General features: G+C 70.4%; 55 protein-coding genes and 2 pseudogenes. 25 read left to right on the top strand and 32 right to left on the bottom strand.

Features of this window, described 5'->3' with window-relative positions; all coding sequences use genetic code 11:
• Window positions 1–644: response regulator transcription factor (locus Vqi01_RS21545; RefSeq protein WP_204036638.1), on the bottom strand; the 644-nt coding region annotated here is incomplete at its 3' end.
• Complete coding sequence (locus tag Vqi01_RS21540; RefSeq protein ID WP_204036637.1) at window positions 629–1,891, bottom strand: sensor histidine kinase; 1,263 nt, start codon at window positions 1,889–1,891, stop codon at window positions 629–631. The genes Vqi01_RS21545 and Vqi01_RS21540, both read right to left, overlap by 16 nt.
• A 151-nt stretch (window positions 1,892–2,042) precedes the next feature.
• Here Vqi01_RS21540 and Vqi01_RS21535 point away from each other — a divergent pair, with 151 nt between their 5' ends.
• Window positions 2,043–2,483, top strand: a complete 441-nt coding sequence (locus Vqi01_RS21535) for a hypothetical protein (protein WP_204036636.1) — start codon at window positions 2,043–2,045, stop codon at window positions 2,481–2,483.
• 28 nt (window positions 2,484–2,511) lie between these two features.
• On the opposite strand, the gene Vqi01_RS21530 is transcribed toward Vqi01_RS21535, so the two are convergent.
• Entirely contained in the window at window positions 2,512–3,513 is a 1,002-nt protein-coding gene (locus Vqi01_RS21530) for a tyrosine-type recombinase/integrase (RefSeq protein WP_204036635.1), read from the bottom strand.
• A 112-nt stretch (window positions 3,514–3,625) separates the two neighbouring features.
• Here Vqi01_RS21530 and Vqi01_RS21525 point away from each other — a divergent pair, with 112 nt between their 5' ends.
• The gene (locus tag Vqi01_RS21525; protein WP_204036634.1) at window positions 3,626–3,931 is read left to right on the top strand and encodes a cysteine hydrolase family protein; all 306 of its coding nucleotides are present in this window, start codon (window positions 3,626–3,628) and stop codon (window positions 3,929–3,931) included.
• Between the two features lie 88 nt (window positions 3,932–4,019).
• Here the strand turns inward: Vqi01_RS21525 and Vqi01_RS21520 are convergent, their stop codons facing one another.
• Window positions 4,020–4,430: an SRPBCC family protein gene (locus tag Vqi01_RS21520; protein ID WP_204036633.1), complete on the bottom strand. Its 411-nt coding sequence runs from the start codon at window positions 4,428–4,430 to the stop codon at window positions 4,020–4,022.
• A 286-nt stretch (window positions 4,431–4,716) separates the two neighbouring features.
• Between Vqi01_RS21520 and Vqi01_RS31660 the strand changes: the two genes are divergently transcribed.
• Window positions 4,717–4,869, top strand: a complete 153-nt coding sequence (locus tag Vqi01_RS31660) for a hypothetical protein (RefSeq protein ID WP_204036642.1) — start codon at window positions 4,717–4,719, stop codon at window positions 4,867–4,869.
• Between the two features lie 75 nt (window positions 4,870–4,944).
• On the opposite strand, the gene Vqi01_RS21510 is transcribed toward Vqi01_RS31660, so the two are convergent.
• Complete coding sequence (locus tag Vqi01_RS21510; RefSeq protein WP_204036632.1) at window positions 4,945–5,598, bottom strand: TetR/AcrR family transcriptional regulator; 654 nt, start codon at window positions 5,596–5,598, stop codon at window positions 4,945–4,947.
• Between the two features lie 79 nt (window positions 5,599–5,677).
• Between Vqi01_RS21510 and Vqi01_RS21505 the strand changes: the two genes are divergently transcribed.
• Together Vqi01_RS21505 and Vqi01_RS21500 are read left to right on the top strand one after the other, a co-directional pair.
• Complete coding sequence (locus Vqi01_RS21505; protein WP_204036631.1) at window positions 5,678–7,099, top strand: DHA2 family efflux MFS transporter permease subunit; 1,422 nt, start codon at window positions 5,678–5,680, stop codon at window positions 7,097–7,099.
• Window positions 7,099–7,869, top strand: coding sequence for an SDR family NAD(P)-dependent oxidoreductase (locus Vqi01_RS21500; RefSeq protein WP_204036630.1), 771 nt, complete (start codon window positions 7,099–7,101; stop codon window positions 7,867–7,869). The genes Vqi01_RS21505 and Vqi01_RS21500 overlap by 1 nt, the downstream gene beginning before the upstream one ends.
• 579 nt (window positions 7,870–8,448) lie before the next feature.
• On the opposite strand, the gene Vqi01_RS21495 is transcribed toward Vqi01_RS21500, so the two are convergent.
• The 5 genes and pseudogenes from Vqi01_RS21495 to Vqi01_RS21475 all read right to left on the bottom strand — a co-directional run bounded on the left by Vqi01_RS21495 (window position 8,449) and on the right by Vqi01_RS21475 (window position 13,944).
• On the bottom strand, window positions 8,449–9,855 hold the full coding sequence (locus Vqi01_RS21495; protein WP_204036629.1) for a hypothetical protein: 1,407 nt from the start codon (window positions 9,853–9,855) through the stop codon (window positions 8,449–8,451).
• Window positions 9,852–10,379, bottom strand: a complete 528-nt coding sequence (locus tag Vqi01_RS21490) for a SigE family RNA polymerase sigma factor (RefSeq protein WP_204036628.1) — start codon at window positions 10,377–10,379, stop codon at window positions 9,852–9,854. Before Vqi01_RS21490 ends, Vqi01_RS21495 begins: the two co-directional genes overlap by 4 nt.
• A 106-nt stretch (window positions 10,380–10,485) precedes the next feature.
• On the bottom strand, window positions 10,486–11,265 hold the full coding sequence (locus Vqi01_RS21485) for a glucose 1-dehydrogenase (protein ID WP_204036627.1): 780 nt from the start codon (window positions 11,263–11,265) through the stop codon (window positions 10,486–10,488).
• Window positions 11,262–13,121, bottom strand: a pseudogene (locus tag Vqi01_RS21480) (glycoside hydrolase family 15 protein); the annotation flags it as partial. The pseudogene Vqi01_RS21480 and the gene Vqi01_RS21485, both read right to left, overlap by 4 nt.
• Window positions 13,122–13,212: 91 nt before the next feature.
• On the bottom strand, window positions 13,213–13,944 hold the full coding sequence (locus Vqi01_RS21475) for an SDR family oxidoreductase (RefSeq protein WP_204036625.1): 732 nt from the start codon (window positions 13,942–13,944) through the stop codon (window positions 13,213–13,215).
• A 146-nt stretch (window positions 13,945–14,090) separates the two neighbouring features.
• On the opposite strand from Vqi01_RS21475, the gene Vqi01_RS21470 reads away from it, so the two are divergent.
• A complete protein-coding gene (locus Vqi01_RS21470) occupies window positions 14,091–14,780 on the top strand; it encodes a hypothetical protein (protein WP_204036624.1) in 690 nt (229 codons plus the stop codon).
• Between the two features lie 95 nt (window positions 14,781–14,875).
• Here Vqi01_RS21470 and Vqi01_RS21465 read toward each other — a convergent pair whose 3' ends face one another.
• The 3 genes from Vqi01_RS21465 to Vqi01_RS21455 all read right to left on the bottom strand — a co-directional run bounded on the left by Vqi01_RS21465 (window position 14,876) and on the right by Vqi01_RS21455 (window position 18,572).
• On the bottom strand, window positions 14,876–16,042 hold the full coding sequence (locus Vqi01_RS21465) for a GNAT family N-acetyltransferase (RefSeq protein ID WP_204036623.1): 1,167 nt from the start codon (window positions 16,040–16,042) through the stop codon (window positions 14,876–14,878).
• Between the two features lie 103 nt (window positions 16,043–16,145).
• Entirely contained in the window at window positions 16,146–17,144 is a 999-nt protein-coding gene (gene cydB / locus Vqi01_RS21460) for a cytochrome d ubiquinol oxidase subunit II (protein ID WP_204036622.1), read from the bottom strand.
• Between the two features lie 12 nt (window positions 17,145–17,156).
• Window positions 17,157–18,572 (bottom strand): cytochrome ubiquinol oxidase subunit I, encoded by a 1,416-nt coding sequence (locus Vqi01_RS21455; RefSeq protein WP_204036621.1) that lies wholly within the window; start codon window positions 18,570–18,572, stop codon window positions 17,157–17,159.
• 179 nt (window positions 18,573–18,751) lie between these two features.
• Here Vqi01_RS21455 and Vqi01_RS21450 point away from each other — a divergent pair, with 179 nt between their 5' ends.
• From Vqi01_RS21450 to Vqi01_RS21435, 4 genes are all read left to right on the top strand, one after another.
• Complete coding sequence (locus Vqi01_RS21450; RefSeq protein WP_204036620.1) at window positions 18,752–19,531, top strand: lysophospholipid acyltransferase family protein; 780 nt, start codon at window positions 18,752–18,754, stop codon at window positions 19,529–19,531.
• A gap of 116 nt (window positions 19,532–19,647) precedes the next feature.
• Entirely contained in the window at window positions 19,648–20,415 is a 768-nt protein-coding gene (locus Vqi01_RS21445; protein WP_204036619.1) for a glycerophosphodiester phosphodiesterase family protein, read from the top strand.
• Between the two features lie 26 nt (window positions 20,416–20,441).
• A complete protein-coding gene (locus Vqi01_RS21440; protein WP_204036618.1) occupies window positions 20,442–21,836 on the top strand; it encodes an MFS transporter in 1,395 nt (464 codons plus the stop codon).
• Window positions 21,837–21,879: 43 nt separating this feature from the next.
• Complete coding sequence (locus tag Vqi01_RS21435) at window positions 21,880–22,611, top strand: thymidine kinase (RefSeq protein ID WP_372444395.1); 732 nt, start codon at window positions 21,880–21,882, stop codon at window positions 22,609–22,611.
• A gap of 70 nt (window positions 22,612–22,681) precedes the next feature.
• On the opposite strand, the gene Vqi01_RS21430 is transcribed toward Vqi01_RS21435, so the two are convergent.
• A complete protein-coding gene (locus tag Vqi01_RS21430; protein ID WP_204036617.1) occupies window positions 22,682–23,554 on the bottom strand; it encodes a Rieske (2Fe-2S) protein in 873 nt (290 codons plus the stop codon).
• Window positions 23,555–23,800: 246 nt separating this feature from the next.
• Between Vqi01_RS21430 and Vqi01_RS21425 the strand changes: the two genes are divergently transcribed.
• The 4 genes from Vqi01_RS21425 to Vqi01_RS21410 are packed head-to-tail and all read left to right on the top strand — an operon-like array spanning window position 23,801 to window position 31,428.
• A complete protein-coding gene (locus Vqi01_RS21425; RefSeq protein WP_204036616.1) occupies window positions 23,801–27,007 on the top strand; it encodes an FtsX-like permease family protein in 3,207 nt (1,068 codons plus the stop codon).
• A gap of 52 nt (window positions 27,008–27,059) precedes the next feature.
• Window positions 27,060–29,750, top strand: a complete 2,691-nt coding sequence (locus Vqi01_RS21420; RefSeq protein ID WP_204036615.1) for an FtsX-like permease family protein — start codon at window positions 27,060–27,062, stop codon at window positions 29,748–29,750.
• Window positions 29,750–30,718, top strand: a complete 969-nt coding sequence (locus Vqi01_RS21415) for an ABC transporter ATP-binding protein (RefSeq protein ID WP_204036614.1) — start codon at window positions 29,750–29,752, stop codon at window positions 30,716–30,718. Before Vqi01_RS21420 ends, Vqi01_RS21415 begins: the two co-directional genes overlap by 1 nt.
• Window positions 30,715–31,428, top strand: coding sequence for an ABC transporter ATP-binding protein (locus tag Vqi01_RS21410; protein WP_204036613.1), 714 nt, complete (start codon window positions 30,715–30,717; stop codon window positions 31,426–31,428). The genes Vqi01_RS21415 and Vqi01_RS21410 overlap by 4 nt, the downstream gene beginning before the upstream one ends.
• On the opposite strand, the gene Vqi01_RS21405 is transcribed toward Vqi01_RS21410, so the two are convergent.
• The 4 genes from Vqi01_RS21405 to Vqi01_RS21390 form a co-directional block, all read right to left on the bottom strand.
• A complete protein-coding gene (locus tag Vqi01_RS21405; RefSeq protein ID WP_204036612.1) occupies window positions 31,422–31,880 on the bottom strand; it encodes an Rv0361 family membrane protein in 459 nt (152 codons plus the stop codon). The genes Vqi01_RS21410 and Vqi01_RS21405 overlap by 7 nt on opposite strands.
• Before the next feature lie 56 nt (window positions 31,881–31,936).
• A complete protein-coding gene (locus tag Vqi01_RS21400; protein WP_204036611.1) occupies window positions 31,937–32,935 on the bottom strand; it encodes a tyrosine-type recombinase/integrase in 999 nt (332 codons plus the stop codon).
• A 226-nt stretch (window positions 32,936–33,161) separates the two neighbouring features.
• Window positions 33,162–33,587, bottom strand: a complete 426-nt coding sequence (locus Vqi01_RS21395) for an Hsp20/alpha crystallin family protein (RefSeq protein WP_204036610.1) — start codon at window positions 33,585–33,587, stop codon at window positions 33,162–33,164.
• A gap of 118 nt (window positions 33,588–33,705) precedes the next feature.
• Window positions 33,706–34,125 (bottom strand): DUF6069 family protein, encoded by a 420-nt coding sequence (locus Vqi01_RS21390; RefSeq protein ID WP_204036609.1) that lies wholly within the window; start codon window positions 34,123–34,125, stop codon window positions 33,706–33,708.
• 228 nt (window positions 34,126–34,353) lie between these two features.
• Between Vqi01_RS21390 and Vqi01_RS21385 the strand changes: the two genes are divergently transcribed.
• Window positions 34,354–37,395, top strand: coding sequence for a Tn3 family transposase (locus Vqi01_RS21385; RefSeq protein WP_204036608.1), 3,042 nt, complete (start codon window positions 34,354–34,356; stop codon window positions 37,393–37,395).
• Window positions 37,396–37,403: 8 nt separating this feature from the next.
• On the opposite strand, the gene Vqi01_RS21380 is transcribed toward Vqi01_RS21385, so the two are convergent.
• From Vqi01_RS21380 to Vqi01_RS31365, 4 genes are all read right to left on the bottom strand, one after another.
• Window positions 37,404–37,910 carry a hypothetical protein gene (locus Vqi01_RS21380; RefSeq protein WP_204036607.1) on the bottom strand — a complete coding sequence of 169 codons (507 nt, stop codon included), beginning with the start codon at window positions 37,908–37,910 and terminating at the stop codon, window positions 37,404–37,406.
• A 127-nt stretch (window positions 37,911–38,037) separates the two neighbouring features.
• On the bottom strand, window positions 38,038–38,664 hold the full coding sequence (locus Vqi01_RS21375; protein WP_204036606.1) for a hypothetical protein: 627 nt from the start codon (window positions 38,662–38,664) through the stop codon (window positions 38,038–38,040).
• Between the two features lie 75 nt (window positions 38,665–38,739).
• Entirely contained in the window at window positions 38,740–39,327 is a 588-nt protein-coding gene (locus Vqi01_RS21370) for a hypothetical protein (protein ID WP_204036605.1), read from the bottom strand.
• 282 nt (window positions 39,328–39,609) lie between these two features.
• Window positions 39,610–39,978 carry a recombinase family protein gene (locus tag Vqi01_RS31365; RefSeq protein ID WP_275408834.1) on the bottom strand — a complete coding sequence of 123 codons (369 nt, stop codon included), beginning with the start codon at window positions 39,976–39,978 and terminating at the stop codon, window positions 39,610–39,612.
• A 119-nt stretch (window positions 39,979–40,097) separates the two neighbouring features.
• Here Vqi01_RS31365 and Vqi01_RS31360 point away from each other — a divergent pair, with 119 nt between their 5' ends.
• Both Vqi01_RS31360 and Vqi01_RS21360 read left to right on the top strand, forming a co-directional pair.
• A complete protein-coding gene (locus Vqi01_RS31360; RefSeq protein WP_275408833.1) occupies window positions 40,098–40,229 on the top strand; it encodes a hypothetical protein in 132 nt (43 codons plus the stop codon).
• 65 nt (window positions 40,230–40,294) lie between these two features.
• Complete coding sequence (locus Vqi01_RS21360) at window positions 40,295–40,963, top strand: TOPRIM nucleotidyl transferase/hydrolase domain-containing protein (protein ID WP_239098564.1); 669 nt, start codon at window positions 40,295–40,297, stop codon at window positions 40,961–40,963.
• A gap of 117 nt (window positions 40,964–41,080) precedes the next feature.
• On the opposite strand, the gene Vqi01_RS21355 is transcribed toward Vqi01_RS21360, so the two are convergent.
• Window positions 41,081–41,551, bottom strand: a complete 471-nt coding sequence (locus Vqi01_RS21355) for a MarR family winged helix-turn-helix transcriptional regulator (RefSeq protein ID WP_204036604.1) — start codon at window positions 41,549–41,551, stop codon at window positions 41,081–41,083.
• A gap of 97 nt (window positions 41,552–41,648) precedes the next feature.
• Between Vqi01_RS21355 and Vqi01_RS21350 the strand changes: the two genes are divergently transcribed.
• Together Vqi01_RS21350 and Vqi01_RS21345 are read left to right on the top strand one after the other, a co-directional pair.
• Complete coding sequence (locus Vqi01_RS21350; protein ID WP_239098563.1) at window positions 41,649–43,184, top strand: ArnT family glycosyltransferase; 1,536 nt, start codon at window positions 41,649–41,651, stop codon at window positions 43,182–43,184.
• 55 nt (window positions 43,185–43,239) lie between these two features.
• Entirely contained in the window at window positions 43,240–44,019 is a 780-nt protein-coding gene (locus Vqi01_RS21345) for an FkbM family methyltransferase (protein ID WP_204036602.1), read from the top strand.
• 11 nt (window positions 44,020–44,030) lie between these two features.
• On the opposite strand, the gene Vqi01_RS21340 is transcribed toward Vqi01_RS21345, so the two are convergent.
• Window positions 44,031–44,624, bottom strand: a complete 594-nt coding sequence (locus Vqi01_RS21340; RefSeq protein ID WP_204036601.1) for a TetR/AcrR family transcriptional regulator — start codon at window positions 44,622–44,624, stop codon at window positions 44,031–44,033.
• Between the two features lie 257 nt (window positions 44,625–44,881).
• Here Vqi01_RS21340 and Vqi01_RS21335 point away from each other — a divergent pair, with 257 nt between their 5' ends.
• Window positions 44,882–45,361 carry an HNH endonuclease gene (locus Vqi01_RS21335; protein ID WP_204036600.1) on the top strand — a complete coding sequence of 160 codons (480 nt, stop codon included), beginning with the start codon at window positions 44,882–44,884 and terminating at the stop codon, window positions 45,359–45,361.
• Between the two features lie 90 nt (window positions 45,362–45,451).
• Here Vqi01_RS21335 and Vqi01_RS21330 read toward each other — a convergent pair whose 3' ends face one another.
• Window positions 45,452–46,654: an FAD-dependent monooxygenase gene (locus tag Vqi01_RS21330; RefSeq protein ID WP_239098562.1), complete on the bottom strand. Its 1,203-nt coding sequence runs from the start codon at window positions 46,652–46,654 to the stop codon at window positions 45,452–45,454.
• A gap of 104 nt (window positions 46,655–46,758) precedes the next feature.
• On the opposite strand from Vqi01_RS21330, the gene Vqi01_RS21325 reads away from it, so the two are divergent.
• Window positions 46,759–47,478, top strand: coding sequence for a TetR/AcrR family transcriptional regulator (locus Vqi01_RS21325; protein ID WP_204036598.1), 720 nt, complete (start codon window positions 46,759–46,761; stop codon window positions 47,476–47,478).
• Window positions 47,479–48,253: 775 nt separating this feature from the next.
• On the opposite strand, the gene Vqi01_RS21320 is transcribed toward Vqi01_RS21325, so the two are convergent.
• A complete protein-coding gene (locus Vqi01_RS21320) occupies window positions 48,254–48,964 on the bottom strand; it encodes a DUF998 domain-containing protein (RefSeq protein WP_204036597.1) in 711 nt (236 codons plus the stop codon).
• A 71-nt stretch (window positions 48,965–49,035) separates the two neighbouring features.
• Between Vqi01_RS21320 and Vqi01_RS21315 the strand changes: the two genes are divergently transcribed.
• Window positions 49,036–49,695, top strand: a complete 660-nt coding sequence (locus tag Vqi01_RS21315; protein WP_204036596.1) for a TetR/AcrR family transcriptional regulator C-terminal domain-containing protein — start codon at window positions 49,036–49,038, stop codon at window positions 49,693–49,695.
• A gap of 347 nt (window positions 49,696–50,042) precedes the next feature.
• Here the strand turns inward: Vqi01_RS21315 and Vqi01_RS21310 are convergent, their stop codons facing one another.
• A complete protein-coding gene (locus Vqi01_RS21310) occupies window positions 50,043–50,567 on the bottom strand; it encodes a DUF5956 family protein (protein WP_204036595.1) in 525 nt (174 codons plus the stop codon).
• Window positions 50,568–50,617: 50 nt separating this feature from the next.
• The gene (locus Vqi01_RS21305) at window positions 50,618–50,788 is read right to left on the bottom strand and encodes a hypothetical protein (protein ID WP_204036594.1); all 171 of its coding nucleotides are present in this window, start codon (window positions 50,786–50,788) and stop codon (window positions 50,618–50,620) included.
• Window positions 50,789–51,046: 258 nt separating this feature from the next.
• On the opposite strand from Vqi01_RS21305, the gene Vqi01_RS21300 reads away from it, so the two are divergent.
• Both Vqi01_RS21300 and Vqi01_RS31655 read left to right on the top strand, forming a co-directional pair.
• Window positions 51,047–51,211 (top strand): hypothetical protein, encoded by a 165-nt coding sequence (locus Vqi01_RS21300; protein ID WP_204036593.1) that lies wholly within the window; start codon window positions 51,047–51,049, stop codon window positions 51,209–51,211.
• Window positions 51,212–51,727: 516 nt separating this feature from the next.
• Window positions 51,728–51,925 (top strand): annotated as a pseudogene (locus Vqi01_RS31655) (Tn3 family transposase); the annotation flags it as partial.
• A 123-nt stretch (window positions 51,926–52,048) separates the two neighbouring features.
• Here the strand turns inward: Vqi01_RS31655 and Vqi01_RS21290 are convergent.
• Genes Vqi01_RS21290 through Vqi01_RS31355 form a run of 3 tightly spaced genes read right to left on the bottom strand, consistent with a single transcriptional unit; the run spans window position 52,049 to window position 52,788 of the window.
• Window positions 52,049–52,192, bottom strand: a complete 144-nt coding sequence (locus Vqi01_RS21290) for a hypothetical protein (RefSeq protein WP_204036591.1) — start codon at window positions 52,190–52,192, stop codon at window positions 52,049–52,051.
• A gap of 53 nt (window positions 52,193–52,245) precedes the next feature.
• The gene (locus Vqi01_RS21285; protein WP_204036590.1) at window positions 52,246–52,641 is read right to left on the bottom strand and encodes a TetR/AcrR family transcriptional regulator; all 396 of its coding nucleotides are present in this window, start codon (window positions 52,639–52,641) and stop codon (window positions 52,246–52,248) included.
• Window positions 52,642–52,659: 18 nt separating this feature from the next.
• Window positions 52,660–52,788, bottom strand: coding sequence for a hypothetical protein (locus Vqi01_RS31355; protein ID WP_275408832.1), 129 nt, complete (start codon window positions 52,786–52,788; stop codon window positions 52,660–52,662).
• Here Vqi01_RS31355 and Vqi01_RS21280 point away from each other — a divergent pair.
• Complete coding sequence (locus Vqi01_RS21280; protein ID WP_204036589.1) at window positions 52,769–53,833, top strand: alpha/beta hydrolase; 1,065 nt, start codon at window positions 52,769–52,771, stop codon at window positions 53,831–53,833. The genes Vqi01_RS31355 and Vqi01_RS21280 overlap by 20 nt on opposite strands.
• Before the next feature lie 486 nt (window positions 53,834–54,319).
• Here Vqi01_RS21280 and Vqi01_RS21275 read toward each other — a convergent pair.
• On the bottom strand, window positions 54,320–55,306 hold a 987-nt coding region (locus Vqi01_RS21275), incomplete at its 5' end, for a GlxA family transcriptional regulator (RefSeq protein WP_239098561.1).

The raw sequence follows: 55,306 nt of genomic DNA, 5'->3' as shown, positions 1-55,306 counted from the left end.
GGCTTGTTCAGGTAGGTGAGGACAGCGCGGACCCGGCGGTTGGTGTCGTCATCGTCGGAGATGCCCAGCTTGCCGAACATGGAGGTGGTGTACTTGCTGATGGCACTCTCGCTGAGAAAGAGGCGACGGCCGATGGCCTGGTTGGACAGTCCCTCGGCCATCAGGGCCAGCACGGAGCACTCCCGTTCGGTGAGCCGCTCAAGCCCCCGGTTCGGGGAACTACTGGACAGCAGTTTCGCGATGACGGCCGGGTCCATGGCGGTCCCGCCGCCCGCAACGCGCTCCAGAGCGCCGATGAACTGGTCGGCGTCGAACACGCTCTCCTTGAGGAGGTAGCCGACGCTGCCGGAACCGTCGGCCAGAAGCTCGCGGGCGTACAACTGCTCGACGTGCTGGGAGAGGATGAGGACCGGCAGTCCGGGCATTTCGCTGCGGGCGACGAGGGCCGCCCGCAGGCCCTCGTCCGACTGGCCCGGTGGCATACGGACGTCGATGACCGACACATCCGGACGCCACGCCCGCAGCGCATCGAGCGTTTCAGGTCCGGTGGTCGCTGTCGCCACCACCTGGTGCCCGTACGCCTCGATCAGACGGACCATCCCGTCGCGCAGGAGATAGAGGTCCTCGGCTACAACAATTCGCATGGCAGCACCATCCTGACACGGGTCGGGCCCCCCGGTGGGCTGGTGATCTCCAGGGTGCCGTCGAAGGCCGCCAAGCGGCGGCGCAGGCCGACGAGCCCGCCGCCAGCTCGCTCGTCTGCCCCGCCCCGGCCGTCGTCCTCAACCTCGACAACGAGGTCGTCCTCGTCCCAGGCGAGGCAGACGCGCGCCCGCGACGCGTGGGCATGCCGGACCGCGTTGGCCAACAACTCGGCGACGCCGAAGTAGACGGCCGACTCGACCGGCGGGTCCACGGTTGCCAGCTGGCCGTCAACGCTGACAGCCACGTCGAGCGGGATGTCCAGAGCGAGGGCGCGCACTGCGTCGACGAGCCCCCGCTCGTTCAGCACCGGTGGGCTGATCCCACGGATCAGCTCGCGGAGCTCGGCCAGCGAGGCGATGGCGCCGACTCGCGCGTCCCGCATCAGTGCCTTGGCCCGCTCCGGGTCGGTCCCTATCAACTTCTCCACAGTCGCCAGGGAGAGCCCAAGCGCAACCAGACGGGCCTGCGCTCCATCGTGCAGGTCCCTCTCGATCCGGCGGATCTCGGCAGCCTGCGCGACCGTCGCGTCCGCCCGCTGGGCGGTCAACTCATCCACCCGGTCCGCCAGCGCCATCGCAGCCGACGGACGCAGGAAGCGGACGGCCACCGGCTCGACGATCCGCCAAGCGTACGGGGCCAAGGCGACGGCCACGACCAGGCCGAATGCCCCGACGAGGCGCGCGGCGAGCCCCGGCTGGCCGAGCCCGAGGACCGCCGCGACCACCCCGGCCGGCGGGAGAGCAGCGACCACGCCCGCAGTGAGCGGCACGATCCCCGTGAACCGCAGATCGCGCCAGTTGGCGGGGTCTGCCCACCGGACCCGCCACTTCTGATCCAGCAGGGCGTCCCGGCGGGTGCGCTCGTAGGAGAAGCCGTTCCACCAGTACCCGGTGGACATCCGCGTCACCACTCCGGCCTGCCGGTATCCGGCGGGGATGACGGTGGCGGTCCACCTTGCGACGAGGAAGCGGACCATCCGGCAGACCGGGCGGGACAACGCGAGCGTGCCCCCACACACCAGCACGAGCGGCGCTACCCACGACCACGGGTTTCCCACCCCCCACCAGATCCCCAGCGCCACAGCGGCGGCCCACACGGCCGGGACCAGCAGGCTGACGACCGCGACGACGCACGCCCGCACGAACCCCACGCCAACGCGCGCCACCCACGAACCCAGCCGTCTCATGACTCATCCTTCGCTTACCGTCCGGCACTCCCACTGTGCACCGCGCGGGGCCCGCTACAACCCTGGCCAGACAGAGAGTGGGGCTACCCCCACCCGCCAGTGTGTCCAGGCGGATACCGCGTCAGCCAAGCGCTTCATAACGTCGGTGAGCATGGAAACCAGCGCGCACTCCACGGCCGAGGCGGCACTCCTCAACACCCCCCGCGCCCAGAGGGCCTTCGACACAGCGAAGATCAGCATCAAGGTTCACGGCGCGCTGAGCGCCGCCGCCCTCCTGGCGGTCATCGCGGTATCGGTCAGCGGCCACACGGTGAACACGTTCATGTGGGTCCGGGCAGTCCTGCTGCCCATAGTCGCCGTGCTGATCTACCGGATGACCGGATCCGCTTCCCGGGGATCTCGACGGGCCTTCGAGCGCGTGAGGGCTCTCGCCGTCATCATGCCGATCGCGATCATCGGCGTCGACCTGATTCCGGGTGTCTGTCCGCCGTGGTACGCCGTGATGCAGGTCGTCTGCATGCTGCCCATCATCCGAGTCGCGTTCATGACCCGCGGCTCTGCACTGCGCGCCGCCTTCCCCAAGGGGCGCTGAATAGCGGAATGAGCGGCGGGCATTCGGCCTACCCCGGCTGACCGCGCACCAACCCCACCAACGCCCGGTTCGTGCGATTGGCCCGCACCGCCTCCCGCTGCTGACCCGCGGTCACCTCGATGTACGTCTGCGACGACGCCAACGACGCGTGCCCCAACAACCGCATGATCTCCGCCGCGCCCGCACCGTCCTCGGCCAACCGCGTCGCGAACGTGTGCCGCAACGCGTGCAACCGCGCCCCGCGCGGCACCCGGTCACCGATGCCGGCCCGCCGGTAACAGGACTCCACCAGATACTGCAGACCGCCCCGGCGCAGCGGCTCACCACACCGGTCCACCAGCAACGGCGAGTCCGGCCGCACCGTACGCGACCCGAACCGCCGCCGCCGACTGTCCAGATAGTCCACCAGCACCGCGTCCAGATCCGGCTCCACCGGCAACATCCGGGGCCGCCCACCCTTGCCCGACACCTCCAACCGCCGCTCGCCCGGCCGACCGGCGAGCGAACCGACCCGCAGCGCCAGCAGCTCCGACAGCCGCAGGCCGGCGCAGAGCGCCAGGGCCAGCACCGCCACGTCCCGCTCCGGCCACGGATCACGCTGCCGTCCCTCGCTTCGCGCGGCCGAGGCGAGCAGCCGTTCCGGGGTGTCCTCGCCGCGCAGTGGCTTCGGCACAGGGAGCGGGGCCCGGGGACGACCCACCGCCGGCATGGGATTGCCCGTCACCACCTGCTCGGCGACCAGGAAGGAGAAGAAGCCGTTCCAGGTCGACCAGGCGCGTGCGACGGAAGCGGCGGCCCGGTCGGCGGCGAACCGGGCGAAGGCCGTCCGCAGGAGTCTGGGGGAGAGCCCGCCGATCTGCAGATTTTCGAGGGGGAGGGGAGGGGTGGCCAGTTCTGCGGCGAGGGCGGCCACGGTGGTCAGATCCCGCCGGTACGCCGCCTGGGTGTGGGGGGAGGGCTTGCGGGTGGCGCGTGCGGTCAGGAAGTCCTCGATCAGCGTCACAACGCTATCACCCGATTTGTCATGCATAAGGCATATTATGCATGATTTTCGCGTCTGGTGCTGCCCTCCGGGGACGGGGGGGAAGTGTCGGTGGTCGGCTCTAGCGTGACGCCACCGGCTCGAGCGATGGAGGCACACCATGACGACCCTGCCCGAGCGGACGAACACCGCGCTGCTCGTCATCGACGTCCAGCAGGCAGTGGTCGCCGGCGCCGGCGTGATCGCCAACTGCATCCGCTCGACCCTGCACGGCGCGCTGGTGCGCGGCTACGACGCCACGCTGGTCGCCGACGCACACACCACCGAAGACCTCAGCGCGTACGGCGCGCCGCCGCCGCACCAGGTGATCGCGCACACCAACCTGTACTGGCGCTTCCAGTCCGCTCCGGGACGGCAGGCCGGCGCCGTGCCGACGGTGGAGGTCGAGTTCGCCCCGGCCGGCTGACCGGGGAGGTCCGCCCCGCAGCCAGCTTTACATAATGTAGATTATCGAATCTGGGCTGCGAGGCGTCGCTCAGCAACCAGAAGGGCTGCTAGGCCGCCTGTTCGCCGTGCTCGTTGACCGCCGCTACCAGTTCGTTGAACATGACCTCGTACGCCTCGCTGAGGTGTTCCACCAACTCGTGCGGCAGCAGGTCGGTTGTCCAGACCAACGTCGCCGCCCCCTCGCCGTCGGCCAGCACCCGCATCTCGGCCTGGTGATGCTCTGCCCCGGGAAACCCGGGGATCGTGTAGACGGCCCGCATCAGGGCGGGATCGACGGCCACGTTGCGCTCCCAGATCTCGGTGCCGTCGGCCAGGGTGACCACGCGGTAGTCGTCCTCTTGGCGCTCGCCCGCGCAGGCGGAGAAGATGTGCACCTCCGCGCGGGTGTAGCGATCGAGGAAGTCCCACGCCACGTCCGCTGTCACCGTCAGCTTCGCCTCGCGATAGATGGTCGCCATTCGTCCCACCTGCTTACTCGGGCTATCGGCCTGGCCGCCAACCCTCGCACGTTCGGCGCTGAACGGGCAACGACGACAGATCAGACGGTGGATTCGTGGCGAGGAGGGCAGCTCTGTCGAGTCGCCACGAGCCGATGGTCGTCGCGGTCACGCCCCTCCCCCTCGCTTTGGCCTTTGAGGACTAATGCTCGGAGAAGTCCCGTTAGGCAAGATCAACTTCGGTGAGGGCCGGGCGTCGGCGTCCTGGCAGGCATGGGGGCAATAACGATCGTTTTCGCCCCGCACCCTGACCTCCGAACAGATCACCGACGCCCGCACCCTGCTCGGCGCCGGGCAAACCCGAGCCGCCGTCGCCGCCAAGCTGCGCGTCTCCCGGTGGACACTCAGCCGCGCCCTCGACACCGCGCCGCTGACGCGCCGCCCGGACGACGACGCTTGACCGCAGTGGCCGACGCGCGGATCGCGGCTGGATAAGGATGCGCTGAGGCCGTTAACCGGAGACGGTGCGTGCTTTCTAGCCGCCGTCGGCGCGCTGCTCGCTGAAGGCCAGCAGGAAGGTTCGGACGGCGGCGATGGCCACCTGACGCAGTTCGGCATCGTCGATCTGGCGTGTGCCCATCTCGGAACGGGCCTCCAACGGGCCGATGAGCAGGGCCATGAACTGCTCGGCCGCCTGGGCCGGGTCGCCGGCCTGGAGGCGACCGGCGAGCATGAGCCGCGCGAACCGGTCGGCCAGGGCTTCGTTGAGGCGATGAGGTCCACTCTGCCGGACGATGTCGAGGGCGTCGGGGAATCTGTTGATCTCCGAGTAGAGCAGCCGTCGCAGCGCGCACGAACGGTCATCGCAGTGGAGCCGGAGCAGGCCGTGACCCACCTCTTCCAGCGTCGCGCGCAGGTCCTCGCCGGGCTCGTGGAGGGGCTCGAGGGCGGCCAGCCGCTCGTTCAGCGCAGTCTGCGCCACGGCCTCCAGTGCGTGCCGGAACAGGGTGACCTTGTCGGTGAGGTGGTTGTACACCGTCGGCTTGGCCACGCCTGCCTCGTCCGCGATCTCCTGCACGCAGGCCTGGGCGTACCCCTGCCGGGCGAACACCCTGAAGGCGCCTTCCAGGATCGCCTGCCGCTTGTCGATCCGTCCGCGAGAGCCTGCCGCAGTTCGAGCTCCGGTCATGCCCTCGATTGTACCTGCTGGTTCAACTTAGTGAACGATCTGGTTGCGCGCGAACGCGTCGGGCAACTAACTTGAACCCGTGAGTTCAGATCGTCTGGATCGGCCGCTGTTGCGGATGATCGCCGTGGTTCTGCTTGGCGGGCTGCTCGGCATTCTCAACAGCACCATGGCCGCCGTAGCGACCGACACCCTGGCCAAGGCCTTCGACACCTCGCTCAGCACTGTCGGCTGGACCTCCACCGGCTTCCTGCTGGCCGTCACGGCCACCATCCCGTTCACCACCTGGGCCGTCGACCGGTTCGGCGGCAAGCGGCTGTGGCTGATCGGCCTCCTGATATTCCTGGCCGGATCACTCGCCGCCGGACTGGCCTGGAACGTCGGCAGCCTGATCGCCTTCCGCACCCTTCAGGGCATCGGCGCCGGCATCCTCGACCCGCTCGTGCTGATCCTGCTGGCCCGCGCCGCAGGCCCCCACCGCGCGGGACGCGTGATGGGCCTGATGGGCGTGGTGCTCTCCCTCGGCCCGGTCCTCGGCCCGATCGCGGGCGGGGCCATCCTCGCCAGCCTGCCGTGGCGCTGGATGTTCCTGCTCAGCGTGCCCGTCGGAGCCATCGCCTACCTGCTCGCCGGTCGCGTGCTGCCTGCGGACCCGCCGGCCGGGCAGCAGCCCCGAGTCAGGCTCGACGTCCTCGGCCTGGCCCTGCTAGGGCCGGGCTTCACCGCTCTCGTCCTGGCAATGTCGCAGGCGGCCGAGCAGGCCGCGTTCATTACCTGGCAGGCGCTCATCCCGCTGGCCGCCGGCGCCGTGCTGCTGACCGGCTACGCCATCCACGCGCTCCTCGCCCAGCGCACACCACCCCTGATCGACCTGCGCCTGTTCACCAGCCGCGGCTTCACGGCCAGCGTCACCATCATGGGGCTCGGCGGCCTGGCCAACTTCGCCACCCTGTTCGCGCTGCCGCTGTACTACCAGCAGGCACACGGGCACGGGGTGCTCGCCGCCGGACTACTGATGGCACCGGCCGGCCTCGGTGGCGCCATCGCCATGCCACTCGCTGGCAGACTGTCGGACCGGCTCGGTGCCCGAGGCCTGGCCACCGCCGGCGCGATCGTGGCCGCCCTCAGCGGGCTGGCCTTCACCCAGATCGGCGCGGACACCATCGAACTGTGGCCCGTTCTGGCCGCCTTCACCATCGGTCTGGGCATGGGTTGCTTCAGCGCTCCCACGATGGGGTCGCTCTACCGCACCCTGCCCACCTCCATGGTGGCGCAGGGCAGTTCGATGCTCTACATGCTCAACCAGCTCGGCGCCGCGCTCGGCGTCGCGCTCGTCACGCTCATCGTGCAGATCGCCAGCGATCCGATAACCGGCTTCCACGGCGTCTTCTGGTTCGCCGTCGCCATGATCGTGGTCGTCCTCGCCGCTATCCCGCTTCTGCCCGGCCGGCCCCAGGTGCCGGCTGTACAAGAGGAACTCGCCACGTCTGGGAGGACATCCTGATGAAAACGATAGTGATCACTGGCGGCACCGACGGGATGGGCCGAGCGCTCGCCCGCACCTATCTCGAACGAGGTGACACCGTCGCCATCATCGGCCGGGACAAGGAGAAGGCCGCGACGCTGCCCAACGCCCATTTCATCCCGGCGGACCTGAGCTTGATCAGCGAAAACCGGCGGGTAATCGAAGAGATCACCTCCGCGTTCCCCACCGTGGACGCGCTCGTGCTGTGCGCCCGGTACTTCCGCTCGACCCGCTTCGAGGCTGCGGACGGCGTCGAGGGCACGTTCGCGCTGGAGTACCTGAGCCGGTTCCTGCTCAGCCACGGCCTGGCCGACCCGCAGGTCATCGTCAACGTGTCGGGGCCCGGCCTCCCGATGGATGCGATCCATTGGAACGACCTCATGCTGAAACACGGCTACAACGGGGTGGCGGCCCAGATGCAGGCGGGAAAGGCAAACGACCTCCTCGGGGTCGCCTACGCCACCCAACGGGTCAGCCGTACCAGATATGTGTTGATCAATCCTGGCGGCGTGTCGACCAGCTTCGCCGGCGAGTACGATGCGCCGACCGCTGCCCACGTCGCCTCGCTCAGGCGGTACGGCAAGCCGGTCGAGGAGGGCATCAAGCCGATCGTTACCCGCATCGATCACCCGCCCGCCGAACCGCTCAGCGCGTTCATGCAAGACCAGCCGATCAGCCTGGACCAGCCGTCCTTCGACCCACGCCCCGCAGCCCGGCTCCACGAGCTCACCCTGGAGGTTCTGCGATGACGATGACGTGAACGGCGGCGTTTCGGTCCGCGCCAGTCAGCCCATACGAGTCGCTGGCACTCGTCTACCCGTCCCGCGGCTTCCACGACCAAGCCCTGCGTCAGGTCGTGCGAGTGCGTGGTGGCGGTGAGCGTCTGCGAGTGCGGCTCAGCAACCTGTACGGCAAGCAGCCGCTCACCATCGCCCGTACGCGGGTGGCTGCACTCGAAGTCGGATCTTCGATCATCGCGAGCATCGACACTGCGGTCACCTTCGGCGGGACGCCGCACGGGCCAGCCACCTACCACCCGTTTGCCCTGCAGACCGGCTACGTGGCACGTGGCGACGTCGTCTCCCACCCGAAACTGCCCGACCCTGAGGTGCAAGATTCGTTCCAGCTCCATCGCCTGCTCCGCGCTGATCGCGCCGGCCAGCATCGTGTACAGCCCCGTGCGCGAGCAGGTGCAGTGGTGGGTTTGCCGCCGAGACGACTCAGCATGATCATGCCAGTCGATCGGCCATGGTGGACTGTGGGTGGCCTCTCCCCCGACGATGGGCCGAGTCCACGGGCCCCGGCCCATCGTCGGGCGCCTGTTGTGGCTATCCGGTGATTCGGGTGTTCGGGGTGGTGCCTGGCAGTCCGCCGGTGTTGGTTTCGAAGGCGGGGATGGGGGTGCTCGCGAGCGTGGTGCCGTCGGCGGTGTGGGCGGTGACGGTTGCGGGCCTGGTTGGCGGGACGGTGGTGGCGCCGAAGCCGGATGCGTCGAGGGTGACCGGGGTCGGGGTGCCGCCCAGGGTGGTGACGGTGACGGTGGCCGCGTCCGGTGGGGCTACCACGATGACGCGGTCGGTTCGGGTTTCCCTGCCTTCGACGCGCATCCGCCAGGCGATGGGGCGTTGGTCGACGCCGTCGGCGGGCAGTAGCAGCCGCAGGCCGGTTCGCCAGCCGGTGGTGTCGCCGTGCATGGCGTAGGCGATGACGCCGCCGTCTCGGGGTTGGATCGTGAACAGCGCGGCGGGTTTGTCGTTGATGCGGCCGCACCAGCGTACGCGGATCGTGACGTCGCGGGCGGACAGCCGGCTGTCCTGCAACGCGGAACCGACGAAGCGGGCGAGGATGGCCCGGTCGATGACGAGTCCTCGGGTGTGGCGGACGGCGGCGGCGAGCATGTCGTCGGTCGGCTCGTGGCTGGTGTCCGGTCCGGTCCAGCTGCCGAATATGGGGCCTTCGTAGATGACGGTGTCGTCGTGGATGACCAGGGCGACGAGCGCGGGTCCCCCGACGAGTCTGCTCGGCGGCACCTGGGCGACGCCGATGCCGGTGCCGGTGCCGGCCGATGAGGAGAGTTGGTGGCTTTCCACGACGCCCTCCGGGGCGTAGCCGGTGACGCTGCTGATCGTCACGGTGGAACCGGCAGGTCCGATGACCACTGCGGCGCCGCCGTTGTTCGGGTCGCTTTCCATCCAGGTGATCACCCGGGTGTCGGCGGTGTCGTTGCCGCCCTGTTCCATCTGGTCCGGTTCGGCGCCGGGCGGTCCGCTGAACCAGATGAGCGTGGAGCTGGTGATGACGCCCAGGCGTAGGGGGACGAAGACCAGCGCGATCCGGCGGCCGGGGATGTCGTCGGCGTACACGATCCGGATCGCGTCGCGGTCGGTGACTCTCCACCATCCCTGTGGGTCGTGCAGGTCGGTGACCTGCCTGCGTAAGCCGTTCAGCCAGGTGTGATCGGCGGCGAGGGCGCCGCGGGTGGGTCCGTCGGCCAGTGGTGACGGCGATGAGGCGACGGCGATGCCGGGAACCCATCCGGGTAGGGGTATCAGGTTGGTCTGTATGCCGACGGCGGCGGCCAGGATTGCGGCGATCACGCCGGCGCGGAATCGGCGTGCGCGGCGGTGGACCTTTTCTCGTTGGGTGAATCGTGGCCACGGGTCGTCCGCGACGGTCACCGTGTCGGCCTCGGCGCGGAGGGTGTCGCGTAGCGTGGTTTCGACGTGTGGGGTCATGCTGGGTCCTCCTGCAGGCTTGTCCCGATGAGCGTGGACGGCGGCTTCAGGTCGGCTCGCAGTCGGGCGAGTCCGCGCGATGCCTGGCTTTTGACCGTTCCGGTCGAGCAGTTGAGGACTTTGGCGATGTCTGCCTCGCTGAGGTCCTCGAAGTAGCGGAGGACGAGCACGGCGCGCATTCTCGGCGGCAGGCGCCGCAGCGCCTCCAGCAACTGGTGTCGGTTTTCGGCCCGGTGGTAGGCGTCCGGTGCCGTGACGGCGTCGGCTTCGAGGAGGGGTACTTCGACTGTTCGGCGGCGGCGTCGCCACGACACGGCGGTGTTGACCATCACCCGGCGGACGTAGACGACGGGTGCGTCCTTGCGAAGGACGCGGCCCCATCGCCGGTGGGTTTTCTCCAAGGCCGACTGCACCAGGTCCTCGGCGGTGCCCCGGTCTCCGGTCAGTAGGTAGGCCGTTCGGGTCAATGGCCCCCACTGTTCCGACACGAATTCGCGGAACCGTTCCTCGTCTTCACCCGGCATGACCGGTCCGCATCGTCCAGCGCACTTCTGTTTGCATGGGAGGTAAGACGCTGCCTGGTGGGCGACAGGTTGAGCGGTGGGGTGAAGATTTTCGCCGGTGGCCCGGTCAGGCGCCTTGGCCCTGGTTCTGCATGAGGCCGCCGTCGATGAAGTACGTCGAGCCGGTCACGTAGTCGGCGTCGGGGCTGGCGAGGAAGACCGCGAGTTTGGCGATCTCGGTCGGCTGTGCGGCGCGTTTGAAGGGGATGCTCTGGACCTGCTCCTCGAGGTATTTCGGGTCGTCGATGGCGCGTTGGTTGAAGGGTGTGAGGACCATGCCGGGGCCGATGTTGTTGACGTTCATGTGCATGGGGGCGACTTCCAGGGCGAGGCTCTTGGCGAATTCCAGCAGGGCGCCCTTGCTGGTGTCGTAGTCCGCGCCGCCGGCTCGGGCGACTTCCTGGTGGATCGACGTGATGTTGATGATCTTGCCGTTGCCGCCGTGGTCGCGGCGGTGTCGTACGAAGCGTCGGGAGCAGAAGAACGCGCCGTAGACGTTGGTTCGGATGGCCCGGTCCCAGGTGGCGGTGTCCAGGTCGGCCACGGGGGTGCCGGAGGCGTCCACGCCGGCGTTGTTCATCAGTATGTCGAGCGTGCCGAAGGCGTTGAGCGCTTCGTCGAACATCGCCTCGACCTGGTGTTCGACGCTGATGTCGCCCTGCACCACGACGGCGCGGCGGCCGGCGCGTTCCACTTCGGTCCTGGTGTGGTCGGCGCCGGCGTCATCGTGCAGGTAGTGGACCACGACGTCGGCGCCTTCCCGGGCGAACTCGATCGCGGTGGCTTGTCCGATTCCGGAGTCGGAGCCGGTGATGAGGGCGGTTTTTCCGGCCAGGCGTGCGGTCATGAGGGTGCTCCTTCCGTGCGACCCGTACCGGCCGGCACGGGGTGTCGCGGTCGGCCTGCGGCGGCCCGCCGCTCGGCGGCCTCGGTGAGTTGACCGGCGGCGTTGATCAGCCCGATGTGGGAGAAGGCTTGCGGGAAGTTGCCGAGTTGTTCCCCGGTGGTGGGGTCGATCTGTTCGGCGAACAGGCCCAGGTCGTTGACCCGGCCGGCGAGTTGCCGGAACAGCGCTTCGGCGCGGTCCACCTCGCCGGCCAGCGCGAGGCAGCTGACCAGCCAGAAGGAGCAGATGACGAAGCCGGCGGGGTCGCCGCTCCAGCGGCGCAGCAGGCCGTCGTGGGACAGTTCGCGTTCGATGACGTCGATCGTGGAGCGCATCCGCGGGTCGTCGGCCGGCAGGAAGCCGACCAGCGGCATGAGCAGCACGGAGGCGTCGAGTTCGGCGGAGTCGACGGCTCCGGTGAAGGCGCCGATGCGTTCGTTCCAGCCTTCGGTGAGCACGTACTGGCGGATGTCGTCGCGGACGGTGGTCCAGCGGGTCACTTCGGTCCGGTCGCCGAGTTGGAGGCCGAAGCGGACGGCGCGGTCCAGGGCGGTCCAGCATTGCACTTTCGAGGAGAGGTAGTGCCGTTGCGTGTCTCGGGCTTCCCACATGCCGGCGTCGGGGCGGTGCCAGCTGAGGATCGCCTGGTCGGTGAGGTCGCGCAGGAGTTGCCGGACTTCGGGGGTCATGGGGTCGAGGTAGTGGCGCATCAGCCAGGCTGCGTCGAGGACTTCGCCGAGTACGTCGTTTTGTCGCTGCTTCCAGGCGTCGTTGCCGACGGTGACGGGTCGGCTGTGGGCGTATCCGCGCATGTGGTCGAGGTGGTGTTCGGTGAGGTCTCGTTCGCCCTGTACGCCGTACATGATCGGGACGGGGGCGTCGCTGATTCGTCCGGTCGCGTGGGCCACCCAGGTGAACTGTCGGGTGGCTTCGTCGGGGCAGGCGGCTCGCCAGAGGGCTTGGAGGGTGAGGCTGAAGTCGCGTACCCAGACGTAGCGGTAGTCGTAGTTGCGGTGGCCGCCGGGTTCCTCGGGCAGGGATGTGGTGGCTGCGGCGACGATGGCGCCGCTGGGTTGGTAGGTCATTCCCTGCAGGACGATGGCGCTGCGTCGGACCTGGTCGGCGAAGGGGCCGCGGTATTGGTCGCGGTGCAGGTCGGTCCAGGAGCGCCAGCTGGTGACGGCGTTGGTGATCGCCTGGTCGGCGTCGGGCAGGGCGGGTGGGTCGGAGCTGTAGGTCGGTGCTTGTCCGAGGGTGAAGCGGTAGGTTTCGGTGGCTCGTACGGTGAAGGTGGCGGTGGCGTTGCCCTGGTCGCAGGTCAGCGGGGCGTCGCCGCGCAGGCTGAGGCGGCAGGCGCCGGCGCCGGCGTCGACGGTGCCGTCGTGTTCGGTGAGGTAGGCGGTTACCTGCCCGTATTCGAAGCGTGGCCGGTAGTCGAGGCGGATCGGGACGGCTCCGGTGAGTCCTTCGACCAGTCGGACCAACGCGCGGGGTGCGTGCAGGCCGATGTCGTGGCCGCGGGCGCCGGGTTCGAGGGCGAGGGCGTCGGTCAGCGCGACGCTGCCGTGGTCGGTGGTGAAGACGGTGCGCAGTACCAGGGTGTCGTGGAGGTAGGACCGTTCGGTGGTGAAGGGTTCGTCGGGTTGGATCGACCAGTGGCCGGCGTCGTCGTCGAGGAGGCGGGCGAAGACGGAGGGTGCGTCGAAGCGCGGCGGGCACCACCAGTTGACGGATCCGGCGCGGTCGACCAGGGCCGCGCTGTGTCCGTCGGCGAGGAAGCCGTGGTCGGCGATGCGTGCGCTGTCCACGGCGGCGGTTACCCGCCTGCGGCGGGTGGCATGCCTGGGTGGGTGAGGTGGGTAGGTGGTGGTTCGGGCTGCCGGGGTGTCGCGAGCGGCGGTGTGGTGGTCAGAGGCCGCCGCCGACGCGGAGGATGGCGCCGGTGGTGTAGGAGGCGTCGGGGCTGAGCAGCCAGGCGATGGCGGCGGCGACCTCGTCGGGTTCGCCGGGGCGGCCGAGTGGGATGCGGCTGGCGGCGCGGTCGGGTCGGTCGGGTTGGCCGGACAGGGCGTGGATGTCGGTGCGGATGATGCCGGGGGCGACGGCGTTGACGCGGATGCCGTGGCCGGCGAGTTCCTTGGCCAGGCCGATGGTGAGGGTGTCGGTGGCGGCTTTGACGGCGGCGTAGTGGACGTACTCCCCTGGGCTGCCGAGGGTGGCGGCGGCGGAGGAGATGTTGACGATGGCGGCGCCGTGGGTCATGCGGCGGGCGGCCTGTTGGGCGCAGAGGACGTAGCCGATGAGGTTGACGTCGACGACGTGGCGCAGGTCGTCGGGGTGGAGGTCGGTGAAGGGGCCGATGGGGCTGGTGATGCCGGCGTTGTTGACCAGGCCGGTGATGGGGCCGAGTTGGGCGGCGGCGTCGAACAGGGCGGTGACCTGGTCGGGGTCGCGGGTGTCGGCGGGTACGGCGATGGCGCGTACGCCGGTGGCGCGTAGTTCGGTGGTGATGGTGTCGGCGGTGTGGTGGTCGCGGTGGTAGCCGAGGGCGAGGTGGTGGCCGGTGTGGGCGAGGCGGCGGGCGGTGGCGGCGCCGATGCCGCGGGTGCCGCCGGTGATGACGGTGACGGGTGTCGTCATTGGTCTGCTCCCCTGCCCTGGTCGGTGTGGGCGACGTTACCGGTGGTGGTCGCGGCGTGGGTGGTGGGGGCTGATCTTCGGGTTGTCGCTGGCGGCTGGTATCAAGGCAGGCGTCTGGACACGTGTACGAGGAAAGAGGTTGTGCGATGGGTGCCGCTGGCCAGGGTTTGTCCGATGAGGAGGTACGCGGTATCCGGGAGGCGTTGGCCGCGGGCCGGAAGCCGAGGGTGGTGTTCACGGCGGCGGCGGGGCAGATCGCCGGGCAGTTGGGTCAGGTGGTGGAGTTGACGGATCCGGCGGTGTCCGACGAGTTCGTGGTGGTGCGGTTCGGTCGTGACGAGTTGCCCTTCTCCCCCGCGGATGTGGCGGTGGCGCCGAAGGGTGCGGGGCGTCGGCCGGTGGAGCAGAAGGTGGAGCCGCCGTCGGCCGAGCCGGTGGTGGCGGGGCCGGAGTTCGTGTTGGATCAGGCGCCGCAGCCGCGGCGGGAGGAGCGGGAGGAGCCGAAGGTGGAGGCGGTGGAGACGAAGCCGGCGCGGCGGGCGGTGAAGGCGGTGAAGCCGAAGGGGCCGGCGGGGTTGACGGTGACGTTGGCGTACGCCGAGGGTGAGTGGACGGTGGCGGCGCAGCAGGGTGGGAAGGTGTTGGCCAAGCCGTACGTGCTCAAGCCGGCGGAGGCGCTGCGGATGGTGGCGTTGGTGGATGTGCCGGGGGTGCAGGAGGCGGTGGAGCAGATCCTGGCCGCGGAACGGTCGGAGGCGGAGCGGCAGGCGGAGAAGTTGCGGGCGGAGTTGGCGGAGATCGAGGCCCGGTTGGCGGAGTTGCGCGAGGCGGGCTGATCGGCGGTGGGGCGTGGCCGGCCCGGGCGGTTGCCTGGGCCGGCCGTTGCCGTTTGCTGGGTGGGCGGGCCGGAAGGCCGCTGGTCGGGAGCCGGTCAGAAGGAGTCGAGGGCTTGGGCGGGTGGGCCGGCGGCGAGCAGGTCCAGGGCGCTCGGGTCCGGGGTGGTGTGTCGCAGCAGGCCGGTTTCGGCGAGGGTGCGGGCGGTGGCGGTGCCGGTGTAGAGCAGCGCGAAGCCGCGCACGGTCAGGTGCAGGTCGGCGTCGTGGGTGACCCGGTGCAGTGTGCCGGTGCTGTCGGCGACGGTGAGTTGCCAGGTGCCGGTGTTCCAGTCGGCGAGGTCGTCGGTGAGGGTGAAGGTGACCGTGCCGTGGGTGTGGGCGGGCCAGCCGCGGGTTTCGACGGCGCGGACGACGTCGACGGGTCGGTGCATCCAGGCGTCGCGTCCGTGTTCGCGGGCGAGTTCGAGGGGCAGGTGGGCGCAGATGGCGTCGCCGGGTAGTGGGGTGACGCGCAGCGTCGGGGTGACGCTGTGCCAGCTGGCCAGGACGCCGACGAGGGCGCGGGCGGCGTCGGCGTCGGCGGCGAGGATGTCCTCGACGGTGAGTACGGCGTCGGGGCTGTAGCCGCGGCCGCGGTCCCAGCCGGCGTAGCCGACCAGGGTGTTGTCGTGTTCGACGAGGGTGAGCCCGTCGTAGGGCAGTTCGTCGCCGGTGTTGAACCGGGGGTGGGCGCGGGTGAGCAGGCCGTTGCGGTGTCGGGCGACGCGCCGGTGCAGGTCGGCGGTGGCGGGCAGGTCGGCGCTGGTGCCGGCGCGTACGGCCAGGTGCGGTTGCGGGCGGTGTCGGGGCAGCGCGGCGGTGGGCAGGTCGAGGGTGCGCAGCTGGCCGGCGATGTCCCAGCCGCAGGCCCGGTAGGGGGCGGGGGTGCTGGGGAAGAGGGCGCTGATGGCGGCGCCGCGGTCGTGGGCGCCGCGCAGCAGGGTACGTAGGAGGGCGCGGGCGACGCCGGTGCCGCGGGCTTCGGGGGCGACGGCGACGCCGGCGACGTCGGCTGTGGGCACGGTCCGGCCGCTCCACCACTGTTCGTCGTGCAGGTCGACGGCTTTGCCGATGAGGTTGGCGCCGTCGAAGGCGCCGTAGATGGTGTGGTTGGTGCTAGGCGGTGGTGGGGGTTGTTGCGGGTCGGAGCCGAAGGCGAGCCGGCCGAGGTGCCAGGCGGCGGTGAGTTCGTCGGGGTGGAGTTCGCGGACGGTGGGTTGCACGCGCCCGACGATAGCCGCGTCGGCGAGGCTGTCGAGGGGTTTGTCGGCCGGGAGGGGTCGGTGCGGCGGTGTGGTGGATGAGCGGCGCGTGCCGATCGCCGGGTCACTGTTGCGGGATGTGGGTGACGCCGATGCGCTTGCGGAAGACCCAGTAGGTCCAGCCCTGGTAGGCCAGCACGATCGGGGTGAAGATCACCGCCACCCAGGTCATGATCTTCAGGGTGTAGGGGGTGGAGGCGGCGTTGGTGGCGGTCAGGGTGCCGGCGGGGTCCAGCGTGGAGGGCAGCACGTTGGGAAACAGCGCGGCGAACAGGGTCGCCACGGCCAGGGCGATCGCCACGGCGGTGCCGGTGAAGGCCCAGCCTTCGCGGCGTACCTTGGCGGCGGCGAGCCCGCCGAGCAGGGCTGCGGCGGCGCCGGCGGCGAGCACGACGGCGGCGGCGCTGGAGCGGATGGTCAGGGTCCAGGCGAGGAAGGCCACGGCGAGCACGGCGGCGATCGCGCCGAGGCGCACGGCGAGGGCGGCGGCGCGGTCGCGGATGTCGCCGAGGGTTTTGAGGGCGATGAACACGGCGCCGTGGGTGAGGAACAGCGCCGCGGTGGTGGCGCCGCCGAGCAGGGCGTACGGGTTGAGTAGGTCGAGCAGGCCGCCGACGTACTCGTGGTCTGCGGACAGGGGTACGCCGCGCAGGATGTTGGCGAACGCGACGCCCCAGAGGACGGCGGGGATGAGCGAGCCGTAGAAGATGGCGTTGTCCCAGCGGCGTTTCCAGGTGGGCTCGGGGCGTTTGTGGCGGTATTCGAAGGCGACGCCGCGGGCGATCAGCGCGAGCAGGATGAGCAGCAGGGGTAGGTAGAAGCCGGAGAAGAGGGTGGCGTACCACTCGGGGAAGGCGGCGAACATGGCGCCGCCGGCGGTGATGAGCCAGACCTCGTTGCCGTCCCAGACCGGCCCGATGGTGTTGATCATGACGCGGCGTTCGCGGTCGTCGCGGCCGAGGACGGGCAGCAGCATGCCGACGCCGAAGTCGAAGCCCTCGAGGATGAAGTAGCCGGTGAACAGCACGGCGACGAGGAGAAACCAGATGGTGGTCAGTTCCACGATGGGCTCCGGTCAGTAGGCGAAGGCGAGCGGGCGTTCGGTGTCGTCGGTGTCGTCGGGTTCGGCGGCGGGCGTGACGTCGGGTACGCCGGCCCTGGCGTAGCGGATGAGCAGTTTCACCTCGATGACGGCGAGGACGGCGTAGATGAGGGTGAAGGCGGTGAAGCTGGTGAGGACCTCAGTGAGGGAGACGCTGCGGGACACGCCGTCGCGGGTGAGCATTTCGCCGAAGACGATCCAGGGTTGGCGGCCCATCTCGGTGAAGATCCAGCCGAAGGAGTTGGCCAGCAGCGGCAGGATGGGCATGGCCAGGCCGGCGCGCAGCAGCCACTTGCTGTTGGGCACGGCGCGGCCGCGGCGTTGGGTCCAGAGCACGAGCAGGGCGATGGCGGCGGCGGCGAGCCCGAATCCGATCATGAAGCGGAAGCTCCAGTAGGTGACCGGGATGATCGGGGTGTAGCTGCCGGGGCCGTACTGGGCGGTGTAGAGGGCCTGGAGGTCGTTGATGCCGTGCACGGTGCCGTTGGGGTCGCCGGTGCCGAGGTAGGACAGCAGGTAGGGGATCTTGATGGCGAACAGTTCGCGGCTGCCGTCGAGGCTGCCGATGGTGAGTACGGAGAGCGACGCGGGGCTCTCGGTGTCGTAGATGGCTTCGGCTGCGGCCATTTTCATTGGCTGCACCTCGGTCATGATCTTGCCTTGGATGTCGCCGGTGATGACGACGGCTGCGGTGGCGACCAGGGTGACCCAGGAGCCGAACTTCGCGGCGAAGCGGTAGGCGGGGGTGTCGGCGCTGTCGCGGTTGCGGATCAGGTGCCACAGGGCGACCGCCACCAGCAGCGATCCGGCGACGAGGAAGGCGCCGGCGATGGTGTGCGGGAAGGTGATCAGGGCGACCTCGTTGGTGAGCACGGCGACGAAGTCGGTCAGTTCGGCCCGGCCGGTGTCGGGGTTGTAGCGGTAGCCGACGGGGTTCTGCATGAACGAGTTGGCGGCGAGGATGAAGTAGGCCGAGAGGTTGGTGCCGATGGCGGCGGCCCAGATGGTGGCCAGGTGCACGCGTTTGGGCAGCCGGTCCCAGCCGAAGATCCACAGGCCGATGAAGGTGGATTCGAGGAAGAAGGCGACGAGGGCCTCGATGGCCAGGGGTGCGCCGAAGATGTCGCCGACGAAGCGGGAGTAGTCGCTCCAGTTCATGCCGAACTGGAACTCCTGCACGATGCCGGTGACCACGCCCATGGCGAAGTTGATCATGAAGAGTTTGCCGTAGAACTTGGTGAGTTTGAGGTACTTCTCGTTGCCGGTGCGGTGCCAGAGGGTCTGCAGGATGGCGACCAGGACGGACAGGCCGATGGTCAGCGGCACGAAGAGAAAGTGGTAGACGGTGGTGACACCGAACTGCCAGCGGGCGACGTCCAACGCGTCCACCTGCGACCCCCAGGCTGCACTCGTACTACAAGACGTAGTAAATACTACCGGGTGTCGTAGAGGGTTCGGCAGGGGCGTCAGACCTGAATCGTCCCGGGACCGATGACCCTGCTCACCTCTGCCCTACGGCCCGCCCCGCCCGCCGCCGGTGACGCCGGACGTGCGACCATGATCGGCTGATGGACGTCGCCCACTCCCCCTGGCAACCACCGCTGATCTGGCGCGCCGTGCAGGTGCTCGCCCGCATCGTGGTGGGGCTGCTGGCCCGCCTGGAGGTCACCGGCGACATCCCCGCGCGGCTGCGCGGCGGGCCGCTGATCCTCGCCGCCAACCACATCAGCCCGTTCGACCCGATCGTGCTCACCGCCGCCTGCCGGGCCCGCCGGATCGCGCCCCGGATCATGGCCACCGGCGGGCTGTTCCGCGTACCGGTGATCGGCGCCGCCATGCGCGCCGCCGGGCACATCCGCGTCGACCGGGGCACCAGCGGCGTACACCGGGCCCTGGACGACGCCGCCGCGGCGGCCGCCGCCGGCGCGGCGATCCTGATCTACCCCGAAGGTCGCATCGGCCTGGACCCGGGCCTGTGGCCCGAACGCGGCAAGACCGGCACCGCCCGACTCGCCCTGGCCTGCGGCGCCCCGGTCGTCCCGGTCGCCCAGTGGGGCAGCCACGAGGTGCTGCCCTACCGGGCGCCCAAGGGAATGCTGGGCGGCATCGCCCGCGCGCTGCTGCGCCGCCCGACGGTGCGGGTGCACTTCGGTGACCCGGTGGCGCTGGCCGACCTGACCCACGGCGCTCCCGGCGCGGCCCGGCAGGCCACCGACCGGATCATCGACGCCCTCACCGACGCCCTCGCCCCGCTGCGGCCGGACGAACCTGACCGGCCCCGGCACGTGGACCCCGGACGTCCCGTCGACACCAGCCGCTCGCACCGGCGCCGGCCGGCCGCCGGCTGATCGGCGCCCCCGAACCGGTGGCGGCCGTCGTGGCCGCTGGTCGCGGGCGACCGGCTCGGGTGCTGCGACACGTCCCGGTCACCGGCGGTTGCGGGCAGCCGGGCATACTGCGCTGCGTGTCGACCGGCTACGCCTACCTGGACTCTCCCGTTCCGTTGGCGTTCGCGCACCGCGGCGGTGCCGCCGGGGGCGACGAGAACACCACGGCCGCCTTCGCCCGTGCGGTCGACCTGGGGTACCGGTACGTGGAGACCGACGTGCACGCCACCGCCGACGGGGTGGCCGTGGTGTTCCACGACGCCACCCTCGACCGGCTCACCGGGCAGCGGGGACGCGTCGCCGCGCTGCGCTGGGCCGACCTGGCCACGGTACGCGTCGGCGGCGCCGCCGCGGTGCCCCGCCTCGACGAGGTGCTCGACGCGTGGCCGCAGGTACGGTTCAACATCGACGTCAAGTCCGACCCGGCGGTGACGCCGACGGTGGCCACGCTCGACCGGGCCGGCGCGGGTGACCGGGTGCTGCTGGCCTCGTTCAGCGACAGCCGGTTGGCCCGGCTGCGGGCGATGACCGGCGGGCGGGTGGCCACGAGCCTCGGGGTGCGCGGGGTGGCCCGGCTGCGGTGGGCCTCGCTGACCGGCCGGCCGGTGCGGCTGCCGCCGTCGGTGGTGGCCGCGCAGGTGCCGGTGCGCTACGGCCGGGTGCCGGTGGTGGACCGCCGGTTCCTGAGGATGGCGCATCGGCTGGGGCTGCAGGTGCACGTCTGGACGATCGACGAACCCGCCGAGATGCACGAGTTACTTGATCTTGGGGTTGATGGCATCATGACCGACCACGTCGGCGTGCTGCGCGACGTCTACCGCAGCCGCGGCCACTGGGCCGCCTGAACATCCTGAGGGCAAAGGAACCCCACATGGCCGAGACGGTGACCCACGCCGCGCAGGACGACACCCCACCGCCCACCAGCACGCGCCGCGAGCGCACCGGCTGGTACTTCTACGACTGGGCCAACTCGGCCTTTCAGACCACCGTCATCACGGTGTTCCTCGGGCCGTTCCTGACCAGCGTCGCCAAGGTCGCCGCCGGGTGCGAACTCGGCGCGGACTGCGCCGGGTACGTCTACCCGCTGGGCATCAAGGTGGCCGCCGGCTCGTACTACCCGTATTTGATCTCGCTGTCGGTGCTGCTGACGGTCTTCGTGCTGCCGGTGGTCGGGGCCATCGCCGACCGGTCGCTGCACAAGAAGCGACTGCTGGCCGGCACCGCGTTCACCGGCGCGTTCGCCACCATCGGGATGATCTTCGTCACCGGTGACCGGTACCTGCTCGGCGGCGCGCTGTTCCTGATCGCCAACATCAGCTTCGGCGCGGCGATCGTGGTGTACAACTCGTTCCTGCCGCAGCTGGGTGGGCCGGACGAACGCGACGGCATCTCCAGCCGCGGTTGGGCGCTGGGCTACCTCGGCGGAGGTCTGCTGCTGGCGTTGAACCTCGTCGCGGTGCAGTCGTTCGACAACGGCACCCCCGAGCGCACCCTGGACCTGGCCCGCTGGTCCATCGTCTCGGCCGGTCTGTGGTGGGCGGCGTTCACCCTGGTGCCGCTGCGCTGGCTACGTGAACACCCCACGGCCGCCGCGCTGGCCGGCGGTGGCCGCGGCAACGTGCTGACCGACGGGTTCCGGCAGCTCGGTCGCACCCTGCGGGAGGTCAAGGCGTACCCGTTGACGCTGTTCTTCCTGCTGGCGTTCCTGGTCTACAACGACGGCATCCAGACCGTCATCACGCTGGCCAGCCAGTACGGCACCGAGGAGCTGCGGCTGGAGCAGAGCACCCTGATCGTGACGATCCTGCTGGTGCAGTTCCTGGCCTTCGGCGGGGCGCTGGCCCTGGGCGGGCTGGCCGGGCGCATCGGCGCCTGGAAGACCGTGCTGTTGAGCCTGGTGCTGTGGACCGCGGTGATCGTGGCCGCGTTCCGGCTGCCGGCCGAGGCGCCGCTGCCGTTCATGCTGCTCGGCGGCGCCATCGGCCTGGTCCTCGGCGGCAGCCAGGCGCTGAGCCGGTCGCTGTTCAGCCAGTTGATCCCGGTCGGCAAGGAGGGCGAGTACTACGGCTTCTACGAGATCAGCGACAAGGGCACCAGCTGGCTCGGGCCGCTGGCGTTCGGCCTGGTGTTCCAGCTGACCAACTCCTACCGGGTGGGCCTGGTCTCCCTGCTGATCTTCTTTGTGGTCGGCTTCGCGCTGCTGCTGGCGGTGCCGATGCGCCGGGCCATCGTCGCGGCCGGCAACACTCCGCCGCGGGTGCTGTGACCCGCACCGGCGGCCCGGTGATGATCGGCTAGGCTGCCCGTTCGTGACTACCGCCGACGACGCGACACCGACCTGCCTGGCCCGACCGCTGCGGGCGCCGGGCGAGAACCCGGTCGCGTGCGTTGTCGCCCGGGGTGTGGACGGGCGGCCGGCGCACGCGGCCGCGTTGCGGTTCTACTGGGGCCCGATGGACTGCGGCAAGTCCACGATGGCCCTGCAGATGAACCACAACCACTCCCGGCAGGGACGACGAGGGCTGGTCACCACCCGCATCGACCGTTCCCTCGGCCCGCAGGTCACCTCCCGCATCGGGCTGGCCCACGAGGCGATCGAGATCACCGACGAGGTGGACCTGCGCGCCCTGGTGCGCAACGCGTGGGCCGACGGCGTACGGGTGGACTACCTGATCTGCGACGAGGCCAGCTTCTACTCGGTGCAGCACGTGGAGCAGATGGCCGAACTGGTCGACAGCTACGACGTGGACGTGTACGCCTTCGGTCTGGCCACCGACTTCCGGTCCTGCCTGTTCCCCGCCGCCCAGCGGCTGTTCGAACTCGCCGACTCGGTAGCCCGCATCCAGGTCGAGGTGCTGTGCTGGTGCGGCCGGGAGGGCCTGCTCAACGCCCGCGTCGCGGGTGGGCGGGTGGTCCGGGAGGGCGAGCAGGTCGTCATCGGCGACACCGTCGACACCGGCGATCTCCGCTACCAGGTGCTCTGCCGGCGGCATCACCGCGCCGGCGACCTCGGCCCGCGCCCGGCCATCGCCGAGGGCTGAGCGGCGCAGACGCCGCCTCCTTTTCGTCGTGCGAGGTGCACAGCCGGCGGGAGTCCACCTTCCTGTGGTGTCAGGGCAGTGCGGCCTCCAGCACGCCGTTGGTGATCCGCGTGGCCAGGACCTGCTGATCGGTGCTGGCCGGGCCGTGCACGACCTCTCCGTCCTTCAACTGGAAGGTGCTGCCGTGCCAGGGGCAGACGACACAGGGCTGCCCGTCGACCTGGATCACCTTGCCCTGGTCGAGCGGCCCGCTCTGGTGGGCGCAGCGGGCCAGCATGACGGTGATGTCGCTGCCGTCGCGGTAGACCACCACAGGCACGTTGTCGACCCGCCGGGCAAGCATCTGGCCTTCCGGCAGCGAGTCGACATCGGCCACCCGGCGCCACCCGTACTCGACCCGGTGCATGTCCGGGGCGCCCTGGTTGACCTGCGCGGTCTGCTTGTACACGAGGTGGCCGCCGATATACCCGCCCGCGCTCACCGCCGTCAAGCCGAACAACCCGAGCGTACGACCGAGCCCGTGACGCCCGCGCAACCGTGCGGCGAGCGAGCCCGCGTAGAGCGCCACCGCCAGGGTGTTCGTGGCGGCATGCACCAGGCCGACACGCCGTTCCTCCTGCCAGAGCCACGACCAGTCGTTGATGCCGGTCAGCGCGGCCGGCAGCGCGCTCGCCGTGCCGACTGCGACCAGGGTCGTGGCGGCCCGCTCCTGCCCGGGCGTCCGTCGCCGCCCGGGCATCAGGTCAAGGACCGCGCTGCTCATCCAGGCGCCGATCGGGATCTGCACCAGCGCGGGGTGCAGCGGATGGCCCAGCCACACCCCGTGCAGGGCATCCTTGACCCGTTGCGGCCGCAGCAACGACCACACCTTCGGCTGTAGCCTGTCCCCCACCCGGTCCAGCGCGGACGCACGCTCCAGCTTGTTCATCAGTGCTGTACGCATGGCCGCCCATACCCCGCAACCTGGCACTCAAACCCAGCGCCCGCCCCGGACCGGTGGGGAAGCCGCACGATTGCGGCGAAGACGTGGAAGACGGCGGACGTGGTCCAACATCCGGGTCAACTCGCGTCGAGCCACATAACGAAACGATCACTGCCGCGAACCTTTTCCGAAGGCCCGCCGCTCCTGATGCATGACGACACCGACCGCGGGCCCGTACCGGCTCGTAGACCAGCGGGGGTACGACGGATGAGGCTCGCGTTGCGACGCGCCCGTGGCACGAAGGGACTGCTGCTCGCGGCGGCCGGGGCGGCGCTGGTGGCGACCGTGGCGCTCACCGGTCTGGCCGCGTACAACCGGGACGTGGTCGACTCGGGCACCCGCCACGTGCTCGCCGCCGCCACCGGCGAGGAACGGTCGATCCTGGTGCGGGCCTCCGCCGGGCGTACCGGTGAGGTGTTGCGGGAGCGCGACACCGCTCTGCGGGAGCAGGTGGAGGTCGACCTGGACGGGCTGACCGCCCGGGTCACCGCCGCCGGCTACGCGGCCGGCCGGCAGCTGCGGGGCGACACCGGGGAGGCCGTCGCCGACCGCACCGGCACCATCTACGCCTCGGTGATGTTCCTCGACGACCTGCCCGCGCACGCCCGGCTCACCGCCGGCGCCTGGCCGCAGGCCGGCGCGGCCCAGCCGCAGACCGCCCTGGCCGCAGCGGCCGCGGCGACCCTGCGGGTGGGGGTGGGCGACCGCATTCCGATCACCGACGGGCTCACCGACCGGGTCACCGAGGTGACCGTGGTGGGGGTGTTCACCCCCGTGGACCCGGACGACGCGTACTGGCGGTTGGCGCCGGAGGCGGCGACCGGTGCGATGCCGCAGGCGGCCACCTACGGCCCGCTGACCGTGCACCGCGACGACTTCGTCCGCCACTTCCTGGCCAACGCCTCCGCCGGCTGGCTGGTCGAGCCCGACCTGTCCGGGATCAGCACCACCGGCGCGCTGGACCGGCTGGCCGAGGTCGCCACCCGGATCGTCACCGCCACCCCGGCGGCGGCCGGTCTGGGTGACTCCGCGGTGGCCACCAGCGGCCTCGCCGACCTGGTGCCGCGGTTGCAGCAGGCCACCCTCGTCGGCCGGTCCGCGTTGGTCACCCCGATGCTGCTGGTGGTGGTGCTCGGCGGGTACGCGCTGCTGCTGGTCGCCATCCTGCTCACCGAGCACCGCCGCGGCGAGACCGCGCTGCTGCGCGCCCGGGGCGCCGCCCGCTGGCAGTTGGCCGGGCTGACCGCCCGGGAGGCCACCCTGGTCGTCCTGCCCGCCGCGGTCCTGACCCCACCGATCGTCGCCGAGCTGCTCGGGTCCGCCCACCGGCTGCCCGGGCTCGCCGCGGTCTCGCTGCGTCCGGACGTTTCACCCGACTCGATGGTGTGGCTGGTGGCCGGGGCTGCGGCCGCCGGTTGCGCGCTGGCGATGATCGGGCCGAGCCTGCGCCGTGGCGGCAGCTACATCGCCGACATGGCCAGCCGGTCCCGCCCGAGCCGACGCGGCGTGGTGCAGCGGGCCGGGCTGGATGTGGTGCTGGTCGGTCTGGCCCTGCTGGCCTGGTACCAGCTCAGCCGCTACTCCTCACCGCTGTCGCGATCCCGCGGTGGCGAGCTGGGCGTCGACCCCCTGCTGGCCGCCGCCCCCACCCTCGGGGTGCTGGCCGGGGCGGTGCTCGCCCTGCGGCTGCTGCCTCCGCTGGTCCGGCTCGCGGAGCGCTGGCTGGACCGCAAACCGTGGGCCGCCGTCATGCTCGGCACCTGGCAGGCCGGCCGCCGGCCGCACGCCGGGCCGGTGCTGCTGCTCGCTCTCGCCGTCGCGGTCGGCACCCTGGCCTGGTCACTCGCCGGCACCTCCCGGCGTTCACTGGACGATCAGGCCGCCCATCAGGTCGGCGCCGACCTGCGGCTGACCGAGGTGAACGGTTTCGCTCCCGACGACCGGGCCGACCAGCTCACCGATCTGCCGGGCACGGAGGCGGTCGTGGCGGCCTGGCGGGACAGTATGCGTCTCGGGCCGGCCGCCGTGCCCGCCACCGTGCTGGCGATGGACGCCCAGGCCGCCGGCGAGGTGATGCGGATTCGACCCGACCTGGCCGGCGGCTCCGCCGACAACCTGTTCGGCGCTCTCGCCGACGGGCGCGTCACGGCAGCGGACACCGCGCTGCCGGCGGGCACGCGGCGGCTGACCGGGCGACTGCTCACCCGAGTCGACGCCCCCTTCGGTGTCGCCGCGCCCGTACGCCACCATGTGGTGCTCGCCGGAACCCGGGACGGACACCGACGGCTGCTGCTGGGCACCACCGACGGCGGCGAACCACTGCGGTTCTCCGTGGAGTTGCCCACCGGGGACGGGTGGCGGCTGGCCGGGTTCACCGTCGAAACCGTCGGCTCGGACCAGATGACCCTCGATTGGAAACTGTCCGACCTGCGGGCCAGCCCGAATGCCTCCCCCGGCACGCCGGTCGACCTGGCTGCCGACGGGCCGTGGCAGTTGAGTGCGCGGTCCGGTCCGGTGGCTTCGCACCCGGCGGCCGCCGAAAACACGCTGGTTGTCAAATATGTGCGTGGCATATCGGACTATTGGGCCAGCGGTTCGCTCCTGCAACTGGGCATCTCCCGGCCGGCAGCCGCCGCCCGGGTGCCGGTGCTGGCCACCCCGCAGGCGCTCACCGCACTGCACCTGGACGTCGGCGCGCAGACGCGGCTGTTCCTCGGTGGCGCCGAGGTCGACATCGCCGTCGTCGACACCGTGACCACCCTGCCCGGCGACGCCGAGGACGCGGCCCTGCTGGTCGACCTGCCGTCGCTGAGCGCCCAGATCTTCCACCACAACGGCATCGTCCGCTCGCCGCAGGAGTGGTGGCTGGCCGCCCGGCCCGGACAGGCGCAGCAGGCGGCCACCGCGGCCGCCGCGCTCGACGGGCTGAGTGTGCTGGGTCGGGAGGACGTCGCCGCCGAACTGGCCCGCGACCCGTTCGGGGTGGGTGCCCGGGGTGCGCTGTTCGCCGCCGCCCTGGCCGCGGTGCTGCTGGCCGCCGTCGGGGTGGCGGTGGACGTCAGCGCCACCGCCCGCCGGCGGGCCACGGAACTGGCCGTGCTGCACACCCTCGGCGCGGGACACCGCCTGGTGGCCAGGTCGCTGCTGGCCGAGCAGTCGTTGCTCGCCGGCATGGGCGTGTTGGTCGGGTTGGCCGTCGGGGTCGGCGTCGCCGCGACGATGGCGCCGCTGGTCATCCTCACCCCGGCCGCGCAACGGCCGCATCCACCGCCGCTGTTGAGCATCGACTGGCCGCCGGTGGTCGCCACCGGCGTGGGCCTGCTGGTGTTGGCGCTGGCGTTCAGCGCGGCGGTGTCGATGACCATGCGGCGGCGGCTGGTCGCCACGCAGCTGCGCATCGGGGAGGACCGGTGAGCGCGAGGAGTGAGCTTGCGAGCCCCGCAGTCGCGAACGAAAGGCGGGACCGGTGAGCGTTAGGCGGATCAGGGCGTACGGCGCCCACGTGGGCCTGTTGGCGGCGCTGGGGTTGGTGGCGGCGCTGCTGGTGACCGCCGTGCCCCGACTGGCCAACGGGCACGCCGACCGGGGGTTGCACGCCGACGTGGACCGGCTGCCGCACCTGGTCCGCGACGTGTCCATCGTCGTCGAACAGTTTCCCCTCGATCCTCCGGACGCCGCGGTGGGCCGGGGCGACCTCGACCGGCTCGCCGACGCGCTGCCGCAACCGCTGCCCGCTCTGGTGGACCGCCGGTGGTACTCGGCTTGGCTGGACGAGAAGAAACTGACCGCCACCGGTGACGTCCCACCGTTGGACGGTGGCGCGACCAAGCAGGTCAGCGTGCGCGCGCAGACCGGGGTCGAGGAGGCGGCTGTCCTCACCGACGGCCGGTGGCCGCGCACCGAGACGAGCGGGCCGGCCGAGTTGGCGGTGTCGACAGTGGTGGCCGAGATGCTGTCGCTGCGTCCCGGCGCCCGGCTGCGCCTGGCCGGGTCCGGCGGGCAGGCGCAGGCGCAGGTCGTCGGGGTGTTCGACCCGCGTGATCCCGACGATCCGGTCTGGGACGATCTGACGCTTGCGCTGAACCCGGTCGTGCCGGTCGCCGACGGCGAGCCCTACCTCGCGGGGGCGGTCACCGACTGGGCCGGGATCGACGCCGTGGCCTCCGCCAGCGGGGCGCTGTCGACGTACGGGTGGCGGTACCGGGTTGACGAACAGCGGCTGGACACCTCCATGGTGGAGGCGGTCACCGCGGCGGTGACGCAGACCCGGCGCACCGAATGGCTGCCCCGATCGAAGGTGCACGGGTCGCTGGACGTCGCGCTGACCCGCTTCGCCGAGCAGATGCGCGCGGTGCAGGCCCTGCTGGCCATCGTGCTGGCCGGCCTGGTCGCCAGCCTGCTCGGGCTGATCTTGCTGGCCGCCCGGCTGACGGTGGGCCGCCGCCGCGACGAACTGGCGCTGCTGCGGGCCCGGGGTGCGTCGCTGGCCGCGATCGGGCTGCGTACCCTCGCCGAGGCGGCGCCGGTGCAACCACTCGCCGTGCTGCTCGGTTGGCTGGTCGGCACCCGGGTGCCGGGCCGCGCGGACGGGACACCCTGGGAGGTGCTGCTGCTGGCGGTGCTCACCACCGCCGTGGTGCCGCTGCTGGCCATGCACTCGCAGCGGCGGGTCGGGCTGGTCGCCGGACGGGCCGACCTGCTCCGGCAGCGTCCGTCGGCGCGCCGCCTGACCGGCGAGGCCAGCGTGTTGGTGCTCGCCGGGCTGGGCGTGGTGCTGCTGCGCCGTCGTGGCCTCGATGCGGCCGGCGGTGTCGACGCGTACCTCAGTTCGGTGCCGGTGCTGGTGGCGGTCGCCGCCGCGCTGGTCGCGATCCGGCTGTTGCCGTGGCCGCTGCGGCTGGCCACCCGGTTGACCAGGCGGGCCCGGGGTGCGTTGTTGTTCCTCGGTGTCGCCCGCGCGGGGCGGGGGGCGCCGGTGGCGCTGGGGCCGCTGGCCGTGCTGATCGTCGCCGTCAGTACCGGCGTGTTCGGTGGGGTGGTCACGACCACCGTCGCCGTCGCCCGGGACCGGGCCGCGACGTTGGCCGTCCCGGCCGATGCCTGGCTGACCGGGTACGCTTTCGCGCCCGACGCGGCCGATGCGCTGACCGGGGTGCCCGGGGTGCAGGCGGTGGCCCCGGTGTGGGTGGAGTCCAACCGGCGGCTGCTGTCGGAGGCCGGGCCGCAGGCCAAGACGCTCGGCCAGACCCGGGTGCTGGTGGTGGACGGCCCGGCGTTCGCCGACGTGGTGGCCCGCAGCGGAGTCGACGTCGACGTGCCTGCCGCGCTGCGCACCGCCGCCCGCGGTGACGGGCCGGTGCCCGCGGTGGTTTCCGCGCAGGTGGCGGCGGACCTCGACGGCGCTGCGGTGGCCGATGTGCAGGGCCGGCTGTACGAGTTCCACGTCGCGGGGGTGGTCGACGGTTTCCCGGGCGTGGGGTTGGGCGTCGGCCGGTTCGTGGTGCTGCCGTGGCAGGCGCTGCCCGAGTACGAGTTCACCCCGATCATTCCCAATCGGTACCTGATCGCCGGCGACGACATCGACCGGGTGCGGCTGTTGGAGGTGGCCGACGACGCGCAGCGGCGGCGGCAGTCCGCGGTGCTCGGCGTGGAGGTGACGCGGCCGCAGGTGCCGGCGGGGTTGGAGACCTGGCGGGCGTACCGGGAAGGGTTGGAGCAGACCGGGGCCAACGAGGTGCTCACCCTGGCGTTCACCGCCGGTGCGGCTGGGGGCACCGCCCTGGCGGTGCTCGCCGTGGGGTTCGCGGTGCTCGCCGACGCCACCGGTCGGGGCCGGATGCTGTCCCGGCTGCGTACGCTCGGCCTGCCCGCCGCCCACGGCCGCCGGCTGCTGGTGTACGAGCTGGTGCCGCTGGTGGTGGTCGCGGCCGTGACCGGTGCGGTGGTCGGGGTGGCACTGCCCCGGATGCTCGGCTCGACCCTCGGGTTGTCCGCGTTCGCCCCCGGCGTGCCGATCCGGGATCACCTGGATCCACTGGTGGTGGGGGGAGTGTTGGCGATGGTGGTGCTCGGCCTGATGGTCGGTCTGCTGGCGGAGACCCTGGCGAACCGACGGATGCGCCTCGGCGAGGTGCTGCGTCTGGGAGAGGAGAACTGATGACTGTCGTGAAGGACGCACCGGACTTTGCGACGCTGCAGCAGCGGGCGGCGCAACGGGCCGCCGCGCGCGCCGGCGGCGCCGACCGGTTGCGGGGACACATCGTCTGCGACGGCCTGGTGCGGATTTTTGCCACCGAGGGCGTGGAGGTTGTCGCGTTGCAGGGCCTCGACCTGGTCGTGGACCGGGGTGAGCTGGTGGCCATCGTGGGTGCGTCCGGGTCCGGCAAGTCCACCGTGTTGAACATCCTGTCGGGGTTGGACACCCCGACTGCGGGGATCGCCCGGGTGGCCGGCTACGACCTGTTGACCATGTCGGCGCGCAAGCGGCTGCGGTACCGGCGGCACACGGTCGGGTTCGTGTGGCAGCAGACCGGGCGCAACCTGCTGCCGTACCTGACCGCCCGGGAGAATGTGGAGCTGCCGATGCGGCTGGCCGGGCGGGGCGGCCGGGCCGGCCGGCGGCGGGCGACGGAGCTGCTGGAGATGGTCGGCGTCGGCTACTGCGCGGACCGCCGGCCGGGGCAGATGAGCGGCGGTGAGCAGCAGCGCTGCGCCGTCGCGGTGGCGGTGGCCAACGACCCGGAGGTGCTCTTCGCCGACGAGCCGACCGGTGAGCTGGACGAGGCGACGGCCGCGGAGGTGTTCGCGGCGCTGCGCACCATCAACGCCGAGTTGGGTGTCACCGTCGTGGTGGTCACCCACGATCCGCAGGTCGCCTCCCAGGTCCGGCGGACCGTCGCGATCCGCGACGGGCGCACCGCCTCGGAGGTGCACCGCACCGCCCGGGTCGGCGCCGACGGCGTCGAGGAACTGGTCACCGAGGAGTACGCGGTGCTGGACCGGGCCGGGCGGATGCAGTTGCCCGCGGGTTTCGTCGACGCGCTGGCGCTGCGGGACCGGGTGAAGCTGACCCTGGAACCGGACCACGTGCAGGTCCGCCCCGGCGACGAGAAGGGTACGCGGTGAGCGAGAGCAGCGATGATCTGGTCCGGGTCGAGGGGCTGTGCCGCGACTACGGCAGCGGCGACCGGGTGGTTCACGCGGTGCGGGACGTGTCGCTGCGCGCCGGCCGGGGTGAACTGATCGCGGTGCGGGGACGCTCGGGGGCGGGCAAGACGACCCTGCTGAACCTCATCGGCGGTCTGGACCGGCCCACCTCCGGGCGGGTGTGGGTGGCCGGTCACGAGGTGACCTCGGCCGGCGAGCGGGATCTGCTGCGGCTGCGCCGTGACAGCATCGGTTTCGTGTTCCAGTCCTTCGGGCTGATTCCGATCCTGTCCGCGGCGGAGAACGTGGGGGTGCCGATGCGGCTGGCGAAGCTGCCCGCCGCGCAGCGCGAGGAGCGGGTGGCGGTGTTGCTGGAGCTGGTCGGGCTGGGTGGCCATGCCGGGCAGCGGCCGTACGAGTTGTCCGGCGGGCAGCAGCAGCGGGTGGCGATCGCCCGGGCCCTGGCCAACGACCCGGCGCTGCTGATCGCCGACGAGCCCACCGGCCAGTTGGACTCGGAGACGGGCCGGGCGGTGATGGATCTGCTGCGGGCGTTGGTGCATTCCCGGGGGATGACCGCTCTGGTGGCCACGCACGACCCGACGTTGGTGGAGTTGGCCGACCGGGTGCTGGTGTTGCGTGACGGTCGGCTGGTCGAGTCCGCCGCACCGGTGGCGGTGGATCAGTAGGGGTCGCCGCAGATCCGCCAGCCGCCGTCGTCGCGCACCACCGACAGGTCACGTTGCTCGGTGGTGCCGCTTTCGCGGGTCAGGCGTACGGTGACGGTGCCGTACGGCCGGCCGGCGCGGGTGGCCACCGACACGTCCAGAATCTCGTAGTCGCGCACCACCGGCGGGGTGCGTACCCAGCTGGTGAAGCCGAGCTGGCTCCACCGGGTGCGCGCGTCGGCGCAGAGCCGCCGGTACGCGGCGTCGGTGTCGCCGGCGGTGACCTCCCGCAGGAACCCTTCGGCGGTGTTCCGGACCGGGCCGGCGGCCTGCGTGACCACCTGCACGTTCCAGGCGCCCAGCCCGGCGACGCCGACGCAGCACAGGGCCACCGCGGCGCCGGCGAGGGCGAGTCCGGCCCGGACCGGACGGCGTCGCCGGGCCGGTCTGCTCCACGGCTGCTCCGCGCCCACATCACTCGACGGTAGAGAATCCGCCGCGGCGGCGGGCGCGAAAATCGGGGCGGGGGTCAGCCGCGGCGGCGGGCGCGGGCCGCCCAGATGGCGTACGCGGGGTCGCGGTCCAGGTTGTGCCGGTCCCGGTCGTAGCGTCGGGTGGTGCGCGGGTCGGCGTGGCCCATCGCGTCCTGCACGTCCTCCAGCGGTACGCCTTCGGCGCGGGCGGTGGTGGCGAAGGCGTGCCGCAGCGAGTGCGGCGACAGTCGGGCCCAGGCGGGTATCCCGGCGGTTCGGGCGAGCCGGCGGACCAGCCGGAACACCGAGTGCCGGTCCAGGCGGGCGCCGCTGGCGGTGACCAGCAGCGCCCCGGTGAGCTGGGCGACGGGCACGCCCTGTCGGGTGGCCCGCTCGGCCAGGTAGGCGTCCACGGCGTACGCGGTGGAGGGGGTCAGTGCCCGGCGGCGGGCCTTGCCGCCCTTGCCGACGAAGCGCACGCTGCGGTGCCCCCGCTCGGCGCCGAGGTCGGTGAGGTCCAGGGCGACCAGTTCACCGACGCGTAGTCCGAGGTCGGCCAGCAGGGCGATGGCGGCGCGGTTGCGGGCGGCGGTCGGCCCGGTGTCGGCCTCGGCGGCGGTGAGCAGCGCGTCGACCTCGTCGGGGGCCAGTCCGACGGTGGCCGAATGGTCCCGGTCGACGTGGGGGCGGTCGGCGCCGGCGACCGGGTTGGTGTCCATCGCCCGCAGTTTGACCAGGAAGTCGTACCAGCTGGACAGGGCGGACAGCTTGCGGGCCACGGTGGCCGGGGTCAATGGTCGGCCGGTACGCGCGGACCGGCTGCTCTCCAGGGCTCGGCCGTACTCGTTGACGTGCAGGAAGTTGGCTCGTAGCGGGTCGAGGTGGCGGTCGGCGCACCAGGCGAGCCAGCCGGTGACGTCGCGGCGGTACGCGTCGCGGGTGTGGTCGCTGAGCCGACGGTTGCCCAGCCAGGCTTCGGTGACGGCGAGGGGCTCGTCGGGCAGGGCGGGTGGGGCCGGTGATTGCGACAGCACCGGCAGGTCGGACGAACGCATGTGAGGAAGGTTCTCAGTTCGTGCGTTGTCGAGAGCGCAGGCGCGCCGAAGCGCCATGATCGCCCCCCGCTTCCCCCGCTCCCCCATCCGCTTCCGCGATCTTGCACTTTTGGTCGGCTGTTCGCGTGCTTTGTCCCGTAATCGGGCGACGGAAAGTGCAAGATCGCGGGGGTGGGGAGGGGCGGCGGCGGGGGTGGAAAGGTTTGTCCTGCCCCCGCCGCCGGTGTCAGGCGTTGATCTGCTTGTGGCCGTTGCCGGTCGCGGTGATGGTGACCCGGCGCGGCTTGGCCCGCTCGGCCACCGGGATGCGCAGCGTCAATACGCCGTTCTCGTAGCCGGCCTCGAGCTTGTCGGTGTCGAGACTGTCGCCGAGGAAGAGCTGCCGGTTGAACACCCCCATCGGGCGTTCGGCGGCGACGAGTTCGACGTTGTCGCCGGCGGGCCGGCGACGCTCGGCGCGGACGGTGAGCACATTGCGCTGGACCGTGCAGTCGATGCTGTCGGGGTCCACTCCGGGCAGGTCGAAGGCGGCGTAGAAGTAGTCGCCGTCGCGGTAGGCGTCCATGTGCATGACGGCCGGCCGACTGGTGGTGCCGAGAAACTGCTCGGCGAGTCGGTCGATCTCCCGGAACGGGTCGGTGCGCATCAGCATGTCGTGCCTCCTCGGTTCCTCTGGCCGAAGGTTCTCATCGAGTTGAGTCCGGTTGACTCAAGTTCACTTCTGTATTTAGCGCGCCCGCCGCCCATCGTCAAGTCGAGCGAGTTGATGATCAGTGATTGCGCTTCGGCAGCAGGGCGATCAGGGTGGCCGGCACCGCCAGGTGCATCGCGCCCAGGGCGAGCTTGGCGCCGGCGGTGGCGTCGACCTGCACCAGGGGCGCGAACGACAGCAGCGCCACCGCCACCACGAGGCTGAACCAGATGGTGGTGGCTCGCCGCCCGGCGATCCGCTCCAGAATGGCCAGCGTCGCCCAGCCCAGCAGGGCGGCGACGAGGGAGAAGGCGACGACCGGAACAAGGTTGACGGCCACCTCGGGCTGCCCCGGGCTGCGTACCGCGTAGTCGACGCCGCCGAGTGCCCCGACCAGCCAGATCGCGACGCAGGCCGCGACGGCCGCCAGGACGCCGAGAGGCCGGCGGCGCGGGGGCGCGGCGGTGCTGTTGACGGTATGCGCGGTGGTGCTACTCATAGTTACTCCTCGATTGGGAACCCAGCATGATGACCGTACCAGATAGTCTTGCACGAGACTATCTGCTGCGAGACTAAAACGTGTCACCCGGACGCCGCCGCGCTAGTACCGGTCTGTCCGGCCTTCGTCTCGGCCCTTGAGGACCAACGGCCGGGAATCCGGCGTTAAGCCGGGGCTAGTGATGTGGGTGGATGTGCCGTACTTTGATGGCTCGTGCCGAGCAGGTTCTTGACGGATGAGCAGGTTGCCGCGTACGGCCGGTTCGGGGCCGAGCCGCTGGACCAGGCGGCTGTGGAGCGGTTCTTCTTCCTGGATGACGCGGATCGGGAGTTGATCGGCCGGCGGCGGGGTGATCACAACCGGCTTGGGTTCGCGTTGCAGTTGGTCACGGTGCGGCATCTGGGTACGTTCCTGACGGATCCGCTGGACGTGCCGCTGATGGTGTTGGACTACGTGGCGGCGCAGTTGCAGGTTGCTGACCCGTCGGTGGTGAAGCGGTACACCGAGCGGGAGAAGACCCGGCTGGAGCATCAGTGGGAGCTCGGCGAGGTGTTCGGGTACGTCTCGTTCGCGGCGGGCCGGCCGGGGCTGGTGCGGTGGTTGGATGACGAGGCGTGGACGACCGGGGACGGTCCGCGGGCGTTGTTCTTCGCCGCGGTGGGGTGGCTGCGGCAGCACAGGGTGCTGCTGCCGGGCGTGACGACGCTGGTGGAGTTGGTTGCCGAGGTGCGGGAGGCGACGGAGCTTCGCCTGTATGACGCTCTCGCGGGCGCGGTGAGCGCGGAGCAGGCCGTGGATCTGGAGCGGCTCTTGCTGGTGCCGGAGGGTCAGCGTCGTTCGCGGCTGGACCGGTGGCGGCGCGCCGAGCGTTCCACCACCGGCCGTGGCATGGTGCGCGCCCTGGAGCGGGTGGCGGAGGTTGCGGGCTTGGGGATGCGGCGGGTGGACACCGGCGCGGTGCCGACGCGTCGGGTGATCGGGCTGGCCCGTTACGGGCTGGCGGCGAAGGCGCCGAAGCTGGCGCGGCACCCGTACCGGCGCAGGATCGCCACGCTGCTGGCGACGGTGCGGTGGCTGGAGGTCACCGCCACCGATGACGCCCTTGAACTGTTCGACGTGTTCATGACGGGCGAGCTCGTCGGGCGGGCGAGTAAGACCGCGGACAAGGAGAAGCTTCGCCAGCACCGCGCGTACGCCCGGCACGCCCCGGTGCTGGCCCAGGCGGTGCAGGTGCTGCTCGACGCCGCCGAGTGGGGCGAGGGTGTGCCCTTGGACGCGGTGTGGGACGCGATTGACTCGACGGTCGGGTCGCGGGCGCGGCTGCGCGCCGCCGTCGAGGGCGTCACTCCGCTGATCTCACCGGCGGACACCGATCCTGACGGACAGTGGCGGGCCGCGGTGGTGGAACGGTTCGCCAGCGTGCGCGGTTTCGTGAAGATGTTGTGCCAGGTGATCGAGTTCGGGGCGGCCGCCGACGCCCGGCGGGTGTTGGAAGCGATGCGCCGACTGCCCGAGCTGCTGGACGCGCGGCCGAGCAACCGGGTGCCGACCGGGTTCCTGGACGCCCGCGCTGTTGATGTAGACCTGGTGCCGAAAGGCTGGTGGCAACGCCTGGTCTTCGCGAAGGACCGGCCGGAGGGCACGGTGGACCGCAACGCCTACGTGTTCTGCGTGCTGGAGCTGTTCCACACCCGGCTGAAGCACCGGGACATCTTCGCCGTGGTGTCCGACCGTTTCGCCGATCCGCGGGCACGCCTGCTGGCCGGTGCCCGGTGGCGGGCTGTCAAAGGCCCTGCATTGGGCGCGCTGGGGTTGCCGGAGTCACCGGACGAGCTGTTGGCCGCGCACGCGCAGGACCTGGACGCCGCGTGGCGCGACACTGCCGGCGGCATCGACCACGGCGGGCAGGTACGCATCGACGCGGCCGGGCGGCTGCACCTGGCCAAGGATGACGCCCTCGATGAGCCCCCCAGTCTGGCTGACCTGCGGCGGCGTACCACGGGCATGCTGCCGGCGGTCGACATGCCCGAGGTGATCCTGGAGTTGATGGCGCTGTACCCGGGGTTCGGGGAGGCGTTCACGGCGGTCACCGGCGGCACGAGCCGACTGGCGGACCTACACATATCGGTCGCGGCGCTGCTGACCGCGCACGCGCTCAACGTCGGCTTGACGCCGATGATCGCCGACACGCCGGCGTTGAACCGGGGGCGGCTGGCCCACGTCGACCAGCACTACCTGCGCCCAGAATGCTACACGGCCGCGAACGCGGTGCTCCTGGCCGCCCAGGCCGAAATCGGCCTGGCCAGGGCGTGGGGCGGCGGCCTGGTCGCCGCCGTCGATGGGATGCGTTTCGTCGTGCCGGTCCGTACCGCCGACGCGCGGGCGAACCCGAAGTATTTCGCTCGTAAACGCGGCGTCACCTGGTTCAACATGGTCTCCGACCAGGCGATGGGCACCGCCGGCAAAGTCCTGTCGGGCACCCCTCGGGACACCCTGCACCTGGTCGACCTCGTGTACCACCCCGACGGCGGGCCCCGCCCGGAGGTGCTCATCACCGACGCCGGTTCGTACTCCGACGTGGTGTTCGGCATCGTCACCCTGCTCGGCTACGACTACCGGCCGGTGCTGGCCGACCTGCCCGATGCCAAACTGTGGCGGATCGACGCCGGCGCCGACTACGGCAGCCTCGACCGGGCCGCCCGCGGTCGCATCGACCTAGGAAAGATCACCCGGCACTGGCCGGACATCCTGCGGGTGATCGTCTCCATCCATGCCGGCGATATCTCCGCCCACGACGCGATCCGGATCCTGCAACACGACGGGCGGCTGACCCAACTCGGCGACGCCGTCGCCACCTACGGTCGCATCTTCAAGACCCTGCACGTGCTGACCTTCGTCGACGACCCCAGCTATCGCCGGCAACTCAAAGCCATGCGCAACCTGCAGGAAGGCCGCCACGGGCTGGGCCGGCACATCTTCCACGGCCGCAAGGGCGAGCTGCACCGCGCCTACCACGCCGGCATGGAAGACCAACTCGGCGCCCTCGGACTCGTCCTCAACTGCGTGACCTTGTGGAACACGATCTACCTGGACCACGCCCTGGACACGCTGCGCGCCCAGGGCTACCCGGTCACCGACGCCGACGCCGCCCGCCTGTCGGCCTACCAGGCCAGGCACATCAACGTGCACGGCCACTACTCCTTCACCCTGCCCGAACTCGCCGGCGGCCGCCGGCCGCTGCGCGACCCCGACGTCCGCGAACCCGAATGACCGGAGGATCACCTCGTGCCCGCCCCGCCCCGCTGACCAGCCCGCCCCCGTCGGTGGAGCAACTCGTCGACGTGCTGGCAGCCCTCGGCCAGCACATCTACATCTCCTCCGGCATGCCACAACAGAACGCGCTGCACCTGAGCCGACTGCTGGTCGCCGCCGCGGAACGCCACGCCGTCGCCGCCGAGCTGGCATTCGGCACGGCCGAGCTCGATGGCCACGACGTCGATGACCATCAAGACACCTACGATGCCGCCACGGTCCGGGTCGCCTTCGAGCGCCTCGCACTGGCGCACTGGCGGGCCCGGCGACTGTCCGCAACGGTCACCAGCCTGCGGGCAACGCTGCGCGGCGCGGACAACAGCGGTGATGAGCCGGCCGGGCTGGAACAGGTGCTGAAACCTGGCGGTGCACGCCACCGTCGCCGCGGACGCGGTCATCGCGGTGCTGGCCGCCCTGATCACGCCGCCAGCCGACGACACCGCCGCAGCGGTCGAGCGTCTGGACGCCGCCACCGCCCCTGCTCGTGCACACCGGGCAGACCGCCGGCGAATTGCGCGTCGCGATCGGCATGGATGCCATCGACACGCCGACCGTCGCGCCATGCTAACCGGCACGGTGTCCGCACACGGCAGCGCGACGTCAGACGCTGGCGAGTAGGTCGGGCTGGGGCAACATGCGCAGTTCTGCGGTCATGACGGCGTCCTGCGGTCCAGTGACCATGACCAACGAGGTGCCAACGTGGCCCCCACAGGCGGCCAGTGACGCTCCGGTGGCCATGTCCTGGCAGGCAAGATAGACCCATTCCGTGGCGTCCCTGCCGTCCACGGACAGCGTCCGGGTTCCGACGGGCTCGGGCGGGTTGTTGGTGTCGAGCCGGTCGACGTACTGCGGCGGTGGCGGGCCACTGCCCCAAGGGGGCGCGCCCCGGCGTCCTGCCAGTGCGAGCTGGTAGTTGATCAGGCTGGTCCACAGGTGGTGCACCACCGAGGCACCCCCGGTGTCGTCGCGGACTGTGGTGACATCGACGGTGGTGTCGTCGTCGAGTTCGTGACCGATGCGGACCTCGACGGGCCTCAGCCGGCCCAGATCGCGGGCGACACCGTGCGCGTCGGCGAGGGTGGTCTCCCCATGCCAGCCGACCACGTGAGCGCGATGGTGGGGGGCCTCCAGCATGGCGAACCTGACCCCGAGCCAGCCGTAGATCTCCTCCGGCGTGGGCGGTGTCAACGCTCCGCTGGGGTCGTGCGGACCTGGCTGTCCGGGCATTTGCGCCATGCTGAAGGCTCCCTCACCTGTCCGTGGTCTCGTGCCGCGGCCTACCCGTTGCCGCGGCTCGGGTGGCTACAAGTATGCGCTGGCGGAGGGGCCGTGGGAGTAGCAGATGGTGCCGTTGCCGAGGGTGGCGATGCTGCCCAGGAGGACATCGGCGTAGGCCCAGCCAGGGCCGCTGGAGGTGAAGCCCTTGGTCTTCGCCCAGAAGTGCGTCGGCGTGGAGGGATCATCCCAGCTCTTGGTGCTCGACCCGTAGTTGTCGATCACGCCGACAGCCCAGTGCGTGTAGACCGCGCCCGGCCAGTCGCTGCGGATCGAGTAGCCGGTGTAGATGGACGTGTAGTGCTTGCTCGTGTCCACCGCCGTGAAGTAGACGAACGAGCTGCCACACTCGCCGGGCACCTCGTTGAGCGGGGTGATTGCCCCCTTCTTGACGGCGTACTCGACGCCGTTGCTGTCGACGCGGACCTCGTAGCCGTTGGCCTCGGCGATCTTGTGATCGACGCCGACTCGCTTCATCGGCGTGACGATGTAGGTGGACGCCGGGTCAGGCTGCGCCTCGGGCGCGGCCGCGTGAGCGGCGGCGGGCGACAAACCGGCGGCCAGCGCCATACCGGCCACCACCACGGCGGCACGTAGACTTGCTCGGAACCGCATAGGTCCTCCTTCTGAACGGGACTGGACTTCGCGCGGATACGGTGGCTGCGGTGCCCAATCACCGCAGCCGCCCATGCATCCGGGTCCGGCCTTCGTATCAGACCATCGACAAATCCCGCTGCCCCGCCGCCGCCTCAATGGGGGCGGACCAGACTGGCGCCAGCGATGGACGTAGCTCAGAGTCAACAGCGCACCTGAGCCTTACTCGCAGATTGCAATCAGCAAGTCACTCTACGTGCTACTCGGGATCTCGCCGATCCGTTGTGTGATGCAGGTCACAATCTATTCCTGTAGGGCTCGGTAGAGCGTGGACCGGCCGATGCCGAGGTGCTTGGCGATGGCGGTAACCGACTCTCCGCGCTGCTGCCGGGCGCGAGCGACTGCCAGGACGTCTTCGTCACAGGCGACGGAGCGCCCACCGCGGCGACCGGCTGCGGCCGCGGCTCGCAGGCCGTCCAGGGTGCGTTCTCGGATGAGCTCGCGTTCCATCTCGGCGGCCAGGGCGGCGACGGCGAACAGTAGCCGGTCAGCGAGGGTCGCCCCACCAGGGCGGTGCACGCCAGCACAGATGCCCGCCAGGATCTCCAGGGTGATGTCACGGGCGTGCCTGTTTCGGGACGAGTTTCGGGACTCGGCGTCCTGCGCAGACACGGCCAGGCGACCTCGCCTGACCGCCGTCCCGCAAAGGAGCGTTTCCGGGACGGGAGCCCGGTCTCCAACCGCTTACCGCCGGATCTCCGGCCGTTGGTCCTCATGGGCCGTCTCGGCCGATGCCGACCGGCTCTGTGCTCGCCGATCGCCGCTTCGCCGTGATGGCGGTGCCCCGATCGATCGGATACCGCCGTACCGACGGAACGGAGGCGATCAACTGGCTGCGGAGGCTGCGCGCCCCGACCACCTAGGCTCGTCCCCATCGCCGCTCCAACTCCCTCGTCAGGAGACAGGCGTATCAACGATGATTGCGGCCATGGCCACGACTCGACGCGTTAACCTGATCACCGCCGGCGCGATCGATGGCCATTTGGGCGGCAACGCCGCCTCGATCCGAGCGACGGAACGCGCCCTGGCGAAGGTCGAATCCGCTGCCGTCGTGGTGCTCGTCGAGGGCATCAGCGACCAGCTCGCACTGGAAACGGCCGCAGCAGGCCGCGGCCGGGATCTCGAGGCAGAGCGAGTCGTGATCGTCCCGATCGGCGGGGCGCACGCGATCGGTCGCTTCCTGAACAGGTTGGCGCCCTTGCGCGCCCGGGTGCGACTTGCCGGTCTGTGCGATCTGCGTGAGGAACAGGTATTCCGGCGCGGCCTGAACATGACCCAGGCCGTTTCACTCCGCACACGCACCGACATGGAGCACCTCGGGTTCTACGTCTGCGTCAACGACTTGGAGGAGGAGTTGATTCACGCCCTGGGTACGACAGAGATCGAAGCTCTCCTCGACTCTCAGGGCGACCTCCGATCGTTCCGATCATTTCAGGGTCAGCCCGCCTGGCGCGGCCGAAAGCCCGAAACGCAACTGTGGCGTTTCCTGCGCAGCAGCTCGCACCGCAACCTGCGCTACGCACGCCTGCTCGTCGAAGCGGCAGTCGACCGCAACGCTGTGCCGCGACCGCTCGACGCGCTGCTCACCGCCGTGTGAACGCCTACCCAGATGGCAACTGTCGTTGCCGTGTCCGCTCGGTGAGTAGCCACACCGGGACGAGGCCAGGACGGCAACTCCCAGGCGCCTTCAGCACGAGCGCTCCGGGGCGGAGTGTCAACAGACCGAGCCGGCAGGCCCGCACGCTCCGGGGCCGGCGAGCCGCTCGCTGACCAGACGCTGGATGGCCCGGAGGAACACCTCGCGCTCGGCCTCGGGCAGCGCGGCGAGCACGTCCGCCTGGATGCGGGCGGAGACCTGCCGGGCCTCGTCGAGCACCTGCTCCCCCTTCGGGGTCAGCTCGACCAGCCGGGCCCGCCGGTCGGCCGGCGCGGGCACGCGTCGGGCCAGGCCGTCCGCCTCCAGTTGGTCCAGAGTCACCACCATGGTGGTCTTGTCGACCCCGCATGACTCGCCGATCTGGCGCTGGGTGAGACCACCGTCGTGGGCGCGCAGCAGGACACCGTACGCCCTGGGCGAGATGCCCAACTCGGCCAGACCCGCGGCATGCTCGGCCCGCAGCGCGTGACTGGCCCAGCTGAGCAGGAACATCAGGTCCGACGGGCGGCCCGGCGACGGGAGGTCCATGCACCGAGGCTAACAAGATATTCTCAGGCGGGATCGTTGCCCCGTCACCGACCATCGGGGGATTCCCGCAATGGTGGGCCCGGCCCACAATGTCACCGTGACCACGGCAATTCCGCACCGCCGCAGCCGTACCGCTCACCAACATCCGACAGGCCCGACACCCGGTCCCCCGAGCACCACACCCTGGCTCGTCGCCGGGGCGACGACCCTGGTCCTGCTGGGGTTGGCGCCCCGCTACGGCTACCACCGCGACGAGCTGTACTTCCTGCTCGCCGGCCGTCACCTCGACTGGGGCTACGTCGACCAGGGGCCCCTGGTGCCCGCCCTGGCCCGGTTGGCCGACACGGTCGCGCCCGGCAGCCTGCTCGCCCTGCGTACGCCGTCGGCGCTGCTGGCCGGTGGCGCGGTGCTGCTGGTCGCCGCGATCGCCCGGCAGTTCGGCGCCGACCGGAGCACCCAGACGTTCGCCGCCCTGCTCGGCGCCACCTCGGGGATCGTCCTGGCCACCGGCCACCTGCTCAGCACCAGCACCGTCGACCTGGTGGTCTGGCTGGCCGCCGCGCTGTTCACCGTACGGCTGCTGCGCACCGGGGACGGCCGGTGGGCCCTCGCGGTCGCGGCGGTCCTCGGCATCGGCATGTTCAACAAGCTGCTGCCCGCGCTGCTCGCCGTGGGGTTGGTGACCGCCTTGGCGCTCGCCGGACCGCGCCGACTGCTGCGCGAGCGCTGGGTGCTGGCCGCCGCCGGACTGTTCGGGCTGCTCGCCGCCGCGAGCCTGACCTGGCAGGCGGCCAACGGGTTCCCCCAACTGGGGGTCGCGGCGACGATCTCCGATGGTGACAGCTCCTACAGCGGCCGGCTGGACGCCCTGCTGCTCCACTTCGTGATCATCAGTCCGTTCGTCGTGCCGATCTGGGTGGCCGGGCTGCTCGCCCTGCTGCGCCGACCGACCTGGCGCGGCTACCGGGCGCTCGGCTGGGCCTGGCCGGTGGTCGCCGGCGTCGTGCTGCTGGCCGGAGGCAAGGGCTACTACGACGCCCCGCTGCTGTTGGTGCTCACCGCCGCCGGTGCGGTCGTCGCCGCCGGATGGGCGGCCCGCAGTCGCGTACGCCGGGGATTGTTGGTGGCCGTGGTCGTGCTCACCACCGCCAGCAACGCGGTGCTGCTGCTGCCCCTGCTGCCGGCCGAGCGGCTGCCCGGATTCGTCGTCGCCGTCAACTACGACGCTGGCGAGACCATCGGCTGGCCGGCGTTCGCCGACTCGCTCGCCGCCGTGCACCGTGAGCTGCCGGCCGAGGAGCAGGCCCGGGCGGTCATCCTCACCGCGAACTACGGCGAGGCCGGCGCGGTGGCCCGCTACGGCCCGCAGCGCGGGCTGCCCGCCGCGTACTCCGGGCACAACAGCATGGCCGACTTCGGTCGGCCACCGCACGACGCCGACGTGGTGATCGCCGTGGGCTGGTCGCGACCGGATCAGCTGCGGGCCTGGTTCACCGACGTCACCCTCGCCGGACGGGTGGACCAGCAGGTGGCGGTGGAGAACGACGAGAACGGCGGGCCGATCTGGCTGTGCCGAGGGCTGCGCCGCCCGTGGGCCGACATCTGGCACACCGAGGTACGTCACACGGGGTGACCGGCTGCCGCCCGCACGGCCACGGCGGGCCCCACCGGCGGGTTAGGGTGCTGCGATGGGTACCCACTGCGCCGCGGTCGAGGCGCTCAAGGCCGACCCGGCCACCGCCGCGCTGCGCCGCTCGCTGGAGGTCTACTACGGCGATCCCGACCGGGACGCGGCGATGGACGCCTTCTACGCCCGTTTCGTACGCCCCGGCGACCTGGTGTTCGACATCGGCTCGCACGTGGGTGACCACATCGGCTGCTTCCGCCGCCTCGGCGCCCGGGTCGTCGCCGTGGAACCGCAACCGCTGTGCCTGCGGGCGCTGCGCGCCATCTACGCCGACGATGACCAGGTCACCCTCATCGAGGCGGCCTGCGGGGCGCAGCCGGGTCGGGTCGGGTTCCTGGTCAACTCCGCCAACCCGACCGTCTCCACCGCCTCGGCCGACTTCGTGGCGGCGGCGGCCGGCGCCGGCGGCTGGGAGGGCCAGGTGTGGGACGGACGGATCGAGGTCCCGGTCACCACCGTCGACGCGCTCATCGCCGAACACGGCACGCCCACCTTCGTCAAGATCGACGTGGAGGGCTTCGAGGACGCCGTCCTCGCCGGCCTGAGTCGCCCGCTGCCGGCGCTGTCGTTCGAGTTCACCACGATCGGCCGTACGGTGGCACTGCGCTGCCTGGACCGGCTCACCGCGCTCGGCTTCGGCGGCTTCGACGTGGCGCTCGGTGACGACAAGGCGTTGACCCTCGGACGGTGGGCCAGCGCCGAGGAGATGGCCACCCATTTGCTCACGCTGCCGCACGAGGCCAACTCCGGCGACGTGTACTGCGTACCGACACCGACCTGACCGAGCGGCGATCAGTCGGGCGGGCTGACGGTTACCAGCCGGTCGACCGCCTCAGCGAGGATGCTGTGCGCCTCCGCCACGCCTGCCCCCGATTCGGCGGCGAGCAGTTGCAGGCAGAGACCGTCGATCAGGGCGAGCAGCACGGTGGCGTGACGCAGCCGATCCGGGTGACGTAGTGCCCCCTCGGCCTCCAGCGTGGCCAGCCAGGTGTCGACCCGGTCGAGCGCACGGGCGGTCATCCCGGACAGCAACCGCCGAGCCTGTTCGGTGCGCTGCGGACCGAGCGCCGAGGCGTAGAGCGCGAGCCAGTTCTCCAACTCGACCCGGCTGTCGGCAGTCGTCGGAAGGAACTGGGCCAGGCATTCGGTCAGCCGGGCCGCCGCCGGCACCGTGCGGTCGCCGATGCGCAGGTCGAGCAGTTCGGCGTCGAGGCTCTGGTCGACCACGGCCTGATGGAGGGCGCGCTGGGTCGGAAAGTAGTGCCGCAGGGTGCTCGCGCCGATGCCGGCGCGCGCGGCGACGGCGCGTACGGTCAACGCGGCCAGGCCACGCTCGGCGGCGATCTCCGTCGCCGCGCGCAAGATCTGCTCCCGCCGATCACCCATCGTCCACCTGTCTCTTCCGTCGACCTCCGATAGCACACCGTACTAGTTCATCCACATCTCCCTGGTCGCGTACTTCGCCACCCCGCTGGGGCTGGATCGCTACCTGATCCCCAGGTGGGACGGTCGACCGATCACCGGCTGGCGAGGCGCCGCCGTTGCTCGCCGGCACGGAGCCAGGGCGGAGACGACGGTGAGGCGCTCGTGCGGGCCGTGAAGGCCGTCTTGGCCCGCTCGCACCCGAGGCATACCCTGGCCCGGTGCTGTTCCAGATCAAGGGCCTGTCGCGACACTTCACCGAGGAGACGCTCCGGGCTCACCTGCTGAGCCGCGCCACACGCGCCGAAAACGGATGTCTCATCGTGCGCGGCTACGGCGCCCAGCGCGGCGTGTACCAGAAACTCGCCGGCCGGGCGTGGGCGCACATCGCGGCGTACGTGGTCTTCGTCGGCGGCTACGACCCCACTCTCGAGGTCCACCACGACTGCGGTGCGCCGGACTGCATCGAGCCCAGCCACCTACGCCAGCGCAGCCGCGCCGACAACTGCCGCGACCGCGCCCAGCGCCCGCAGTGCCGCAACGGCCACGACCGGGAGATCGACCCGGCCACCGGCCGCTTCCGGCGGGTCTGCCGCATCTGCAACCGGCAGGCACAGCAGCGCTGGCGCGCACGCCAGGCCGCCGAGGTCGCCGAAGCGCGCACGGCGTACGGGCGGACGCCGTCGGCCCCCACCCGGTGATGTGTGCGGAAGGGCTCACCGTCGAATCCGTAGACACCGATTGGCTCATTTATGGGAGTCGCTGGCCCCCCGCCACCGCAGGGCCTTCCCTCAGTGAAGACCGCGCCAGTCACCAGCTGATGCGGCTAGATAGTCGGGCAGGGCCACGGTGCTGCTGACTTTCTCGCCCAGCTTGAGCATGCCGTTCAGGAACAGGCGCCGGGACAGCAGGGCGTTGCGGAGGCGTATGCCGGTGGCGGTGGCGGGGGCGAGGAACTTCCCGGTGCGGTCGCCGCCTGCCTGACAGCCCTCGGCGTACTTGCGGAGCCTGCTCTCGTAGCGGGCGAAGGCCGTTCGGTGATCGCCCTGGGCTCGCGCGAGTTCGCCGGCCAGGACGTACGCGGCGACCACCGCGGTTCCCGTGCCCATGCCGCCGATGGTGGCTCCGCAGGCGGCGTCGCCAACGAGGCACACGCGCCCTGTGGACCAGGTTTCCACGTCCGCCCGGCTGATCGAGTCGAAGTACAAGTCGGAGGCCTGGTGCAGTGAGGCGAGCAGGCGGGGCACCTCCCAGCCGAGGCCGGAGAACGCGTTGTCGATCAGGCGCTTCTGCTGTTCGGGGTCGTGGCGGTCATACGACAGCTCCGGCGCGGCGAAGACGAAGAATGCCCCTGCCCGTGCCGGATCCCGGTGGTCGCTGCCGATGGAGGCCAGCCGCCCCGGCACGTTGTACCCGACGGATTTCTCTCCCACCTTCAGGACGTTGGGCAACTGCCAGGTGGCGGCGTAGTAGCCGAGGTGGCTCACGTAGTCCTCCTCCGGCCCGAAGGCGAGGCGACGGACGTTGGAATGCAATCCGTCCGCGCCGATGACCAGGTCGAAGTCGCGCGAGATTCCGCTTTGGAGGTCGGCCCGCACGCCGGAGGAGGTCTCGGTGAGGCTGACAATCGAGTCGCCGAAGATGTACTCGGTGTAGGGGGCGCTGTGCTCGTAGAGCACTCGGGCCAGGTCTCCGCGAAGCACCTCTATCTCGCCGCCGGCGAACTCGGCCGGCAGGTCCAGCAGCGTGCGGCCGCGTTCATCAACAAAGCGGATCGGGCTGCCGCCGGTCTGGATGCGCCGCAGTTCGGGAAGCAGGCCCATGCGTTCCAGCACGGTCAGATGCGTTTCGCCACGGAAGTCGACGGCCTGACCGCCCTGGCGCAGAGCCGGGGCCACTTCGACGACGGTGGGCTGGAAGCCGTGGCGTCCCAGCCAGTAGGCCAGCGCCGGGCCGGCGATGCTCGCACCGGAGATGAGGACGTTCCTGGTCATGGGTTTCCCTCCGCTCAAAAAACTGTGTCCCATGGACACTAATTTTCACTGTGTACTCTAGACACAGTTAATGCGGCGAGGCCAGACCATGAGGGGTGGCAGACATGGGTGGCGAGCACGCCGAGGTGGTGCGACTGCTGTGGGGTCCGCACCCCAAGCCCGCGCGAGGCCCGAGGCCGACACTCGACCTGGACCGCATCGCGCGGGCCGGGATCGAGATCGCCGACTCGGAGGGGTTGGCCGATGTGTCCATGCAGCGGGTCGCCGCGCAACTGGGCGTGACCAAGATGGCGCTGTACCGGTACGTGCCGGGCAAAGCCGAGCTGGTCGCTCTGATGGTGGATGCCGCGATCGGCTCCCACGCGGCGGCGGCGGAGGCGCGGCGTGGTGGCTGGCGTGAGCAGCTGGAAGAATGGGCCCACCAGCTGCTCGCTGTCTTTCGTCAGCACTCCTGGGCACTGGACGCCACTGTCGGGCCGCGGATCATGGGGCCTGGTGAGCTGTCCTGGCTGGAGCGTGCCGTGTCCGCCCTGGACGGCACCGGTTTGAGCGGTGCCGAGCGGATGGACGCCGCTGTCCTGCTGGCCGGTCACGTACGCGGCATCGCCCAGCAGGCCCGTGCGGCAGGTCCCGCAGGCAACCCCGAAGCCCAAGTGGGCGCCATCCTCAGCGATCTGATGCAGGCGCACGGCGAGCGATTCCCGGCGCTCACTGCGGCCCTCGCTTCAGCCGCCCAGTCCGACGGGCAAGATCAGGCATGGGATTTCGGCCTGCAGCGGATCTTGGATGGCTTGGCCGTACTCATCGACCAGCGCGCACGTTGAGCGCGGCCTGGCCATCCTGAGGGTTCGACCGGGACTTCTCGTCGGGTGACTGCTCCCATGCCGGTCCGGGGCGTACGGGACCCGAGCGTGCCAGCAGGCATGAATCACCGGTAGCCCGGTTCGACCGGGGGTCCGAGCGAGCTCGCCGCCTTGATCCGGCGAGCCATCGGTCAGAAGCCCAGCGAGGGCAACCTCTGGTAATCGATCGATCAGCACCATCCTAGGCGCTTACGCACCTTAACTGTCATTATGATGCATTCCTGATATGTCCGTTTCATGGCGATTGTTTATCGGATTGCTGTAACCGGTAATCCGGTAAACAGGGTCGGCGCGGTTCCGATCGCTTCCCCCGAAGAGAGTGATGTCGAGTCTCAGAGAGACTGGCGAGTACGCCGTGTCGGTGGCGGGACTCGTGGCGAGTTCTCATCCAAGTTGACGAAGGGCCTTGCCGAAGCCCCTCGGCGAGCCGGGCGGCGGCAACGCGCCGCCCTACTGGCCCGCCCGACTGGCAGGGTCGTGTAATCCAACTGTCTTGTATTCGCGTTCATGGCTCGTCCGCAATCACGGTGAGTCACACGGAGCATGGTGCTGGCGGCGAGATCTGCACACGATCACCGTCTGATGACGCGGCGGGCGATCTGGATGCCGTACTGACCGTGAGGGTGTCCGGACGACTGGTGCCCCATGTCGGCGGCAGATGCTTGCACCTGATCTTGATGATGGGCGGGTTGCAGTCGACGGGTGCGGGCGTGTCGGGAGTTGCTCAGCCGCGCGTCTATTTGGTCGATGCGTTGGCCTGTTGGCCGGTCGTGGCGGTGTCGGCAGCCGGCGCGGCGCGTAGGAGTCGCGCCGCGTATACCGCGTACCAGCCAAACGCTGCGGCTTGGCTGATTCGTTGCCAGAGGCCGTGGCCGGTGCCGGTCAGGGTGTCCATGTCGAAGTGCTGGGCGGCGACGTACATGGTTGCCGGCGTGAGGATGCCCGCGGCGACGGTGAGCAGGATCCAGGCCAGGCCCTCTCGGCGCAGTATCGCACGGTATGCCGTGCAGAGGATCGCTGCGGTCAGCGCTGCCCAGGTCGGGAACAGGTTCAGGTTGTGGATCCAGCTATGGATGGTGGGCTCGGTGGGTGGTGTCGAGCCGAGCGGAAATCCGGGATTCGGGTCGGTGACGAAGACCCCTGCGACGATCAGGCCGGCGCCGAGCACGCCGGTGAGCCAGGGGATCACCTTCGACCCCGGCCCATCGTGGAGCGCAGTGCGCACACCGACGGCAAAGGCGATCGTCAGCACGCCGGTGATCACGAAGTTCGCGATCTGCACCCAGCCCCAGTCGCCGTTGCTCAGCTCACTGCCCCACCGGTTGATCGCGTCGTAGCCGGGGCGAAGCGCGCCCTGGACGAGGATCACGACGAGGAACAGCAGCGGCGCAAAACCGCAGGCCAGCAGCCAACGCTGGCGTCGGGCCGCGCCCACATCGTCAACCATCACATGCTCCTTATCGCCGCTAAGCCCTTATCGGCGCTAAGGTAGCTCGATCGTTGCTAAGGTGTCAACTCATGGAGGGCAGGACCGGATCTCGCCCCGCCGGACTCGACCGGGCGAGCGTCGCCGCTACCGCACTCGCTCTGCTCGACGAGGTCGGGCTTGACGGGTTGACCGTGCGGCGGTTGGCGGCGGAACTGGGCGTGCAGTCGCCTGCGCTGTACTGGCACTTCCGCAACAAGCAGGAACTGCTCGACCTGATGGCGCAGGAGCTTCAGGTAGCAATGCGGACGAGCTCGCCACGCGACGACGAATCGTGGCCGCAGTGGACCGCCCGACGCGCCAGGGAGCGCCGCCAACTGCTGCTGTCCCGCCGTGACGGTGCTCGACTGGTCGCCGGCACCAGACCCGGGCCAGCCATCGCCCGGCAGGCAGAAGCCGAACTGCAGCCCCTCGTCAGCGCCGGGTTCACACCCGCCCAGGCGCTCCGCTCGATCACCGCCATTGGGCACTACGTCACGGGGTTCGTCATGGAGGAGCAGTCAGCCCGACGCCGACCCCAGCCGGACCTGCCGACATCACCAGGCTCAGCGATCCAGAACACGCCCACCTTGGCGGCGGCTATCCGCGAAGGCGGACCACCGGAGAGCAACGAAGCGTTCGAGCAAGGCGTCGCAATGCTCATCGACGGCATGCAGGCGCTGCTGCAACGCACCGCTAGCCGGCAACACTAGCCGCCACACAGCCACACAGCCCAGGGTGTGATGACCTAAATAAAGCCCCCGTCGGCCGCGTTGCTCCCGCCGGAAGATCCTGCGCGGCGAAACACACCACAAGCCGGAGACTGCGTCAATCGATTCCGGAACCTCTTACGGCGCCAAGCGCCTGCAAGAGCCGCGTCGATCGGCGAATGCACCGAATTCGGCAAATCAGTATGTGGGCCGGACGCCGAAAGCCCCCTACTACCAGGTCCCCTGGGCCTGACCAACCGTTGACGACGGATCGGGTGGCCGCCACGAGTGGCCGCCCGATCCCGCATGATGCCGGCGGGATCGGCGTGGATGAGAACAGCGTGGCCAGGTCAGGGGGTGGCGGCATCGCCTCGCACGATGCGGACGGTCAACTCCACGAACGGCTCGCTCATCGTCACATCGATGCCCTGCTGCTGCGCGTGCTGCCACACATGGTCGAGGACCGCGTCGATGCTGCCGTGGCCGCGCGGCGGCTTGAGCAGCCACAGCCGCCCACGGGGGCGCCCGGTGATCCCGACGCGGGCCAATGTCCAGTCATGGTCGTCATCGATCTCGGTCATCATCGCCGGGCCGACCTGGCGAGTCTCGGCGCGCAGCACCGTGCGCGTCTTCGGGTCCTGCTCGTACCAGGTTTCGTAGCGCGTGGCCCGGTCCGGAACCCAGGTCCGCGATTCCCGCGGCCATACTGCCGGCAGGAACGCGTACAACGGCGCGTCCGGTGCCAGCTGCCAGCCCTGCGCGGTCAGCTTCCGCACCTCCGGCAGCTGCTCCGGGGTCAGTCCGTCCGCCTCGCCGGCGTGCTCGGCGGCCGGGTCGGGAGGCTGGTCCAGGCCCCAGTCGTAGGCGGTGTCCATCCCCGCACTGTACGTCCGCACCTCACCGTGGCCGGTGCCGTTCGGTGAGGTCAGGACCCGGCATCCGGGGCGTCAGGCAGACGCAGCGGCCGGTAGCCGTCGGCGTCGAGTTGGGCGAGTTCGCCGTCGATGCCGACGGAGTGAGTGCCGTAGAAGTGCACGTTCTCGTGGTGGGTGGGCCAGGGCGGCGCGTCGATCATCGTGGGCAACGGCACACTCACCGGGAAGACCGCAACCGAGGGCCAGGTGTATCACGAAATGCTCCTGAAAACCGTGCGCACCTCAGCGGCCCGACGATTACGCCAGACAGCACAGCCTGGCTGAACAGCGGACTTGGTCTCTCAGCACCGATCCCAGGTGCCGACGCGGGCTCACTGTGGGCCCAGGACGGCAGCCTGTTCGCCATCGCCTGGCCAGCCAAGCAGACAGGCACAGAAATCGGCCCGATCCTGCGTATCGCCCCCCTCGTCAACAACCAGGTGATCTTCAGCCAGGCAGGCTGCTGGGACACCACCGGCCTCCCCTCGCAGCCCTTCACCGGCAAGCTCGCCGAGATCCCCGGCAGCGACTCCTACGCCCGAGCATCTGGCGGCGGGTTCCACGCTGTCCCCCTGACCACAGTGGAACAGTTGGCGACCGGATAACCCAAGCCCAACCATCGCTCGGCGCGCAACGGCAGTGGTCAGAGGCCACTCCAGCCGTATCGAAACGCCACCTATAGGGCCAATCTTTCGGCGCAGAAATCGGCGCTACTAATGGCTGCCAGCTGTCCCGGCCCGCCGCATTTCTGCTCTTGGGGATGGTGCAGCGTCGTACTTCTTGTGGGTGATTCTGCGGGAAGTCGTCAGGCCCTCAGCGACTCAACCTGCGACAGCAGTGCTCCACCATCGCCCGCCGGCGGATCGCCGCATCGCGCAGCCGCTCCACCGCCTCGTGCAGCACCAACCTCCGGTTGGGGTGCCCCACCATTGCCTCAGCATCAGTCCCACCACGGCTGTCACCGCCTGCAGGTCGGCATCGGTGGGCAGCTCACGCAGCACGGAGCGAGCCTGGATCGCCACCCCCGTTCAGGAAATCATCGATTCTCGAACAGCCGCTGGCGGCCCTCGCGCTAGATCAACTCCTGAGCGTTGTTTTTGGGCTGGATGTTACGGGCGGGCCTCAACGCGATCGTGCTCTGGAACACCCGCCACATCGACCTGGCCGTAAACCTGCTGCGCGCCAAGGGTTATCCAGTCAGAGACAAGGACGCAGCCCGCCTGTCGCCGCTGGCGTATGCTCACATCAACATGCTGGGCCGCTACAGCTTCCCCAAGCCCGGCGATGGGCCGCGGCTGCGTCCATTGCGCGATCCCGCCAAACCCGGGGATCGGATGCGCGCCAAGGACATCGAAACCCTGCCACGACTACGGCCGTGCCCGGTAGCGCCAGGGCGACTGCGGTCGACGCTGGCCGGGTAGTGCCCACTGATTCGGCGTCCTCTATGTGAGGAGGTCACCGAGTCCGAGCGCCTGGAAATATCCGTAGGACGTGACGCGGACGAACGCGTCGGCCATCTGCCTGGCGGAGACTGGCTGGCGGTTTTCCAGCCACCAGCTGATCGCGCCGACCAGCTGGCTGGCCACCATGACCAGCGGAATTTGCTGGGCATCCGGGATGACTATGCCAGAGATGGCCGTCAGCCGCTGGCGGCAAGTTCGACGCAGTGTTCGCGTAGGCGGGCGGCGAACCAAGGGCCGCCATGAGAACCCAACAGCGGCCCGTAAATGTCGGCGCGGCGGCCGATGTGGGTGAATAGCGTGGCCCAGGTGGCGATCCGGTCGGCTGGGTGCAGCGCTCCTGGCGGGCCCAGTTCGGCCAGCAGTGCGCGGGTCATGTGCTCGAAGATGTCTTCCACCAGGTGGTACTTGTCGCGGTAGTGGCGGTAGAAGGTTGCCCGGTTCACCATCGCCCGGCGGGCGATCTCTCCCACAGTCACCTGGTCGAAGCCCTGCTCGCGTACGAGAGCGGCGAACGCTTCGACGATCGCCTTACGGGTGCGCGCGGTGCGGAGGTCACCGGTCGTCTGCGACATTTCCCCTCCTGTGTCGCGCTACGCAACAGGATCGATGATCTGCTGATGGCCGTCCTCCTGATTGTGGTCGACGCTGGAGCCGACCCGGTTCGGGGCATCGACTTTGCCCCAATCGAAGGGATGGATGATGGCACGCGACTTCAGCATCGGTGGGACGTTGCGGTTGGGTTTGGCCCGCAGCGAAATGCTCGACTTCCAGATCGAGCGGGCACCCGCATACGCCACCTACGGCGGTGCCGCCGTCGGCGAATTGCTGTCGACGGTGGCGGACTTCCGGCGGCGTGGCGGAGACCGTCCCGCCTGGGTAGCAGCATGGCACTACGCCGGACGGCACGCCTTCGGGCGTGGGCAAGAGGCACTGGACGCTGGTCACCGCCACACGGCACGCTCACAGTTCCTGCGCTCGTACAACTACCTGCGATCGGCCGAGTTCTTCTTCGACCGGCTGCGTGATGGTGCCGTGGCCCACCGCGAACTGTATGAGGAAAGCGTCGCCAGCTTCGACGCGGCGTTGCCGCTATTCGATTTTCGAGTGGAGAAGGTGGCCGTGCCGTACGAAGGTGACATCATGCTGCCGGGCTACTTCTTCGCCTGCGCCGACCGAGGAACGGCTGCGCCTACCGTCATTCTTTCCGGGGGCGGTGACGGCTTCGGCGAGGAGAGCTACTTCTTCGCTGGTGTTCCGGAGGCGCTGCGTCGCGGCCTCAACGTCCTGGTGTTCCACGGCCCTGGGCAGCGCGGTGTGCTGCACCGCCACCCCGACCTCACCTTCCGGCAAGACAGCGAGACCGTTTTCGCCGCCCTGCTGGACTTCATCGCCGCCCGGCCTGACGTTGACCCCGCCCGGGTGGCGCTCTACGGCGTCAGTTTCGGCGGATACCTCGCCTCCCGCGCCGCCGCGCGCGACCACCGGTATGCAGCACTTGTGGCTAACGCACCGATCCGCGACATGCGCGCCCTCATGACCGCCGGCATCCTCGACCAAGTCCCAGCGGCCCTGCGCGGCCTTGTGGCCCGGCACCTGAATCGGGCGGTCGCGATCGTGACGCGCCGGGACTGGTCAATGCAAGCCGCAATCGAGAACTCGATGCTGTGGACGACCGCCGCGACGACCATCGAAGACTTCCTGCACCGGTGCGGCCAGTTCACCCTCGACAGCCTGGAGACCGACATTCGCTGTCCCACCCTTTGACTGTGCGGCGAAGGCGAAGGAGCTGAGGCCATCACACAAGCCCAGCTGTTCGCGGCGAATGTCACCGGTCCGGCCACCTTCCAGCTGCTACCCCGTGACGCCGGAGCCGACAACCACGTCGGCATCGGCAACATCAGCTACACCGCCGGCGTAATCTTCGACTGGCTCGCCGACCGGCTCGCAGCCAATGCTCCACGGCTGTAACCAGGGCACTCCGGGACCGAGACATTCGGGGACGTGGCTGCGGCGGCTCGGCCTGCGGGACTGTACAAATAATTTGTACAGTCCCGATCTTTCCCACGATCTCCCTCTCTGCTGCGATGTCGACCGAGCCGAGTTCGCCATGGTCGGCGACCTGCGCGAGGATCACGTTGTCCTCGCGGAGGCGCCGTGCTGAGACGGCCCGGCGTACCCCGGGTCCGCTCCACCGGCGGCATCGACGGTCAGCCGATGAGCAGCTCGAACATCTCGCCCAAGGCGCTTCGATCAGGCAGGCCTAGCAACTGCGGGAGTTGCTGGCTCGACCGCTGCGAGGCCGAACCGGCGCCGGTACTGCGAGGGGGTCAGCCCCGTCTCTCGGCGCATCAACGTGCGCAGGTTGGCGGTGGTGCCGATCCCGCTGTGCCGCGCTACCACCTCAAGGCGTGTCTCACCCAGCTCGATCAGCCGACATGCCAGGTCAAGTCGTTCCCGAGTGAGCCACGCCAGCGGTGTCGTACCCAATTGTGCTTGGAAACGGCGGTGCAGCGTCGCCGGGCTGACCGAGGCGTGCCTGGCCAGGTCAGCCACGGTCAGCGGCGCGTCGAGCCGCTGCTGGGCCCAGACCAAGGTGGGCGCGAGGGACTCGTCGGGAATGTCGAGCACGGGGCGCTCGATGAACTGCCGCTGGCCGCCGTCGCGGTGCGCGGCGAAGACCAGCCGTCGACTGACCGAGTTGGCGATCTGCATGCCGTGGTCTCGGCGGACGATGTGCAGCCCGAGATCAAGGGCGGCTGCACTCCCCGCTGCAGTGAGGATGTCGCCGTCGTCCACGAACAGTACGTTCTCTTCGAGCCGCACGGCGGGGAAGCGGTCCCGGAAGGAGTCCGCCCACTGCCAGTGCGCGGTCGCCCGGCGTCCGTCGAGCACCCCGGCCTCGGCAAGGGTGAAAGCGCCGCTGCAGAAGCCGACCAGTCTCGTGCCGCGAGCGTGTGCTCGCCGGATGGTGTCGAGTACGGCTGGGCGGCGGGGCACGTCGGTGTCGGGCCGATTAGGGACGATCAAGGTGTCTGCCGTGTCAGCCGCTTCCAGACCGGAGACCCCGGTCAAAGTGAAGAAGCCGTCCCGCATCAGCGTGCTCGGCTCGGGCGAGCAGAGACGGAAGTCGTACAGATCGCGGCCGACCTCGGGTCGATGCAGGCCGAAGACCTCCGTTGCGCAGCCGAGCTCGAAGGGATTCGAGTTCTCGTCCACGATCACGACGACGCGGTGCCC

The organism is Micromonospora qiuiae, from assembly GCF_016863555.1.
Classification (GTDB): Bacteria; Actinomycetota; Actinomycetes; order Mycobacteriales; family Micromonosporaceae; genus Micromonospora; species Micromonospora qiuiae.
The sequence above is the reverse complement of the archived record's forward strand: the minus strand, read 5'-3'. Positions and strand labels throughout refer to the sequence as shown.

Coding starts and splice junctions, on each gene's coding strand:
- Vqi01_RS21340 (WP_204036601.1), bottom strand. CDS start 44,624: ATGGGTGATCGGCGGGAGCAGATCTTGCGCGCGGCGACGGAGATCGCC.
- Vqi01_RS21320 (WP_204036597.1), bottom strand. CDS start 48,964: ATGGTTGACGATGTGGGCGCGGCCCGACGCCAGCGTTGGCTGCTGGCC.
- Vqi01_RS21510 (WP_204036632.1), bottom strand. CDS start 5,598: ATGACCGGAGCTCGAACTGCGGCAGGCTCTCGCGGACGGATCGACAAG.
- Vqi01_RS21490 (WP_204036628.1), bottom strand. CDS start 10,379: ATGCCGGGTGAAGACGAGGAACGGTTCCGCGAATTCGTGTCGGAACAG.
- Vqi01_RS21495 (WP_204036629.1), bottom strand. CDS start 9,855: ATGACCCCACACGTCGAAACCACGCTACGCGACACCCTCCGCGCCGAG.
- Vqi01_RS21355 (WP_204036604.1), bottom strand. CDS start 41,551: ATGGACCTCCCGTCGCCGGGCCGCCCGTCGGACCTGATGTTCCTGCTC.
- Vqi01_RS21500 (WP_204036630.1), top strand. CDS start 7,099: ATGAAAACGATAGTGATCACTGGCGGCACCGACGGGATGGGCCGAGCG.
- Vqi01_RS21400 (WP_204036611.1), bottom strand. CDS start 32,935: ATGCGTTCGTCCGACCTGCCGGTGCTGTCGCAATCACCGGCCCCACCC.
- Vqi01_RS21325 (WP_204036598.1), top strand. CDS start 46,759: ATGGGTGGCGAGCACGCCGAGGTGGTGCGACTGCTGTGGGGTCCGCAC.
- Vqi01_RS21310 (WP_204036595.1), bottom strand. CDS start 50,567: ATGGACACCGCCTACGACTGGGGCCTGGACCAGCCTCCCGACCCGGCC.
- Vqi01_RS21530 (WP_204036635.1), bottom strand. CDS start 3,513: ATGCATGACAAATCGGGTGATAGCGTTGTGACGCTGATCGAGGACTTC.
- Vqi01_RS21425 (WP_204036616.1), top strand. CDS start 23,801: ATGAGGCTCGCGTTGCGACGCGCCCGTGGCACGAAGGGACTGCTGCTC.
- Vqi01_RS21370 (WP_204036605.1), bottom strand. CDS start 39,327: ATGCGGTTCCGAGCAAGTCTACGTGCCGCCGTGGTGGTGGCCGGTATG.
- Vqi01_RS21375 (WP_204036606.1), bottom strand. CDS start 38,664: ATGCCCGGACAGCCAGGTCCGCACGACCCCAGCGGAGCGTTGACACCG.
- Vqi01_RS21280 (WP_204036589.1), top strand. CDS start 52,769: ATGGCACGCGACTTCAGCATCGGTGGGACGTTGCGGTTGGGTTTGGCC.
- Vqi01_RS21540 (WP_204036637.1), bottom strand. CDS start 1,891: ATGAGACGGCTGGGTTCGTGGGTGGCGCGCGTTGGCGTGGGGTTCGTG.
- Vqi01_RS21475 (WP_204036625.1), bottom strand. CDS start 13,944: ATGACGACACCCGTCACCGTCATCACCGGCGGCACCCGCGGCATCGGC.
- Vqi01_RS21430 (WP_204036617.1), bottom strand. CDS start 23,554: ATGCGTACAGCACTGATGAACAAGCTGGAGCGTGCGTCCGCGCTGGAC.
- Vqi01_RS21345 (WP_204036602.1), top strand. CDS start 43,240: ATGGGTACCCACTGCGCCGCGGTCGAGGCGCTCAAGGCCGACCCGGCC.
- Vqi01_RS21315 (WP_204036596.1), top strand. CDS start 49,036: ATGGAGGGCAGGACCGGATCTCGCCCCGCCGGACTCGACCGGGCGAGC.
- Vqi01_RS21520 (WP_204036633.1), bottom strand. CDS start 4,430: ATGGCGACCATCTATCGCGAGGCGAAGCTGACGGTGACAGCGGACGTG.
- Vqi01_RS21525 (WP_204036634.1), top strand. CDS start 3,626: ATGACGACCCTGCCCGAGCGGACGAACACCGCGCTGCTCGTCATCGAC.
- Vqi01_RS21470 (WP_204036624.1), top strand. CDS start 14,091: ATGGGTGCCGCTGGCCAGGGTTTGTCCGATGAGGAGGTACGCGGTATC.
- Vqi01_RS31355 (WP_275408832.1), bottom strand. CDS start 52,788: ATGCTGAAGTCGCGTGCCATCATCCATCCCTTCGATTGGGGCAAAGTC.
- Vqi01_RS21440 (WP_204036618.1), top strand. CDS start 20,442: ATGGCCGAGACGGTGACCCACGCCGCGCAGGACGACACCCCACCGCCC.
- Vqi01_RS21485 (WP_204036627.1), bottom strand. CDS start 11,265: ATGACCGCACGCCTGGCCGGAAAAACCGCCCTCATCACCGGCTCCGAC.
- Vqi01_RS21330 (WP_239098562.1), bottom strand. CDS start 46,654: ATGACCAGGAACGTCCTCATCTCCGGTGCGAGCATCGCCGGCCCGGCG.
- Vqi01_RS21450 (WP_204036620.1), top strand. CDS start 18,752: ATGGACGTCGCCCACTCCCCCTGGCAACCACCGCTGATCTGGCGCGCC.
- Vqi01_RS21390 (WP_204036609.1), bottom strand. CDS start 34,125: ATGAGTAGCACCACCGCGCATACCGTCAACAGCACCGCCGCGCCCCCG.
- Vqi01_RS21395 (WP_204036610.1), bottom strand. CDS start 33,587: ATGCTGATGCGCACCGACCCGTTCCGGGAGATCGACCGACTCGCCGAG.
- Vqi01_RS21415 (WP_204036614.1), top strand. CDS start 29,750: ATGACTGTCGTGAAGGACGCACCGGACTTTGCGACGCTGCAGCAGCGG.
- Vqi01_RS21360 (WP_239098564.1), top strand. CDS start 40,295: ATGGCCACGACTCGACGCGTTAACCTGATCACCGCCGGCGCGATCGAT.
- Vqi01_RS31360 (WP_275408833.1), top strand. CDS start 40,098: ATGCCGACCGGCTCTGTGCTCGCCGATCGCCGCTTCGCCGTGATGGCG.
- Vqi01_RS21285 (WP_204036590.1), bottom strand. CDS start 52,641: ATGTCGCAGACGACCGGTGACCTCCGCACCGCGCGCACCCGTAAGGCG.
- Vqi01_RS21535 (WP_204036636.1), top strand. CDS start 2,043: ATGGAAACCAGCGCGCACTCCACGGCCGAGGCGGCACTCCTCAACACC.